This is a genomic window from Leptodesmis sp. (assembly GCF_052746595.1).
The window spans coordinates 1-42,711 of record NZ_JBRAGO010000030.1; the positions used below are offsets into that span (position 1 = coordinate 1).

At 50.4% G+C, this 42,711-nt stretch carries 42 protein-coding genes, 1 tRNA gene and 1 pseudogene; 18 read left to right on the forward strand and 26 right to left on the reverse strand.

From position 1 onward, the window contains the following. Nucleotides 1–137 precede the first annotated feature (137 nt). A complete protein-coding gene (locus ACUVQO_RS08690) occupies nt 138–479 on the reverse strand; it encodes an STAS domain-containing protein (RefSeq protein WP_445925495.1) in 342 nt (113 codons plus the stop codon). A 329-nt stretch (nt 480–808) separates the two neighbouring features. Between ACUVQO_RS08690 and mrdA the strand changes: the two genes are divergently transcribed. Further along, nucleotides 809–2,578 carry a penicillin-binding protein 2 gene (mrdA, locus tag ACUVQO_RS08695; protein ID WP_445925496.1) on the forward strand — a complete coding sequence of 590 codons (1,770 nt, stop codon included), beginning with the start codon at nt 809–811 and terminating at the stop codon, nt 2,576–2,578. A 97-nt stretch (nt 2,579–2,675) separates the two neighbouring features. Here the strand turns inward: mrdA and ACUVQO_RS08700 are convergent, their stop codons facing one another. The 3 genes from ACUVQO_RS08700 to ACUVQO_RS08710 all read right to left on the reverse strand — a co-directional run bounded on the left by ACUVQO_RS08700 (nt 2,676) and on the right by ACUVQO_RS08710 (nt 6,815). Beyond that, nucleotides 2,676–4,277: a rhomboid family intramembrane serine protease gene (locus ACUVQO_RS08700; RefSeq protein WP_445925497.1), complete on the reverse strand. Its 1,602-nt coding sequence runs from the start codon at nt 4,275–4,277 to the stop codon at nt 2,676–2,678. Between the two features lie 98 nt (nt 4,278–4,375). Further along, nucleotides 4,376–5,278 (reverse strand): S66 peptidase family protein, encoded by a 903-nt coding sequence (locus ACUVQO_RS08705; RefSeq protein ID WP_445925498.1) that lies wholly within the window; start codon nt 5,276–5,278, stop codon nt 4,376–4,378. Nucleotides 5,279–5,294: 16 nt separating this feature from the next. Further along, nucleotides 5,295–6,815: a GTP-binding protein gene (locus tag ACUVQO_RS08710; RefSeq protein ID WP_445925499.1), complete on the reverse strand. Its 1,521-nt coding sequence runs from the start codon at nt 6,813–6,815 to the stop codon at nt 5,295–5,297. Between the two features lie 110 nt (nt 6,816–6,925). On the opposite strand from ACUVQO_RS08710, the gene ACUVQO_RS08715 reads away from it, so the two are divergent. Continuing rightward, nucleotides 6,926–7,384 (forward strand): hypothetical protein, encoded by a 459-nt coding sequence (locus tag ACUVQO_RS08715; RefSeq protein ID WP_445925500.1) that lies wholly within the window; start codon nt 6,926–6,928, stop codon nt 7,382–7,384. On the opposite strand, the gene pyk is transcribed toward ACUVQO_RS08715, so the two are convergent. From pyk to ACUVQO_RS08750, 7 genes are all read right to left on the reverse strand, one after another. After that, the gene (pyk, locus tag ACUVQO_RS08720; RefSeq protein WP_445925501.1) at nt 7,354–9,138 is read right to left on the reverse strand and encodes a pyruvate kinase; all 1,785 of its coding nucleotides are present in this window, start codon (nt 9,136–9,138) and stop codon (nt 7,354–7,356) included. The two genes, ACUVQO_RS08715 and pyk, sit on opposite strands and share 31 nt — an antisense overlap. Nucleotides 9,139–9,293: 155 nt before the next feature. After that, complete coding sequence (locus ACUVQO_RS08725; RefSeq protein WP_445925502.1) at nt 9,294–9,674, reverse strand: HEAT repeat domain-containing protein; 381 nt, start codon at nt 9,672–9,674, stop codon at nt 9,294–9,296. 20 nt (nt 9,675–9,694) lie between these two features. Next, the gene (locus ACUVQO_RS08730) at nt 9,695–10,585 is read right to left on the reverse strand and encodes a HEAT repeat domain-containing protein (protein WP_445925503.1); all 891 of its coding nucleotides are present in this window, start codon (nt 10,583–10,585) and stop codon (nt 9,695–9,697) included. Between the two features lie 4 nt (nt 10,586–10,589). After that, nucleotides 10,590–10,943 carry an ArsR/SmtB family transcription factor gene (locus ACUVQO_RS08735; RefSeq protein WP_445925504.1) on the reverse strand — a complete coding sequence of 118 codons (354 nt, stop codon included), beginning with the start codon at nt 10,941–10,943 and terminating at the stop codon, nt 10,590–10,592. Nucleotides 10,944–11,080: 137 nt separating this feature from the next. Continuing rightward, a complete protein-coding gene (accB, locus tag ACUVQO_RS08740) occupies nt 11,081–11,614 on the reverse strand; it encodes an acetyl-CoA carboxylase biotin carboxyl carrier protein (protein ID WP_445925505.1) in 534 nt (177 codons plus the stop codon). Between the two features lie 61 nt (nt 11,615–11,675). Beyond that, on the reverse strand, nt 11,676–12,236 hold the full coding sequence (gene efp / locus ACUVQO_RS08745; RefSeq protein WP_445925506.1) for an elongation factor P: 561 nt from the start codon (nt 12,234–12,236) through the stop codon (nt 11,676–11,678). A gap of 75 nt (nt 12,237–12,311) precedes the next feature. Continuing rightward, nucleotides 12,312–13,043 (reverse strand): MORN repeat-containing protein, encoded by a 732-nt coding sequence (locus tag ACUVQO_RS08750; protein WP_445925507.1) that lies wholly within the window; start codon nt 13,041–13,043, stop codon nt 12,312–12,314. Nucleotides 13,044–13,575: 532 nt separating this feature from the next. On the opposite strand from ACUVQO_RS08750, the gene ACUVQO_RS08755 reads away from it, so the two are divergent. From ACUVQO_RS08755 to ACUVQO_RS08775, 5 genes and pseudogenes are all read left to right on the forward strand, one after another. Next, complete coding sequence (locus ACUVQO_RS08755; protein ID WP_445925508.1) at nt 13,576–15,030, forward strand: DUF3370 domain-containing protein; 1,455 nt, start codon at nt 13,576–13,578, stop codon at nt 15,028–15,030. A 21-nt stretch (nt 15,031–15,051) separates the two neighbouring features. Then, nucleotides 15,052–15,711, forward strand: a complete 660-nt coding sequence (locus ACUVQO_RS08760; protein ID WP_445925509.1) for a lysophospholipid acyltransferase family protein — start codon at nt 15,052–15,054, stop codon at nt 15,709–15,711. Between the two features lie 119 nt (nt 15,712–15,830). Continuing rightward, nucleotides 15,831–17,009, forward strand: coding sequence for a universal stress protein (locus ACUVQO_RS08765; protein ID WP_445925510.1), 1,179 nt, complete (start codon nt 15,831–15,833; stop codon nt 17,007–17,009). A gap of 244 nt (nt 17,010–17,253) precedes the next feature. Next, nucleotides 17,254–17,451, forward strand: a pseudogene (locus tag ACUVQO_RS08770) (Uma2 family endonuclease); the annotation flags it as partial. Between the two features lie 30 nt (nt 17,452–17,481). Next, on the forward strand, nt 17,482–17,646 hold the full coding sequence (locus ACUVQO_RS08775; RefSeq protein ID WP_445925511.1) for a hypothetical protein: 165 nt from the start codon (nt 17,482–17,484) through the stop codon (nt 17,644–17,646). Nucleotides 17,647–17,763: 117 nt separating this feature from the next. Here the strand turns inward: ACUVQO_RS08775 and ACUVQO_RS08780 are convergent, their stop codons facing one another. Further along, nucleotides 17,764–19,065: a hypothetical protein gene (locus tag ACUVQO_RS08780; RefSeq protein WP_445925512.1), complete on the reverse strand. Its 1,302-nt coding sequence runs from the start codon at nt 19,063–19,065 to the stop codon at nt 17,764–17,766. Nucleotides 19,066–19,239: 174 nt separating this feature from the next. Here ACUVQO_RS08780 and ACUVQO_RS08785 point away from each other — a divergent pair, with 174 nt between their 5' ends. From ACUVQO_RS08785 to ACUVQO_RS08795, 3 genes are all read left to right on the forward strand, one after another. After that, nucleotides 19,240–19,761: a photosystem I assembly protein Ycf3 gene (locus ACUVQO_RS08785; protein ID WP_233747105.1), complete on the forward strand. Its 522-nt coding sequence runs from the start codon at nt 19,240–19,242 to the stop codon at nt 19,759–19,761. 222 nt (nt 19,762–19,983) lie between these two features. Next, nucleotides 19,984–20,274, forward strand: a complete 291-nt coding sequence (gene gatC, locus ACUVQO_RS08790; RefSeq protein ID WP_445925513.1) for an Asp-tRNA(Asn)/Glu-tRNA(Gln) amidotransferase subunit GatC — start codon at nt 19,984–19,986, stop codon at nt 20,272–20,274. A 13-nt stretch (nt 20,275–20,287) separates the two neighbouring features. After that, nucleotides 20,288–22,870 (forward strand): M1 family aminopeptidase, encoded by a 2,583-nt coding sequence (locus ACUVQO_RS08795; RefSeq protein ID WP_445925514.1) that lies wholly within the window; start codon nt 20,288–20,290, stop codon nt 22,868–22,870. A 16-nt stretch (nt 22,871–22,886) separates the two neighbouring features. On the opposite strand, the gene ACUVQO_RS08800 is transcribed toward ACUVQO_RS08795, so the two are convergent. The 3 genes from ACUVQO_RS08800 to ACUVQO_RS08810 all read right to left on the reverse strand — a co-directional run bounded on the left by ACUVQO_RS08800 (nt 22,887) and on the right by ACUVQO_RS08810 (nt 24,379). Next, entirely contained in the window at nt 22,887–23,246 is a 360-nt protein-coding gene (locus tag ACUVQO_RS08800) for a hypothetical protein (RefSeq protein ID WP_445925515.1), read from the reverse strand. 90 nt (nt 23,247–23,336) lie between these two features. Beyond that, entirely contained in the window at nt 23,337–23,948 is a 612-nt protein-coding gene (locus tag ACUVQO_RS08805; RefSeq protein ID WP_445925516.1) for a (2Fe-2S) ferredoxin domain-containing protein, read from the reverse strand. A gap of 167 nt (nt 23,949–24,115) precedes the next feature. Then, nucleotides 24,116–24,379, reverse strand: a complete 264-nt coding sequence (locus ACUVQO_RS08810) for an Asr1405/Asl0597 family protein (RefSeq protein ID WP_445925517.1) — start codon at nt 24,377–24,379, stop codon at nt 24,116–24,118. A gap of 301 nt (nt 24,380–24,680) precedes the next feature. On the opposite strand from ACUVQO_RS08810, the gene ACUVQO_RS08815 reads away from it, so the two are divergent. Continuing rightward, nucleotides 24,681–25,103: a DUF1824 family protein gene (locus ACUVQO_RS08815; protein ID WP_445925518.1), complete on the forward strand. Its 423-nt coding sequence runs from the start codon at nt 24,681–24,683 to the stop codon at nt 25,101–25,103. On the opposite strand, the gene ACUVQO_RS08820 is transcribed toward ACUVQO_RS08815, so the two are convergent. Beyond that, the gene (locus tag ACUVQO_RS08820; RefSeq protein ID WP_445925519.1) at nt 25,098–26,015 is read right to left on the reverse strand and encodes an ADP-ribosylglycohydrolase family protein; all 918 of its coding nucleotides are present in this window, start codon (nt 26,013–26,015) and stop codon (nt 25,098–25,100) included. The two genes, ACUVQO_RS08815 and ACUVQO_RS08820, sit on opposite strands and share 6 nt — an antisense overlap. 100 nt (nt 26,016–26,115) lie before the next feature. Between ACUVQO_RS08820 and ACUVQO_RS08825 the strand changes: the two genes are divergently transcribed. Next, complete coding sequence (locus ACUVQO_RS08825) at nt 26,116–28,380, forward strand: ATP-dependent helicase (protein WP_445925520.1); 2,265 nt, start codon at nt 26,116–26,118, stop codon at nt 28,378–28,380. Between the two features lie 26 nt (nt 28,381–28,406). Here the strand turns inward: ACUVQO_RS08825 and ACUVQO_RS08830 are convergent, their stop codons facing one another. Next, nucleotides 28,407–28,556, reverse strand: coding sequence for a hypothetical protein (locus ACUVQO_RS08830; protein WP_445925521.1), 150 nt, complete (start codon nt 28,554–28,556; stop codon nt 28,407–28,409). Between the two features lie 302 nt (nt 28,557–28,858). On the opposite strand from ACUVQO_RS08830, the gene ACUVQO_RS08835 reads away from it, so the two are divergent. After that, nucleotides 28,859–29,347, forward strand: a complete 489-nt coding sequence (locus ACUVQO_RS08835; RefSeq protein ID WP_445925522.1) for a universal stress protein — start codon at nt 28,859–28,861, stop codon at nt 29,345–29,347. Between the two features lie 149 nt (nt 29,348–29,496). Here the strand turns inward: ACUVQO_RS08835 and ACUVQO_RS08840 are convergent, their stop codons facing one another. After that, the gene (locus tag ACUVQO_RS08840; protein WP_445925523.1) at nt 29,497–30,306 is read right to left on the reverse strand and encodes a DUF1350 family protein; all 810 of its coding nucleotides are present in this window, start codon (nt 30,304–30,306) and stop codon (nt 29,497–29,499) included. A gap of 199 nt (nt 30,307–30,505) precedes the next feature. Here ACUVQO_RS08840 and ACUVQO_RS08845 point away from each other — a divergent pair. Further along, nucleotides 30,506–30,578: transfer RNA gene (locus ACUVQO_RS08845), tRNA-Phe, on the forward strand. Nucleotides 30,579–30,780: 202 nt separating this feature from the next. On the opposite strand, the gene ACUVQO_RS08850 is transcribed toward ACUVQO_RS08845, so the two are convergent. From ACUVQO_RS08850 to ACUVQO_RS08860, 3 genes are all read right to left on the reverse strand, one after another. After that, the gene (locus tag ACUVQO_RS08850; RefSeq protein WP_445925524.1) at nt 30,781–31,575 is read right to left on the reverse strand and encodes a hypothetical protein; all 795 of its coding nucleotides are present in this window, start codon (nt 31,573–31,575) and stop codon (nt 30,781–30,783) included. A gap of 125 nt (nt 31,576–31,700) precedes the next feature. Continuing rightward, complete coding sequence (locus tag ACUVQO_RS08855; protein WP_445925525.1) at nt 31,701–32,015, reverse strand: YkvA family protein; 315 nt, start codon at nt 32,013–32,015, stop codon at nt 31,701–31,703. 146 nt (nt 32,016–32,161) lie between these two features. Then, nucleotides 32,162–32,860: a DevA family ABC transporter ATP-binding protein gene (locus ACUVQO_RS08860; RefSeq protein WP_445925526.1), complete on the reverse strand. Its 699-nt coding sequence runs from the start codon at nt 32,858–32,860 to the stop codon at nt 32,162–32,164. A 196-nt stretch (nt 32,861–33,056) separates the two neighbouring features. On the opposite strand from ACUVQO_RS08860, the gene cpdA reads away from it, so the two are divergent. Then, a complete protein-coding gene (gene cpdA, locus ACUVQO_RS08865) occupies nt 33,057–33,854 on the forward strand; it encodes a 3',5'-cyclic-AMP phosphodiesterase (RefSeq protein ID WP_445925527.1) in 798 nt (265 codons plus the stop codon). An 11-nt stretch (nt 33,855–33,865) separates the two neighbouring features. On the opposite strand, the gene ACUVQO_RS08870 is transcribed toward cpdA, so the two are convergent. From ACUVQO_RS08870 to ACUVQO_RS08880, 3 genes are all read right to left on the reverse strand, one after another. Further along, on the reverse strand, nt 33,866–35,926 hold the full coding sequence (locus ACUVQO_RS08870) for a DUF11 domain-containing protein (RefSeq protein ID WP_445925528.1): 2,061 nt from the start codon (nt 35,924–35,926) through the stop codon (nt 33,866–33,868). A 157-nt stretch (nt 35,927–36,083) separates the two neighbouring features. Continuing rightward, the gene (locus ACUVQO_RS08875; protein ID WP_445925529.1) at nt 36,084–36,611 is read right to left on the reverse strand and encodes a phycobiliprotein lyase; all 528 of its coding nucleotides are present in this window, start codon (nt 36,609–36,611) and stop codon (nt 36,084–36,086) included. 108 nt (nt 36,612–36,719) lie between these two features. After that, nucleotides 36,720–37,862 (reverse strand): hypothetical protein, encoded by a 1,143-nt coding sequence (locus tag ACUVQO_RS08880; RefSeq protein ID WP_445925530.1) that lies wholly within the window; start codon nt 37,860–37,862, stop codon nt 36,720–36,722. Nucleotides 37,863–38,175: 313 nt separating this feature from the next. Here ACUVQO_RS08880 and ACUVQO_RS08885 point away from each other — a divergent pair, with 313 nt between their 5' ends. Then, entirely contained in the window at nt 38,176–38,745 is a 570-nt protein-coding gene (locus ACUVQO_RS08885) for a 5-formyltetrahydrofolate cyclo-ligase (protein ID WP_445925531.1), read from the forward strand. A gap of 79 nt (nt 38,746–38,824) precedes the next feature. Here the strand turns inward: ACUVQO_RS08885 and ACUVQO_RS08890 are convergent, their stop codons facing one another. Then, nucleotides 38,825–39,256 (reverse strand): hypothetical protein, encoded by a 432-nt coding sequence (locus ACUVQO_RS08890; protein ID WP_445925532.1) that lies wholly within the window; start codon nt 39,254–39,256, stop codon nt 38,825–38,827. A 320-nt stretch (nt 39,257–39,576) separates the two neighbouring features. On the opposite strand from ACUVQO_RS08890, the gene ald reads away from it, so the two are divergent. Next, a complete protein-coding gene (ald, locus tag ACUVQO_RS08895; RefSeq protein ID WP_445925533.1) occupies nt 39,577–40,665 on the forward strand; it encodes an alanine dehydrogenase in 1,089 nt (362 codons plus the stop codon). A gap of 55 nt (nt 40,666–40,720) precedes the next feature. Here the strand turns inward: ald and yidD are convergent, their stop codons facing one another. Continuing rightward, nucleotides 40,721–40,960 (reverse strand): membrane protein insertion efficiency factor YidD, encoded by a 240-nt coding sequence (gene yidD, locus ACUVQO_RS08900; protein ID WP_445925534.1) that lies wholly within the window; start codon nt 40,958–40,960, stop codon nt 40,721–40,723. Nucleotides 40,961–41,056: 96 nt separating this feature from the next. On the opposite strand from yidD, the gene ACUVQO_RS08905 reads away from it, so the two are divergent. Then, entirely contained in the window at nt 41,057–42,466 is a 1,410-nt protein-coding gene (locus ACUVQO_RS08905; protein ID WP_445925535.1) for an aldehyde dehydrogenase, read from the forward strand. The last annotated feature ends 245 nt before the right edge of the window (nt 42,467–42,711 follow it).

Consider the following 42,711-nt stretch of genomic DNA (forward strand, 5'->3'; position numbering starts at 1 on the left):
GAGCTATAGCTCCCCGAACCCCTCAATAGTTAATTCAGGAAATTTAAACCTTGTCCAAGTCCAGAACCGGAGGTTCTCTGATCGGAAAATGACCGTTCTCTAGCTGGACTTGGTTTAACTTACTTGCCGAGCAAGTTTCACACCAGATTAGCGATCGCGAGGGCACGATCAAACTCACTACGACTAGGGAAGATTTCAAATATCTGATCCATGCCAGTGATTTCAAATAACATCCTGGCTTGATCGCAAACCGAACAAAGCACTAACCTGCTACCTGCTGCACGAGCCGACTTAAATGCATTAACCAGTCCACCCAATCCCGAACTATCGATAAAGGTTACAGCTTGCAAATCTACTAATACTAATCGAGTACCAGCCTGGATAACTTCATTCACCTCACGGCAGAGTTGACTCGCCACAGAATTATTTAAAATACCAGATGGTTCAACAACTTTAATTTCGGTGTCCATGAGCTTCATGGGGATCTCAAACCTTTCCTAATGTGAGTCCTGCACTGCAGGGATGGGCAATTGAACGAACGGTTATCTATTGCAAAGGATTCCCCTAACTTTGCTCAAATCAACAAACCAGGGGTCACCTGGAGGCACCCTCTGACTATCACATGACTATCACAACATATTTATCAAAGGCTTGACAACTGTAAGGAAAACAGCAATTCGGGAAACTCTTTTATCTGAATGCATTGGGGCAAATTAAAGAAATGGCTAAGAGTAAATAAACCGTATCCAGATCACCTCTGAATGCCTGAGACTTGCAGCATACTAGTGATGGGGTTAGTGAGGCAGTAATGGCTAGCGGACTTTCCTTTGGCTCAAAAAGTCGTTTGGTTAATCTTACGCTAACGCAGCGATCGCAGCGAGCCATTATTTTAATGCTTGTGAGTACGCTGCTGACAGGAGTCTGTGGCCTAAGATTGGCACAGCTACAGATTCTTCAAGGACAATATAATCGTCAACGGGCAGAACAAAACCGGATTGCGCTGATCCCAATTCCCTCAGATCGAGGCAATATTTTAGACCGCAATGGAAAATTGCTGGCTGCCAATCGATTATCGCGATCGGTCTATCTGCGTCCCAGAGAACAGTCCAAAGAAGAGTGGAAACAGACAGCAGAACGGCTTTCTCCCATCCTGAAGATTCCGGCGGGGGAAATTTTAGACAAGCTCCAGCAAGCTGGATACCGCTCTGCCATACCCGTACGAATCAGCCGAAATCTGGCCCTCAATGCCTTCATTACCCTTGCCGAAAACGCTAGTCATTTTCCGGGACTCGAAATTCGGGGAGAATCCAGCCGATATTATCCGAATGGCAAGACGGCGGCTCATGTGTTGGGCTATTTAAGCGAGGCAACGGAAGCTGATGTGAAGGCTCATCCCGACTACCCTCTGGGAATTTTGGTGGGACAGATGGGAATTGAGCGGTTGGCTGACCGGAAACTCCAAGGCACCTGGGGGGGGCAACTGGTAGAGGTGGATGCTACAGGTCGAGAGGTTAATGATCTTGGGTTAAAGCCTCCTATCTCTGGTGAATCAGTGGTTCTAACTTTAGATTTGGATTTGCAGAAAACGGCTGAACGGGCTTTGGGGAACCGTCGGGGAGCAGTAGTGGTGCTGGATGTGAAGACGGGTGCAGTATTAGCATTAGTCAGTTCCCCCACCTTCGATCCCAACTTGTTTACTCGGCGAATTTCTAAAGCAGACTGGGAACGGTTACAGACGCAGGAGAATCCCTTCCTGAATCGGGCACTTCAGGGTTATCCACCAGGTAGTACGTTTAAAGTTGTAACCGCTATAGCCGGAATGCAATCGGGCAAGTTCTCCCCCAATTCTGCCTTAATGACTTATGCGGCAATTAATTTAGGCGGACATTTATTTCATGAGCATGGCAACTCAGGTTACGGAGTTCTGGGGTTTCGGAATGCTTTGGCTTTCAGCAGTAACACTTTTTTCTATCAGGTCGGCTTAGCAACTGGGCCAGAAGCGATCGCCCAGTGGAGCCGTCAACTGGGCATTGGGACTACTGATCTGGGTCTAAGTGGTGGCAGTTATGGTGTCGTTCCCACCCCGGCAGACAAGGAAAAGCTATTCAAAGAACCCTGGTATGGCGGGGATACGGTTAGTATGTCGATTGGTCAGGGATTAGTGCAGGCAACGCCCCTGGAACTGGCCGTTACCTATGCGGCGATCGCCAATGGCGGATGGCGGGTGAAACCTCATCTGCTCTACAGCCAAACTAACGAAGCTGATACCCGCCCCAAAAAAATTGGCATCAATCCAGCCGCGCTGAGCGTTATCCGAGAGGGCTTAACAGCGGTTGTTCAGGAGGGGACAGCTCGTCGTTTGAATGATGGCTCCATTCCTCTAACTGCGGGCAAAACTGGCACTGCTGAAGTTTTAGGTCAGCGGGATAACTCTCTATTTGCAGGGTTTGGCCCTGTGGCCAAACCTCAAATTGCGCTAGCCGTTGTGGTTGAAAATGGAGGCTATGGAGCCGAGGCAGCCGTTCCCATTGCTCATGAAATTTACAAAACTTACTTTAAGAAGACGAGCAAACGTTGATCTTGATGGAGAAATCAGATCTGTTTACTGAATATCTGGGATTTCTGGAATGGTCTAACAGGGATGCCGTTGTCAATTCTTTCAAAACCCTGCTGCTTCAGGGAAGTGAGGAAAAAGGGCTTTCTTGCTTTCCTTTGCTGCGGCCTTCTCCAGGTTTGAAGAGTATCCAGCCAACTGCAAATCCCAATAATAGCCCAGAAGTATGACCAACCAGACTCACCTGGGGATTCAAGACATCTGAGATAAATTGCAGGACAGCGACCGTTAGAATTAAGCGAAACCGTTCTGCCGCCACTCTTGCTCTCTCTTGCCGCCAGCCTTTCAACAGGATGGCGGCTTCAATGCCAAGCAGTCCCATAATCGCTCCTGATGCACCGACTGTAGTCTGATCCAGCAAATTGGCGTGCAGGGCCAGAGCCGTTACCACCAGCATGGAGCCAATACCACTGAAGAAATATCCTAGTAAAAATTTGCGACTGCCTAAAGCGGACTCCACCAACATGCCGAAAAAGTAAAGCCCCACCATGTTCGCGATGAGATGCAGGATTCCGGCATGGAGAAACAGGGCATTGAGAATTCGCCACCACTCGCCAGCCAGCACGTTTCCAGGAACGAGTGCCCCCAGACGGTACAACACCACTAAGTCTTCGCTGCCTCCTGCGATCGTTTCCAGGGCAAACACCAGTAGATTGGCTGCAATCAGGGTATAAGTGGCGTAGGGTCTGGTCGTTGCTCTGAGGAAAGCTCTGCTGCCATAACGGGCTTCTTGCTGTATCGTAACTTCAATCTGGGCCAGGATTTGTCGAGAACTATCCGTCAAAGTTACCTCCGGGTGGGCGCAGGGATGGGAAAGCCGCCAATCGATCGCAGGTCTCTGCATAGCATCACACCGATTGCGGAGGGCCAGGAGATGTTGACGGGCGATCGCGGTGTGACCTGCTGCCATTTCTGCGGTTGCCATCCAGAACTGACGAGTGCGATCGGGATAGATGGATAAAGCTCGATCTAGAAGTACCTGCACTTGAGATGTCTGTCCGCAAAAGGCCAGCGCATACAGTCTCACCAGATTTAGAGAGGTATGGTTGCCCGTTCTGCCAAATCGTTGTTCAAATTGGTCTACGGCCTGCAGTAAGCCATTCAAATCTCCGGTTTCTCCCAGCGATCGGGCATACAACGCCGCCAAGCCTGCATCCTTCAATAACTGTCGGGGTGAGACATGGATAGTGAGCCAGCGTAAGAGGTCATCCCAATTAGCATCCAGACGATACAGGAGCGCCGTGGCCATGCGTCCCACGGGGGTGGTAACGGATTGATAACGCTTAAAGATTTGTCGGGCCATCTCCAGATCGCCTTTCTGCGCCAGTGCCTGGGCCTTCAGAATATCAGGGTACTCCAGCAACCCATCAGCCGGGTGCAGCCAGCGTAAGATCCAGGCCAGTCTATGGGCCAAACTGTAACGTTCCTGCGCCACCAGATGGTTAATTTGGGCATATCCCATTAAAGGCACCAGCACCAACAAGCCCCAGGTCACTGCACTGATCCAGCCTGCTTCAGAGGGAACCAGAACATAGCTGACCGACAGAATCCCCAACACCAACACCGTGACAAAGAGCCATCCCCTCGGCATGCGAGTGGCCTGAAACAGCATGAACATGCAGGCGAAGAAGACGAATTGAATCAGGAAAAGGTTGAAGCTCATGGAGGGAGTTGGGAATTGGGGATTAGGGTTTGGGATTGGGGATGGGGGATTAGGGGTGAGGGGGTGGAGCAAAAATCATTGGCCTGCCAACTGAGAACTTAAAACTCAAAACTCAAAACTCCATCCTCTCCATTTAAGCGAGCAGGGATGCCGACTGGCAAAATGGCATTGGGGCCATCGTGCCCAAAGGGTAGGTCGGAAACGATCGGGAGGCCCAGATCGTGCAGGCGATCGCGCAGGACTTCCTCCACTGTAAAGCTGGAAATATCGGGTGGGGGGGTACATTGACTGAAGCGACCGATCGCAATGCCCCGAATTTGCTGAAAAGCACCGGACAGTCGCCATTGGGTCAGCATTCGATCAATCCGATAGGGGGCTTCTCCCACATCTTCGATCGCCAGAATTACTCCGGTTAGCTCCGGCATTATTGGAGTTCCCAATAGGTTTGTGGCAACAGTGAGATTTACCGGTAGTAGCAAGCCCTCGGCCCAACCAGTGCCCCAGCCAGTTCCTTGTAAAGGGGCAAGGGGACGACCTTCTACCCAATCAAACAAACGCTGCCTTGACCAATCGGGTTCTGCGGCCAGGGTGGTGAGTAAGGGGCCATGTACACCGGAAATGCCCTCCTGACTGAGGCTGAACAGCAAGCTGGTAATGTCGGAAAAGCCAATGAACCAGGGTGGATGGGCAGGGTCACGGAAATACCAGACCCAATCTTCCAGCAGTCTGGCTCCTCCATAGCCGCCTCGCGCACAGAGAATACCCCGACAGGCTGGATCTTTGAGGGCGGTGAGTAGTTGCTGACGGCGGTTTTCATCGTTTCCAGCCAGGTAGCCCCAGCGATCGTCAAACCCAGGAGTGAGTTCGACCCGATAGCCCCGCGATCGCCAGACCTCTACTCCTGTTTGCAGGGCATTTAATTCTCGTAAAGTTCCACCGGGAGTAATCACCCGCAGTAAATCACCGGGCTGTAAGGGAGCAGGCAACTGGCATTGACGCATGGAAGATGGCTAAAGGCTACAGTTTTCGACGATTAAAGTCTAACTTGGCTCGTAGTTCTTCTTTAATCCGGCTGAGAATCGATCGTTCATCCAGAGAGGCCAGAATACGAGTAACGACCGCTTTTGGCCCATCGGCTCTCCAGGAGGCTCCATTCGCTAAATAAGCTTTGGCCACCTGCCCAATCCCGTAGGAGGAAACCCCTGCCACTCCAGCTTGAGTCAGGGCCACTGAAGCATAGGCTGCCAGGGAAACTCCTGCCGTCGCAGGGGCCGCGACTCCCAATAGTCCTTTCAGGGAACTGAGTCCCAGGTTGGCTAGAAGTTCACTGGCACTGATGCCACCCATCGTCAGGGCAATTTTCTTGAGCAAGGCTAGAGCGCCCTGTTGAGTCATGGGTAATCCATAAAGACGAGACAGAGAGACAATCATCGCCACATCAATCACAGCGCTAGTCACCAGATCCACTACGGCCAATGGGTTGAGGGCAACTGCCACAGCTTTGGTCATCACCCCATTCCAGATAATCTGGTTGGCGCTTTGTTCCCGGATCGCCATCTTCCGTTGCACTAGGCGTTCGCTGATATCATCGGCAAACAGCATGGAGTTAATGGCTACCAGGGACTTTCCTTCGCGATCGAGAATCTCCAGTATTTTCAGCTTCAGGTCTTCAATCTGAGGTTTGCCTGCACTCATTTGAGCTACCACCCGGCCATCGGGACGCTTGACGGCTCTAGCCACTAGGGGAGATGCGGCCGCCATGACAATTTCGTTCGGTGAGAGAAGTTCTTTCACACGCTCGTCCCGAATCTTGCGGTAGATCAACTGGCGATCGGCATCAGGATACTGGTCGATTTTGTTAAACACCAGAATGATTGGCTTGCTGACCTGCCTCAATTGCGATAGCGCCTGATATTCCACCTTGGTCATATCCCCAGCCACAATGAACAGGATCAGATCTGCTTGCTGGGCCACCTGCCATGCCAGGGCTTCCCGTGCTTCTCCCCCCACTTCATCAATGCCAGGAGTATCAATCAATTCAATGTGAGCGTCGCTAATGGTGGGTAAGGTGACTCGCGTTAAGGAGCGATCGCTGCCTGCCAGAGCCTCCCGTTTAATCACCCAATCGGCGGTCTGGCGATCGCGGGTAACTCCGTGGGTAGGGCCTGTTTCAAAGATGGGTTGTCCCAACAGGGCATTCAGTAAAGAGGACTTGCCCCGTCCCACCATGCCAAAGGCGGCAATATGAACGACCTGGCGATCAAGCTTATCCATCATCGATTCCAGGCCAGTAATCTCCGGCTCTAGCCCCTGGCGTTCTCTGGGGGTCAGGTCTAATCCAGCTACCAGGTTGTGTAAAACCGTTTGCGCCTGTCGGTAATTCAACTCTGCCTGAATATCGTCAAAGCTCAGAATCGCCTCATCCAGTTCATGAGTGACTTCAGGCGAAACAGACGATCGGTGCGAATTTGGCGTGCGTTCAGACATGGAACTCAAAGAAGGCGGAAGGGATAGGGCAGAGGGCAGAGGTTGAAACAAATCATTCCCTCCTGATCCTAGCCTGTCCTCATCTGTGCCTACCTCAAATCTTGAAAGCTGTAGGCCGGTGCTAAGGCAATCTAGAAAAAACGGAGGATGCTTAAGTCTAGTTGTTCATTAGACTAGACAGTGGCACAGGAGATGATTTCCCTCAGGGGAGCGATCAGGAGCAGGCCATGGAGTTTCAAGAAGCCGTCCAGCGACAACGAGTGAAGTACATCATCAGTAGTTATCGATTAAATCAAACCAATTCGCGAGGATTTGATGATTATCTGGAAATGCTGATGGCGTACTATCCCTTACCCCTGATTGAACTAGCGCTGGTAGAAACGCTGATCCAAAACTGGTTACAGGTGCCAATGAAACGAGGAGATGAGTTTCTCGCTCAGACCCATGCACGACTTCAAGTCTGGGAAGGATATGCCTTGATTCAAGCGGGAACGGCTCCCTGTGCGATCGTCAGCACCATTACTCCCAAACAGTTTCAGCAGATCACCAACCTGGATCCCAGTCCTATTTTTGGGGTCGCCAAGCCGCCTCAGGCCGAAGACAGAGCGGCATCGGTTTGATGGGGAGTGGTGGTTCCGGCGTAAATCAAGCCTCGTGGGATATCGAGGGTGACAATCTCTCCGTCCCGAATTGCAGAGGTCGCGTTTTTCACACCGACAATAACCGGAACACTGAGGCGTAGTCCAATCACAGCGGCATGGCTGGTCAAACTACCATCTTCGGTGACAATGCCAGAGGCTTTGCGAATCGCATCGACCATTTCTGCTGTGGTACTGGTTGCAATCAGAATTTCTCCAGCCGGAAAGTTGCTGGCATCAGAAGCGGTGTGAACAATTCGTGCTCTGCCGCTAACCAATCCCTGACCAATGCCGATCCCCCGACCTCGAATGGCGGTTACTACTTCCACTTTAATCAAATCCGTAGACCCGGAAACTCCCTGTAATGTGCCGGCGGTCATGACGACCAGATCGCCTTCCTTGAGCAGGTCTTTTTCCTGAGCCACATTGACAGCGGCCTGGAACGTTTGCCCCGTTGAGGGTAAATCCAGCACCAGCAGCGGCTTCACGCCCCAGACCAATTGCAGTTGACGAGCCACATCGACATGAGGAGTGACGGCCAGAATCGGTTTTTGAGGCCGAAACTTGGATACGTTGCGGGCCGTAGCTCCGGTCTTGGTCAAGGTCATGATTGCAGCGGCATCCAGTTGTTCGGCAATGCGTCCAACGGCTTGACTGATGGCGTTAGGGATCGATCGCCCACTGTCTTCGATCATCCGCTCATCCGGCTCCTGTTCGATCCGCAGAGCAATCTGAGCCATTGTTTTTACGGCTTCGATGGGAAACTTACCGACTGCCGTTTCATTGGACAGCATCACCGCATCCGTGCCATCCAGAATCGCGTTGGCGACATCTGATACCTCTGCACGGGTGGGGCGGGGACTATGCACCATGCTATCCAGCATCTGAGTGGCTGTGATCACGGGAATTCCGATCCGGTTCGCGGTGGTAATCAAGCGTTTTTGCAGGATCGGCACATCCTCAGCAGGCAGTTCCACCCCCAGATCTCCCCGGGCAATCATCACGCCATCGCTGATCGAGAGGATCGCTTCCATTTCCTGAATGGCTTCGTGCTTCTCAATCTTGACGATCACAGGAACCTGTTTGCCAGCGGCTGAGATCAGTTCTTTAATTTCCAACACATCTTGCGGATTTCGGACAAAGCTGAGGGCGACCCAATCTACCCCCTGATCCAGGCCAAAGGTCAGGTCTTTTTTATCCTTGTCGGTGAGTGCCTTAATGGAGAGGTAAACACCGGGGAAGTTCACTCCTTTGTTGTTAGAAAGTACACCACCAACCATCACCTGGCAGTGCAATTCTCCTGCTGATCGCTTAACTTCTTCCACCCGCATCTCCACGCGGCCATCATCCAGCAAAATTACTGCGCCTTCCGGAACTTCATCAGCCAGCGGTTCATAGGTCACGGAACTCATTGCTTGATTGCCGAGCATCTGATTGCTGGTCAGAATGAAGCGATCGCCCTTTTTCAGCACAATAGAGCCATCTGCAAACCGCCCCAGCCGAATTTTTGGACCCTGCAGGTCTTGCAGAATGCCAACGGGTTGGTTGAGTTCAAAGGAGGTTTGCCGAATCAGCCGGATATTGCGCTGATGATCGTCATGGGTGCCATGAGAAAAGTTCAACCGGAGAGTAGTAGCACCTGCTTCAATCAAATCCCGTAGTACTTCTGGGCTACTGGTAGCAGGGCCAATGGTCGCAACAATTTTCGTTCGACGCTGAGAAGCTGGCAATTGCATGGATGGCAGTATGGAGTCATGAAACTGGGAGGCTATTAAACCTTGTCCAAGTTCAGAACCGTACTTTTTCCAGCGGGAAAATGACCGTTCTCTAACTGGACTTGGTTTATCTCACCCAGCAAAGGGATAGTACCATGTTATTGGAGCAATTCAAGTTACCACTCTTGCAAGACGAGCGCAACTCCCCGACGTAATTCCTGAGAAAGACTTTGATTGGTTTGCAAGCCAGTTAAACGCTCATAAGCCGTGGGAGCATCCAGGATTTTTAGGGCAACAATAGCATGTAGTCGCACACGATCGTCCTGATCGGCTAACAATTGAATCAATGGCTCCAGTGCCTGGGGTTGCCTCAGATGACCCAGCATTAGGGCGATCGCCTGCCGCAGTTGGGGATGGTGTTGAATCAAGTTTAGGGAGGACAGGCTCTCTAGCAGTCCCTGAGTGGCGACTCCTTTTAAGCTAGGATCAGCCCAGTGGCCCAGGATTTCGACAATCTCTTGATAAATTTCGAATGGGTAAGCCAGAGAATGATCCAACAACAGGCTCTGTAAAGCTGTTAGCGCCGCTTGAGAGCCAATCCAGCCGAGCGCACGAAGCTATCTCGTTGTAAAGCAGGTGGTGTGTGAGGCGATCGCAACACTCGCACCAGAGGTGGAATTCCCGTATCCAGACCCAATCGACCCAGAGCCAGAGCGGCCTGTTGACAAACACCGAGATCAATATCCCACAAACTTTCAGTCAGCCAATTGACAAGAGGTAGTTCGTCAGCCAAGTCTGGATAAGAGCCTAAGCCGGAGATGGTGGCACAACGAACAGAAGCTACTGGATCTTTGAGGAATGGCACCAAAGCCTGGGCAACTTGCCGATCTCGGAAGGTACCGAGGGTTGAGATGGCCAGGGTACGAACGGTAACCTGAGAATCCTGCAGAACCGTCATCAAGGAAGGGATCACCGCCGGATGGTGAATTTGAGCGAGCGCCTGCACTGCCAGAAACCGTGTATCTTCTTGCCCCAGTAAAGCGGCTAACGCTGGAATGGTGGCAGTCCCTAAATTAGCTAGAGCATCGGCTGCGATCGTGCTCAATTCCTCATCTTCGCCGTGCAGTAAGGTAGCTAAAGCCTGGATTGCAGTGGGATTATTGCAAGTGCCCAGAATCCGAGCAGCAAACCAGCGGCTGTCGATCTCGGCTTGTTCATCCTGAATCAGAGTGGTTAAGGGGGCGATCGCAGCTTCTCCCAGAGCCGGAAACACTTTGGCGATTTCCCAGCGTTCCTGAAAGTCCCCTAACTCTAATACGTTCAACCCAAAGCCGATGAATGCAGCGATCTCGGCTTCGGTCATTTCAGCAACAGGCTGACACTGAAGCTGCTTCTGCAGACACTCTACTACCTGTGCCCAATTGTTATGAGCAACGGCCTCTCTGGCTTGATCCACCCAATTAGCCATGGATCTACTGTTTCCCAACAAAGCTAAAAGCACGAAAGTTCTCAGCCTGCTGCTCAATCCGACGGGCCAGACGATCGCAGACCAGATTGCAAAGTTCAAAAATCAGGTCATCTTCCACGCTGTAGTATGCCTGGGTGCCTTCACTGCGACGGCTAAGAATGCCCGCCTGCACCATGACTTTTAGATGCTTAGAAACATTGGCCTGACTGGTTCCCGTGGCCTCGACCAGATCTTGCACGCACTTTTCGCCATCGCGTAACAGATTCAGGATACGGAGCCGCATCGGTTCACCTAAAACACCGAAGTATTCAGCCAGTTGCTGAACCACCTCTTGCGGAACGGGCGGGGGAGAGGGCATGGGTTGTTGGTGTGAAAGGAACTGATCCCCAGATTGTAGCCAGTCACTTTCTCTACTGCAAGAGTGTGGAGACTAAATAGAGGATTTTTCACCAGCCTGTTGCAGGCTTTGATCTGGAAGATTGGGGAGAACCCACCTTAAGCAGGTGCAATTCGCATTAGAGGTTGATTATATTCCACAGGTTCGCCATTCTGCACGAGAATTTCAATCACTTCCCCAGCCACTTCTGATTCAATTTCATTCATTAGCTTCATGGCCTCAATAATGCAGACTGTTTGCCCCACACGAATGCGATCGCCTACATCTACAAAGGGCGGTTCATCAGGAGCGGGAGCACGGTAGAAGGTGCCCACCATGGGGGAGAGAATTTCAGTCCAGCGGCGATCGTTGCTGGGAGGAAAAGCGGCAGGAACAGATGGACTACCCCCCTCCGGAGATTTGGCTTCGACGGAAGTAGCAGGAGTAACCGGAGCTGCCGCTGGCAATATTCCAGGTAATCCCGCTTCAGCCCCTGCAATTCGATGTAATCCAGATGTTAAAAGCTGCTCGTCAGCCCGTAAGCCCCGTCGAACCGTTAGCTCAAAATCATCACTTTTTAGGGTCAACTCCGCAATATCCATCTGGTTGATGGCCGTCAATAATTCGCGGAGTTCATTTAAATTCAACGACACAACTATCGCAAACCTCTTACTCAGGAGTTAAGAATCAGGAGGAGCCAGGGATGTACGAAAATCAGGATTCCCGACCGAGATAAGCATCCGTTCGGGTATCAATTTTGATCTTTTCCCCGATCGAAATAAATAATGGCACCATCACCTGAGCGCCGGTTTCCACGATTGCTGGCTTCGTTCCCCCGGTGGCCGTATCTCCTTTCACGCCGGGATCCGTTTGGGTCACTTCCAGCACAACTGAGTTTGGCAACTCGACTTCCAGCACCTGATCATTCCATCGCACCACGTTCGCTTCCATACCTTCTTTCAGGTACTTAACGCGATCGCCAATCTGGCTGGCACTTAAGCGGGTTTCTTCATACGTCTCCATATCCATGAACACGAAGTCGTCCCCATCTTTATAGGTATGTTGCATCGTGATCTTTTCTAGATTGGCTTGAGGAACCGTTTCGCCAGCCCGAAACGTGCGCTCCACCACATTACCCGTTTGTACATTCTTCAACTTGGTGCGGACAAACGCGGCTCCTTTCCCAGGTTTAACGTGCAAAAATTCCACAACTCGCCAGACTCCCCCGTCTAGCTCAATACTTACGCCTGGTCGAAAATCGTTACTAGAAATCATTAGTGTTGAGTATTAGAGAAAATGATTGGCACCCCATTTTACCGCTCTGATGGACGCATCGGTCAGTTGAACTAGCTATTTACTTGGGGGTTGTTGAATTGAGGCCGGAGTTAGCAACTGCAAGTTTTGAATTGAATTCGGTTGCGGCTTTGCTTCTACAAATCGCCCGTTGTTCCAGTTGCCTATCATACGAGTACCATTGGTCAGGGTATACACTCCCCTACCGATCTGTCGGCCAGCTCGAAATTCTCCCTCATAGCGTACTCCAGAAGGAAATAAGCAAACGGCAGTTCCATTCAGCCAGTCATCCTGAAATGTGCCCTCGCAACGAATGCCATTCGCTAAAGTCAATACCCCTTTACCCTGCTTCTGGTTATTCTGAAACATCCCGTCATATCGATTTCCACTGGAATAGATACAGGTGCCAGGGCCATTTAATGCATCGTCCTGGAATGTTCCCTGACAACGGGTGCCATTTTTATAGATAAACACTCCCCGACCTGCTCGCTTGCCGTTGTGAAATTCTCCCTCGTAACGGTTGCCGCTGGGAAAGACACACGTTCCTTTGCCCTCCAAAAAATCATTTTTGAATTGCCCTTCACAGCGGGCACCATTGGCAAACGTAAATACTCCTTTTCCTTGCCGCCTACCGCCGTAAAGTTCACCTTCATAACGGTTGCCACTGGGAAATTCACATTTTGCTTTGCCATAAATTGCTCCATTCCGGTCTTTTCCCTCACAGTAATTACTGGCCAGCAGCAGGGGTGGCTTGGCCTGAACTGGAGATACTGTGTCAGTTCCAACCATGATGGAAATACTGATTGTAGACAGCAAAACTGTCGCCAATGTCCATTTACTGAAAGGGGTTCTCATTTGCTGACCCAGGTATTCAGGGACTTGATGTAACCGTTTACGCATAAATCCGTAGCCTTTCGGTGTCTTGTGAGATAGGATACGGAGTTGAGGAAACTTCTCCTCACCTTTTGGATAAAAAGAAATCAGGCAGGAGGACTCGAAAAATGACCGCTTCGATTTACAATTTGTTTCGGTTCTTAAAGGGTCAGTTTTCCTGACAAAATTTCCGTCAGGATTAGTCATTTGTCAAGTATTAGGGACACGTTCGAAAGAACGCAACCTTGTACTAAAGCGCTTTTAGAAAGTTTTCTAGCCGAAAGTGTTGATGGGTGCTTCGTCAACTCAACACCAGATCCAACCAGAAAATGAGGTTTTCCCTGCCAGGAAAGCTTAAGCTTCTGGGCTTACCTACGGTTTATCTAGCCAGAAAGGATTATTGAATCAGCCAGACAAACTTCTCTAGAGGATTCATTCAGGTTCGCTCATGTTGTCGATTCTTCCATTAATCACACTCGCACAAGCTGTTCCAACGCCTGCTTCATTACCTTATCAGACTCCTAGAATTGCCCCACAGTCGGTCACACTTCCTCGGGAGTCCTTACCGTCCCAAGAAATTCTGCAAACCCAGGAAGTGTTTCAACCCCAGGAGATTCGGCCTTTGCCTGGAAAACTGGATACAGTTCCAGTACTGAATAGCAACAGCCCGGAAGTGGTACAAACAGAAGGTATCTTGATATCCACCTTTCCCCCAACTGGAAAAGCCCTGCCATCAGCTCATTTGAACTTCCCGTTTCAAGGGCGATTTGATGTTTTCGCCCACCATATTGCGAGAGCCAGTACTGGCCCCCTGCGGACTCTATTTCACGGCATTCTTTTGAACAATCCCACCTCTCAACCCATCCGAGTGGAGGTGTTACAGGGGGCAACCTATTTAACCCGCCCCGATGCTTCCTTCGTTTCCTTACCTTCTTATGTAGATGATCCGCTGGGAACCGTTTATGCAGGGCCGGGAAGCCGCGTGATGAATGACCTATTACGAGGTCGTCGCCAGGGAGCCCTGCCTCGTGAAATTATTATTCAACCAGGTCAAAATGAAATGCTCCTGAATCTTCCCATTCCAGTGGGAGGAATTCCCGGTTCCAATGGTCGCACGACGCTGATTCGTTTACGCAGCAGTGGGCCAGTGTATGCAGCCAGTCTGGCAATGTATGCTCCAACTGGGCCAGGGGGACGAGAACGGGCACCCACCACTGAAGAGTGGCAAACACTTTTGGTGCGGGGAGGACTGGCTGGGCCGCGTGATATTCCACCTACCCCTCCCAACGCCAATGTAGAGAGGGTGTTTTACGGGCGTGTGGCTGGAGTTGCCGTTGGTTCGCAGTGGCAGGCGAAGTTAACTGATAACCCCAAGACTGACCAGTTGACCATTCCCCAAAAGGGACGGGCCTTTTCCTACGGGTTAAGTACGCTTTACCGGGGAACCCTGGGAACTGGCCAGATTCAGAGTGCTAAGTTGCTAACCCGGTATCCTGATACAGCCTATCAAGCTCATGGCAATTATGGCGTGGAGTATAACCTCACTTTGCCGCTTTACAATCCCACCAAACAGTTGCAGACGGTAGCCTTGACGATTCAAACCCCGCTCAAGGATGACAAGAGTAAAGGGGGATTATTATTTTTCAATCCACCAGAAAATCGGATATTTTTCCGAGGGCCAGTCCGAATTCGGTATACGGATGATCAGGGAAAAGTTCAAACCCGCTACGTGCATGTGACGCAGCAGCGGGGTCAGGAGGGGGATCCTTTGATTGTGCTGAATATGCGGGGGGGCGATCGCCGGACAGTACAAGTTGACTTCCTGTATCCACCCGATTCCACACCGCCGCAAGTACTCACGGTGAAGACAATGGAAGATATCAAGGATGCCAGTGCGAAGTAATCAATCATCGAGAGGCTCGTTATGGCTCAGGATTCCCTCAGTCAGGTGGCTTTTTCTCCCTGGCTCTATTGGTCATTGTTGCCAGTCCACCGCCTGTTCCTGAGCCTTTACTTCAGCCAGATTAGGATTCAGGGACTGGAGTATCTGCCAGTGAATGGACCAGTTGTCTTGGCCCCCAAACATTACAGCCGCTGGGATCCGCTGGTGCTGGCGCTCTTGAGTGTAGACCCTCTCTGGTTTATGACCAATGCGAACCAATTCTCTGGTATACAGGGATGGTTTATCCGGTGGTTAGGAGCCTTTCCAGTCGATTTAGCCCGTCCCCAAGTATCCAGTTTCAAATACGCGATCGGCTTGCTGAAAAATCAAAAAAAGCTGGTTTTATTTCCAGAGGGAGGCATTGTTCGCGATCGGCCCGTCCGTCCCTTGAAGCCCGGGTTCTCCCGGTTGGTGCTGCAGGCAGAAAGTGCTTTAGGGGAAGTAGGGATTCCCGTGGTACCGATCGCACTAAATTACCGTCCCGATCCGGTTTTCAGAGCCACGGTAACGATTCATATTGCCCCACCGCTGTATTCAGCCAACTACCGACAGAACAGCGAAAAGCAAACAGCCCAGGAATTTACCCAGGCTCTGCAGGCCGCTTTAGAGCGGGGAATGGAGGAGTTGAGAGTAAAAAGTTGAAAGTTAAGCGTGAAGCAGAAAGTGGAGAGTTGAGTAGGCTACGGAATGTTACGTCCGAGATAGAAACATTCGAGTCTATGAGGGTTGTTTGCTAGATTGGGTGCATATTCGCAAACATCATGCTTAACACTGATTCCCGCGTTTTATTTCCACCTTTGTTACTGGCGACGGATGGTTCTCCCAGCGCTCGTCTGGCGCAGAAAATGATTCGTCCTCTAGTTCACTTATTTCAGGCTGAGGAGGAAGGAAAGCTACTTAAACCTGAGATCAAACCTGAAGAGGACTCTGGAGGAGAAGCCTCGTCGCCAACATCGCGAGTTGTATCGATATTGCTGATGGTACTAACGGTACAACCGAAGGTTGCCAAACGGATGCAGCGATCGGTCAAGAAAGCAGCTTCTAACTCGACCCCGGTTAAGGACAAAACAGAAACAGTTCCTGCAACCGAGGTTTCTGAAGAATTCAGTCATTCAACTTCGGGCTTGCCACCCTCTTTAGAAGAATTGACAGCCTCTGTTCAAGAAGACTTTCCATCCCTATCCAGGATCTCTGTGGAAGTACGGCAGGGTCGCCCTACCACAGAAATCCTGAATTGTGCGCGATCAATTCAGGCGGGATTAATTGCCGTGGGCCATCGGGGTGGGGGAGTACGAGAGTTACTGCTGGGTAGTGTGTCTACTGCGATCGCCCGCTATGCTCCCTGTAGTGTGTTGATTACCCGAAGTTCTCGCCAGTCTACTCACAGTCCTGACTTGAATCATGTGTTGCTGGTGGTGGATGAGTCAGTTGGTACTCAAGCCGCGATCGTGGCAACTCGGCAACTGATTCCGGCAGGCATTCAAACGATTACCTTGCTACATATCCAATCCCCCTTAAATGCCAACTATCTGCTTGGCTCTTTTTTCTCGCCTACTCCCGGTTGGCAGTTGAGTCAATCGCTGCAGAATGTTCAAAAAGAGCAGGGAATGCAGGTGTTACAGCGAGCGATCGCGGCTCTTCACTGCGAGGATGGCCAAGTCACGATTACACCTCGATTTCAGACGGGGGATGCTGGCCCACTCATTTGCCAAATTGCCCAAGAACTGCAAGTGAATTTAATTATTTTGGGCAACGACTTCAGCAGGCGGACACTTCTCTCACCCTTGCAAGGCAGACGTTCCCATCCAACAACGCCTGATGCTGAATCAACCGCCCGTCCCATTCGTAACACTCGACTGAGCATCACGGATGACTATGTAATTCATTACGCTCCCTGTCCTGTTTTGCTGTGCCGCTCCACCCAGATCAATCCCGGATGAAGGGACGATCGCTGGTTTGGGATAAGGTCACGTTTATGTGTAGGATAAGGTCACGTTTATTCGGATAGAGGAACGTGAGTTGTGGTTTCAGCCCCCTTGCCTTCAGAAGACGTGCAACAGGTTGTTGATACTTTAATTGGTGTGATTTGTGAAGAAATGGGCCTGACCCTGCGGCGAACCCATCCTGAGATCGTGGCATCTTCCCCTGAGCCATCTGAGAGAGCGGGCGAATCGCTGGTACTACATTCACCCAGCAGCAGCGTCTCAAGCAGAAACATCCAGTTCAGCCCCTGATTCACCGCCTAATCTGGTTCTCGATCGCGTCAACTCCACGTCAGGCAAGGATAAGCTGCAGCAGTATTTAGCACTGGGAGTTCCAGAGATCTGGCGAATCGATGGGCAAACGCTGCACTTCTATCAGTTAGGGGCTGGAAATTATATTGAAAGCAATCGCAGTACGGCGTTTCCTTTTGTGCCGATCGCTGAAATTCCTCTATTTGTCGAAAAAGTTCAGAAAGTCGGGGAAACAACGGTTGCCAAGGCATTTCGGGCCTGGAGCCGAATGCGGATTCGGGAAAACCGGGGCCAAAGTGCACCTCCCCCGCCCCCTCTGCCACCCCTGAATCCTTTACTGTGACAACTTTTGCATCTCCTGATGGACAGTCATGCCAATTTCCAGAGCTTAATTCAGAATCTAAGCTATCTACCGTCCATTCGTGCCCAATCCAAAATCACAAATCCAAAATCCAAAATCTCAATTGCCTTCTTCCAAGCGGTGTTGCCACTCGGCATTAATTTTGTCAGCCTGCTCAACCTCCTGCTCTAACAGGTCTTTCTCGGTGGTGTAAACCAGATCTTTGTGATCAATAAAGGTTTCTGCGGCAAATTGCTTGACATAGGCCAGCTTTTCCCGAATTGCGGGAGAAGCTTCGTTCAAGGCGATCGCTCGTTCCTGGCGTTGTTCGTTGCGATTTGCAATGCAGCGGTTGCGGCTCTGAATCCAGAAGTAGCGCACTAGCGGAATGATCAGAAATCCCGCACCATAGGCTAGCAGGATCCAGTAAATCGACTGGACAAAAGCCACCAACCCTCCGATCGATGCCGCCGCACCATCAGCCAGCATCCGGCCCAATACCAGTGCTCCCACCAAATTCAGCCCACCTAATCCAATCGACAGCATCACCTGTCCAGAGGTGGCCCGACTGAATCGCCAGGGAAGCTCTTTCAAATAAGCGGCGATGGGCTGCAGTCGCTCTTGAACAGCCGTCGTTTGCAGATCAGGAAAGTGGTAGACCAATCCCCCTTCTGGACTGACTTCGGGTCGGCCATTAAAGCGGGCAAGTACAGGCAGCATATATTCTTCATACTCTCTGGCGTAGCCCTGGCCCAGATCATCTAAATAGGGTGCAATTTGTTCTGCAATCACAGCACCCCGATTATTACGAATCACGGTGCCGATCGTGCGCCAGCGTCGTTCCTCTAAATCGGCATTGGGATTTCCATCGCCAAACAGGAAGGAGAACACAGCTTCTAGAAAGTTTATGGAGGGTTTATCCGCAGACCGGGCGGAACGGGACTCGTAATGGCGATCGCTGTAGTCCGGATAAAAAATCCACCAGAAATCGGGAAAGTAGAAAAATCCACCTCCACTATCCGAGGATCCTCCCCCTAAATTGCCATCGTTATCTTGAGAGGAACTGGCCGCGATCATAACGATGAAAATCGTCACAAAGATCAGCACAATAGAGATCACCAGCACAATCCCGAAGGAAATTCGGATCAGGTAAAACAGGATGCGCCAGATCTTCTCCCACCATTCCTTCAGTTGCAGGCGGAAATATTTGTTTTGTAATATGGCTCGAAAGTTTTTGGGGAATTGATACGCAATCTCACCGGATTCTGCAACTTGCAGGTGTCCCCCCGCTTCCGACGCAAGCACCAGCAATCCCTGTTGGGCCAGATTGACATCTAAACCTGTCTGGGCTGCCACGTCACCTACCGTAACCCGGTAGTTCAGACGCTCAACCGCCTTCATAATTCGTGGATCTGGCGTCATCGGTTCCTCGCAGACATTCCGTTTGTTGACTATATCCAGTATAGGAAGGGAGATAGGGGAAATAGGAAAGCTTCTTCAGACTAAAACTATCTTGCTGACTCAGGAGGACGCTAAACTAGAAGACGTTTCGCGATCGCGCCCAGTCTGACGATCACCGTTACCCTACTACCGCTTATGCCTAGAACTCAACGCAACGATAACTTTATCGACAAGAGCTTTACGGTCATGGCCGATATCATCCTCAAGATATTGCCTGCCACCAAGAAAGAGAAGGAGGCATTTGCGTATTATCGAGATGGGATGGCGGCCCAGGCAGATGGAGAATACGCTGAAGCCCTGGAGAACTATTACGAAGCCCTCAAATTAGAGGAAGATCCCTACGATCGCAGCTATGTTCTCTACAACATTGGTCTGATTCATGCCAGCAACGGAGAACATGAAAAAGCATTGGATTACTACCATCAGGCGATCGACCTGAATCCCCGTCTCCCTCAAGCGCTGAATAATATTGCCGTCATCTGCCACTACAAGGGAGAGCGTGCCCAGGAAGCAGGTAATGATGAGGAAGCAGAAGAGCATTTCGATCGCGCCGCCGAATACTGGAGACAGGCAATCCGGTTAAATCCCAATGGCTACATCGAAGCTCAGAACTGGTTGAAGACGACCGGGCGATCTCAGATGGATGTTTATTTTTAAGAGTCATCAGTTCTTTGTCCTTTGTTATCTGTGATGTGAATGGTTGACCAATGCGATAACCTTGTACGGTCGCTTGCGGTGAAGCTGTAGGATATGTCAGACGATCGCTGTAACGCACAATGTCTGAAATTTCCGAAGATGATGCGTTATGCTGCACTAACCCATCCTACGCAGGCTAAAACCTTGGCTAAGAATATCCTGCTAATCTATCTCCTTGTCTGTATGATTGACCGTGAACAAGTTCGTAAAGTTGCTCTGCTAGCTCGTTTAGCGCTATCGGAAGCGGAAGAGGAACAATTTGCTACTCAATTGAGCAACATCCTGGACTATTTTGAACAACTGAATGAACTGGATGTCTCGAATGTGCCTCCGACCTTTCGCGCGATCGATGTCAGTAATGTTGTGCGCTCAGATACATTAGTTCCGGATCCGAATCGGGAAGCCATTTTGGACAATGCTCCCGATCGAGACGGCGAGTTCTTCAGAGTCCCTAAAATTATCAATGCGGATTAGGGAAATAAGTACGATGCCCCAGTACAACTACTTCCAGCCTGACAATAACGGTCACAAATCCTTTGAGCTACCTGGCGCGAAACCCCACTACAACCCCGATCGACCGGGTCAAGTGGAGCATATCTTTCTCAATCTGGTGCTGGATATTCCCCAGCAACGTTATCAGGGCACCTGTGCCATTCGGTTAAATCCCGTTCGCAGCGGTATTGATCGCCTGACCCTGGATGCGGTCAATCTGACGATTGATACAGTCACGGTGGATGAAGTCAGTCAAGCATTTGATTATGACGGGGAGCAACTGCACATTCAGTTACAGCAACCTACGGAAGCGGGGAAGGTGATCACGCTGGCGATCGCCTACCGCGTCGCTCATCCCCAACGAGGGCTGTATTTCATCGCCCCTACCAAGCACTACCCCAACAAACCTACTCAGGTCTGGACACAGGGCGAAGATGAGGATTCCCGTTTCTGGTTTCCCTGTTTTGACTATCCCGGTCAGTTAGCCACATCGGAAATTCGCGTCCAGGTGCCGAAAAACCTGATCGCCATCTCCAATGGAGAACTGGTGGGCACCGAAGAACTCAAGGACGCAAAGGTTTATCACTGGCGGCAGCAAGACGTACATCCCACCTACTTAATGACCCTGGCGGTTGGCGACTTTGCCGAATTGAGGGATGAGTGGCAGGGCAAACCTGTAACTTATTACGTGGAAAAGGGAAAAGAGGAAGAAGCACGGTTGAGCATGGGCAAAACACCTCGCATGATCGAGTTCTTCAGCCAGAAGTTTGGCTATCCCTATCCCTTTCCCAAATATGCTCAGGTGTGTGTGGATGATTTTATTTTCGGAGGAATGGAAAATACGTCCACTACGCTGCTCACCGATCGCTGCTTGATTGATGCCCGCGCCGCGATCGACAATCGCACGACAGAAGCTCTTGTCGCTCATGAACTGGCCCATCAATGGTTCGGCGATTTGGTGGTGATCAAACACTGGTCGCACGCCTGGATTAAGGAAGGCATGGCCTCCTACTCAGAAGTGATGTGGATCGAGCAAGAGTACGGTGCCGAGGAAGCCGCTTACTACCGTCTGGGGGAAGCGCGGAATTATTTGGATGAAGATACCTCCCGTTATCGTCGCCCGATCGTCACCCATGTCTATCGGGAAGCGATCGAACTCTACGATCGCCACCTGTACGAAAAGGGAGCCTGTGTCTATCACATGATCCGGGCCGAACTGGGCGAAGAACTGTTCTGGAAAGCGATCGCGACCTTTGTGAACGACAATGCCCACCGTACGGTTGAAACGGTTGACCTGTTGCGGGCGATCGAAAAAGCCACGGGACGCAATCTGCTTTTCCTGTTCGACCAGTACGTGTTTCGCGGCGGCCATCCCGACTACAAAGTTACCTACTCCTGGGACGGCGACAGCAACCTGGCTAAACTCACCGTCACCCAAACTCAAGCCAAGGATAAGGACAGTCGCAATGAGTTGTTTGATTTGAAAATTCCGATCGGCTTTGGGTATGTGGGGGGATCAGGAGGTGACAAAATTGTCTCTGTTCGAGTGTGCGATCGGGAACAGTCCTTCTATCTTCCGTTGGAACAAAAACCCGACTTCATCAGCTTCGATGTCGGCAACCATACTCTAAAGACCGTAGTGCTGGAGTATCCCATTCCCGAACTCAAAGCCCAGTTACGTCATGATCCGGATCCGCTGTCTCGCATTTGCGCTGCCGAAGCACTGGCGAAAAAAGGTGGATTGGAGGCGGTGAAAGCTTTGACTGAAGCGTTTCAGCAGGAAGCGTTTTGGGGAGTCCGGGTGGAAATCATCAAACAGTTAGCCAGCATCAAACTGGATCAAGCCTTCAAGGGAGTAGTGGCTGGTCTTCAGGATGAAGATGCTAGAGTCCGGCGGGCAGCGGTAGAAGCTCTGGCGGACATCAAAACGGTAGAGAGTTATAAAGCTGTGAAACCACTGGCGGAAAAAGGCGACCCCAGTTATTACACAGAAGCGGCGGCAATTCGGGCACTGGGCACACTGGCAGGTTCTAGTCTGGTCAGTGATAAAGAAGAAAAAACTCTCAAGCTACTGAAATCGGTGTTGAAGGAACGGCAGGGCTGGAATGAAGTGGTGCGGGCGGGTGCGATCGCGGCCCTCAGCCAGATGAAGACTTCCGAAGCCGCACTAGATTTAATTCTGGACTATACCGAACTGGGCGTTCCTCAATCTCTGCGTTTGAGTGCAATTCGGGCTTTGGGAGCGATTTCTACCGGACAAGCCAATCTCAACCTGGAGCGCATTCTTGACCGTTTGAAAGAACTCTCGCGGGAAAGCTTTTTTCTGACTCAGGTGGCGGTGGTTAATGCGCTGCGGCAGATGGAAACGCCCAAAGCGATCGCCATCTTGAACTCTCTCGCCGAGCAAACTCCGGATGGTCGAGTACGCCGGATTGCAGAGGAAGCGGTGCAGCAAGTGCAGAAAAATGTCGGTTCGGATAAAGCCGTCAAGCAATTGCGGGAAGAACTGGATCAACTGAAACAGGAAAATCAAGAGTTGAGGAGCCGACTGGAAGCCCTGGAAGCTAAAGCAACGTAATATCTCTGTCCAGGCATTACTCCTTAGACAGCAACTGATCTACGATTTTGACTAATCGAGCCGTCGTATCTGCCTGCTGCTGAGAAACTTCCCTGATTTGTTTCATTTCAGCCATAAATGCTTCATGATTCTGCCTCATCATTTCAGACTGTCGATCCATCTTTTCAGATTGGCGATCTAATGTTTCAGATTGGCGCTGCAGCACCTCACTCTGCTGGCGCATGACTTCTTTCATCTCTCTCAGATCAAGCCTGAATTCCACCAGACCTTCAGTGAGTCGGCCAACCTGATCAGTCAGAATTTCTAGTTTCTGGTCAAGTCTATCCAGTTTTTGGTCTGTGTCCATAAGCAGGCGATCGCAACCATAATCCGGCAAGTCGATAGACTGATTCTACTCCCACTTCTAGAGACTGAGAATCAGAGATCGATTACAACACCGATACCCCTACCCGATCGCGGAACTCTTTCAACCAATAGGCGTTAACTCAGGGGAAGGGGGTGAACTAGTTGGCTGAGGAAAATGTTGATCGAGGAGAGCCGAAACATCTGCGGCTTGAATTCGGCTGTAGCAAGTCTTTCCAGGCATGACCACTAAATTGGGGGCTTCCTTGCACTGCTTCATGCAACCCGTCATTTTGATTGACACCTGATCATGCAACCCGCGATCGTGTAACTCTGCCTGCAGTGCTTGACAAACCGCCTTGCCGCCCCGCTTCATACAATCTGACTTCTGGCAAACGAGAATGGTGGCTTGAGGTTTAGCTTTGGCCGGAGTCGCTGGAACTGACACAGAGGCAGCGACTCCCTGGGCTGGAGATGTTTGTTGAATCAGGTAAGCTTTGTATTTGACCTCATCTGTTTTCAGATTGATCCGCTTCTCGCCTGTAATGGTCAGCCAATCTTCCGGAGTCAATACTCCCCTGACCGAGGCCCTAGCTTCTTTAGCCAACTTAATGCAATATGCACCCTCTGCTGTGGCCAGGTTTAATCGCTTAATCTTAAACCCATCTTCAATCTCGAAGCCCAAGAAACGGCCTTCCAGGATAAACGGAGAAATCTGCTGATATTTTTTGCTCATAGTTCCAGGGCTTCAAATCAAAATTGGATTTTTTAGGCCATTTCCAGAAGGGTTTATCCCCGCACACCGTAAGGACTGAGCATTCGGGCAAAGATTTTCGCAATGGGTTTAGATCTGAGCTGCCGAATGCTACGCCCCTACAGAGGTAATCGCTTTCTCAGCTCTCTTTAGTGAAAATCAGAGGCTGCGGGTTGGTGCCAGCATTGCTCCAGCCAGTCTACCAGCACTGTTCGGGAAGCTGTGAGTTGCTGGATCACACTTCTAACCTGAGCGATCGCGGTGGGATGAGTCACTTCAACCTGTAGACAGCCATCTTCAGTACAGTGACAGGGAATAGAGAGATCCTGGAGCCGCTGGCAGGCTAACCAGCGATCGCAGCGAGCAATTGTCAATATAGGGACGGTTAAGGAAGGTGTACAGGAGGGTTGCATGGATAAATCAGATGAGAATGATTGCTATAGATAGGAGATACAGGGGGAGGAGTTGTTTTCAGGATGCCCCGAGCCAATTGATTCCCATAACTCAAAATTTCAAACTTTGATTTAGTCCATTCACCGTCCTGATCTCGAAACTGCTTGACACATACTTGGCACACTGTTGATATAAATCTGGCAGATAATTGAGAATAGGACTCAATAATCCTACTATCTAACATACACTAAAAAGGCTCACCTGCATATCTTTCTCAATAAACTCTTCCATTTGCAATCAACCCATCGTAGACTCTATGCCATGACCTCTAACTCCACTGCTCTCACCCTGGAAGCTGCGCAAAAACTCCTGCGGCAGTTCACCTGTCTTGATCTGTTGAGCCAGGAACCCCGGCCAGATCCTGTATCCGTGCGAGAGGCGTTGCTCCTGGTGCGTGAACATTCAGATTATCAAATCTTTGGTATCTGTGCCGAAACGGCAGCTCAGGCGATCGCGGCCCTGCATGCTTACTTACAAGCATTGGACTATCCAGAAAAGCCTGTACCAACCGTCTATGTAGATGGGCCAGTCTATCTCAAATTCAATCCCAAAAGCCAACTGTGCTATCTGGATAGCTATCTTGGGCACCATCGCGGCGTTCTAGTTTCCTGCCAGTCTGCCTACGAGGGCGACGTAAATGAGATGTTCGGCCACTTACCGTTAGATTTGTGGGAGGAGTTATAGAGGGGCAGCATTCGATAAAGCAACATGAAGCCGATCGGCCAGTTCCGTGATCTCCTGCCGCATGGTCAGTTTGCTCAACCAATGATCGGGTATCCCGGATTCACCGTAGTAGGCACCGGCCACCTGACCGCAGATAGCGGCGGTTGTGTCTGCATCATCTCCCAGGTTAGTAGCCGCAAGAATGGCTTCCTCATAGGTTTCTGTCGTCCAGAAACACCAGAGTGCTGCTTCCAGACTTTCTACCACATAGCCAGTTCCACGAATCTGATGAACGGGCTTCTGTTGATAGTTGCCCCTAGCGATCGCCCGAATAGAGGACGATTCAATAGCCCCCAAGTCACTGCCCACGAGAATCTCCGTTTTACTGGCTCCTGAGAGTGCTCGAAACAGAATATCTCCGAACAAACGACTGGCATCAATACATTCTGCAGCTCCATGTGTTGTCCGAGAACTTTCTCCAGAAAAATGTAAAATGCGCTCCCGGTCTGGAAAGTAAAACATGGGAATTGGTGCCAGTCTCATTAAGCAACCATTTCCAGCCGATCGGGGATTTGTAGAGCCGCTAAATGGATTGCCGGAAACTTTGTATTGATGGAGAGCCTGACTCACGGTATTGCCAATATCAAAACATTTGCCTGTACTGCTGAGATACCCAGACTCATACCAGGCGCAGTAGCGATTCATTTGATCAGCAGCATCAAACTCGCCCACCTCAACTAAACTAGTCGCCAGACACAACGCCATTGAGGTATCGTCTGTCCACTGACCGGGTTGAAGATTAAATGGCCCCCCACCTACCATGTCTGTTATAGGTAAAAATGTGCCACGAGGTTGAAACTCAACTGTTGTCCCGACTGCATCTCCTGTAGCCAGACCCAGCAGGCATCCTCGAAACCGCTCTAATGAATTCATGGCAATAACAACTCACGGCTAATGACAACTTCGTTTAGAACTGAGGCTAAAGAATAAGAATCTCAATATTCTTATTCCTTACTCTAACTCTTCACTCTCTATGCAAACTACCTCCCCTGCCCTCTCCATTGATGATCTCCGGGCTTCCCTGCGGCCTGGACAACGAGAACTCGCCGATTGGACAGGGGGGCCGCTAGCAGTGGCAGCGGTTCCAGGAGCGGGAAAGTCCACCGGGATGGCCGTAGCGGCGGCGATCGCGATCGCCCGTCAGCAACTGAATGCCCGTCGGCAGTTGATTGTTGTGACCTTTACGCGATCGGCAGCGGCCAATATTAAGGCGAAAATTCGCGGCTATTTGAAAGATTTGGGCTTACCGCAGCAGGGTTTTCAGGTATATACGTTGCATGGGCTGGCTTGGGCGATCGCTCGTACTCATCTGGAACTCACCGAACTGAATCCCGATAGCGTTCTGGTGACGGTCACACAAAATCATCGCCTGATCCGTACCTGTGTGGAGCAGTGGATTGCGGCAAATCCCCGACTGTATCAGCGATTGCTGGAAGGGCGGCAGTTTGATGGAGAAGAAACCGAACGCTTACGCCGACAATCCGTATTGCGAACGGAGGTACTGCCGGAACTGGCAACTACAGTAATTCGAGAGGCCAAAAGCTCCGGATTAATGCCAGACGATTTACAGCGCCTGGGGCAGGAAATGAGCGATGACTATCTGGTGCTGGCAGTCGCTGCTGGTTTGTATCAGATCTACCAGGAACAACTGCGGCGGCGTAATTGGATGGATTACGACGAAATGATTCTGGCGGCGCTACGGGTGTTGCAGGATCCGACGGTGAGGCAGTACTGGCAAACACAAATATTCGCTGTCTTTGAAGATGAAGCTCAGGATTCCAGTCCCTTACAAACCCGACTGTTGCAAATTCTGGCAGCGGATCCCACGGAGCCAGACAATCCAGCACTAGCCAATCTGGTGCGGGTGGGGGATTCTAATCAGGCGATTAACTCGACCTTTACTCCTGCCGATCCCATTTTCTTTCGGGAATTTTGCAGTCAGTGCGATCGCCAGCAGCGATTAGCCACCATGACCCAGGCAGGCCGCAGTGCCCCACCCATTATTCAAGCCGCGAACTTCTTGTTGCAGTGGGTGAATGAGTCCAGGCTGGCAAAGAGTGAAATCCCGTTTGAGGTGCAACAGATTCAACCCGTCAGTGCGAACGATCCACAACCGAATCCCGCTCCAGAGAGCCACGGCTTGGAATTGGTCACGCCGACGGATACCTATCAAACCGTTGAACTGATTGGACAGCGGGCAATTCAACTGTTCAAGAAAAACCCTCACCACTCTGGAGCAGTGCTGGTACGCACCAATGAACAGGGACGGTTTGTAGCCAGGGAATTGCGACGCTGGTACGGGGAAGCGCTCTCTATCTATGAAGTAGGGCAGCAGGAACGCCAATCTCATGTTCCAGCAGAAATGCTGACCCTGTTGCAGTTCTGCGATCGTCCCCACTCTCCCGATTACCTGAAAGCCGCTTTGACGACCTTAATGGAGCGTAAACTGATTCCGACTCAGGATCTGAATGCGTTAGTGTCTTTTCCCGAACAGTTCCTTTATCCTGGCCCCCTGGATCCGCCTCAAACAGAACTCGTTTTGCAGACCCGCTATTTTTGTACTAGTCTGTTACGTGCCCGGTTGGAACTGCCTGCCTATCAACTGATTTCCTTCTGTGCCTATGCCCTGGGCTATGACCAGAGTGAATTAGCCACGGCAGATAAACTGTGCGATCGCATAGCCCAACAAACCGGCCATGACGATACCCTGCCTGCGCTGCTGGGAGTGTTGCAGGAAATCGTCACTTCGGAGCGCTTTGAGGCGATCGACACGGAAAACAACGACGATCGCTACACCCAGCCCGGACGACTCACCATCATTACCATGCACAAAGCCAAAGGACTAGACTGGGATTACGTCTTCCTGCCCTTTCTGCACGAAAACGTGATTCCCGGTACTCAGCGCATTCCCCTCGCTGCTCAATTTTTGGGAGACTTTACCCTGGCAGAGGTGGCCCGTGCCCAGATTCGTGCCCATCTGCACCAGCAACCTACCTTTCCCGATGCCTTAACGGCCTGGGAGCGTGCCCAAAACTTGAAAACTGCCGAAGAATTTCGCCTACTCTATGTCGCCATGACCCGCGCTAAGCGTCTGTTGTGGATGTCCGCCGCCGCCAAAGCTCCCTTTACCTGGAACAAACCGGAGAACGTGGACGATCGCAAACCCTGCCCTGTCTTCCCCGCACTGCAGGAGCGTTTTCCAAACTCCATCCTGTCTTGCAGTGGAGGTTTCGCATGAAACTTCCCGTAGACCGCACGCTATACCTACTCAACAACCTTAATCAGCCCCATGTCCAGACGCTGCATAATTTGTCGCAAGGTTGTCAAATCTTCAGGAGTGAGAGGATCCTCCGCGACCATTGCCCGCAAGAAAACCAACTCATCAGCACGAGTGATTTTTCCAGAGACAATCACCTATCTCATAATCTGGCCAATATTGATGGCAGAACGGATATCTATAGCAGAAACATGAGCCATTTTTGAGTAACCTCCTAGCCCCATTAACTCTATACAGTTCAGTCTCTAAGATTCAGGACGGTTTCACATCCCTCAACCATCTCTTCATGGGTCATCTATTTGGATGATTCTTCAGTATGACCGGAGAACCGAACTATCTGTCCTCAGGTTTCCGGTGAGTCCTTCCTCAGTTTGAGAAATGATGGGGCGAGGTGCCGTAATACAGTAAACATAAAGACATGGTTGCAGAGAAGATCTTTATGTTTGAAAAAATTCTGGTAGCAGTGGATGAGTCGGAAGTCAGTCAGCAGGTTTTTGCGAAAGCTTTATCGCTGGCAAAGTTGGGTGGCAGCCGCCTATTACTGGTGCATGTGCAACATCCTTTTGAAGAACAGTTGCCAAATCCTGTCTTCCCCTATGAAAGTACCTATCCCGGAGCCAGTGCCGAAGCGTTCACCCTGCGTATGCAGGAATGGCAACAGGCGGGAGACCGAGGATTAGAGTTTTTGCAGGCGATGGCCGATCGCGCGATCGCGGCGGGGGTGGATGTCCAAATCAATCAAGCTCTGGGCAATCCTGGTCAGGCCATTTGTGAACTCGCAAAAACCTGGCAGGCTCATTTGATCGTCGTTGGACGACGGGGCCGCACTGGGATTCGTGAATGGATTGGTGGCAGTGTCAGCAATTATGTCCTGCATCACGCCCCCTGTTCTGTACTGACGATACAGGAACAAAAAAGTGTGACTTGAAATGATCAAGCTTGTGTTCACTCCAATAAATTGTCCATCCTTCACAGGCTTTGGGGGGGAAGATTCTCCCTCACACGGGTGTAAACCTAATCACCTTCGAGCGTCACTTTCGCCCAAATTCCCAATCTTTCAGGTTGAACAGCGTTGCTCTATCTAAGAGGTTCTAGGGGATTGAGCCACAACAGCATGATTCGTTCAAGTTGGTGCAGTTCACGGTACAGTTCCTGCCGCATCCACTGGGCGATCGCATCCCAGGGAGTAAACACACTACCAGCCTGCAATTTCACATCCGGGCCAAGCGGAGTCAGGTGAGTGCCGGCTAAGGTTTGCATGGTAATCATACCTGGAAAGCGGGTTTGTAGAACATCGGATAATCCTGCCGTCTGGTCGATCGTGTCGTTGGTGAACCGCACCAGGAGATTGCGTCGTACCTGATATTTTTTGGCAATCAGGCGCGTGGTCTCGCTAGGAGACGGAGTAAATTCCACTGAAAATGCTGGGGTAGATTCTGCAAACAGAGAAGAGAGTTGCGAAAACACGGAAGACACCTGCTCCACCAGAGGCACCGCGTCCCGTGCCGCATAGTTGTTGTAGGAAATCAGAATATTTCCTGCCCGCTCTACCTCAAATAGACTGCCAATCAGCAGATGCAGCTTACAGCCCATACTGTGCCCCACTCCATAAACGGGGAGGTAACGCCGCCGCAGTTTCGTTTCAAATAGGGTTTCCAGGGCGCGGTTGAAGTTGCGGTAAACGGTTTGCGCGATCGCTGTATGGTCAAAGGTATTGACAAAGGGCGTTGCAACTACCCCATACCCTTCTGTAGCTAACCGTTCCAGCAACCGTCGATAGGTCACTTGAGGAGCCGTAGCAACAAAAGCTCCCCCCAGAAAGTGAATGATCGCTTTGGGACGATCTGGAATTAACAACCAGTTACCGTATAACTCTTGCCAGTCCATGAATTAGCTGATCAGTGTGAGAGAATCGGAAATCAGCATCTACCTCCGATCCTTATTCTGCCGCACCGTTCCTATCCTGAGAAACCTCAGAATTCCATCTCACAGAAATAGGCGCCGGATTGCTGACAATCTCAAAAAATCACTTGCAAAGGGTTACAGTTGTTTGCTAAGTTGTTTAGGCGTTAAAAATTACGTCCCCGCCGGGATAGCTCAGTTGGTAGAGCAGAGGACTGAAAATCCTCGTGTCACCGGTTCAAGTCCGGTTCCTGGCATTTCAATCCTTCTTCTTAACTCAGGGTAGTGGTTCTCTAGTTAGTGAGATCTGAGAAGCTGCGTGTTATCAGGAAGTCCTCTGTCTTGATGGCACGATCGCAAAATCTCATTGCCAGTACGGGTGTGATATCGGAATCTAAGCCATGTAGGGGCGAATGGCCGTTCGTCCCCGCTTTCTCTATTTAGAAGACCAGTGCCAAATTAATGGGCATCGGAAATCTTGGTTTGAGTTTCCTTATGTAACAGGTCTTTCAGGCGCTCTTTCGCTGCTTGCTCTTTCCGGGCTGCTGCGGCTCCAGCTTCTGCCATTTTGACTCCGATTTCAACCTGCATCCGTTGTACGGGATCGGGCACTCCGGCTTTTACCTCTTCCTTCGTCTTTTCGTACCAGTCTTTGGCGTGTGCTAGATATTTCTCAAGTTGTTGCTTCACTTGCTCATAGCGATCGCCATAGCGTTCTGCTAACCGCTCATCCAGCAGCAGTAGTTGCGATTGCAGCTTCACGTACTGATCTTTGAGAATGGCAAATTGCTTGCTTTCCAGAATCGCTTCTACGGCAGAGGTAAACAGAGATTTGAGATCCGGAGAGGCTGAAGTAGATTCCTTGGCAGTGGTTTCAATTTCCACCAGGGCACTATTCACTTCTGCATCCAGCGCTTGGGTCTGAGTATCCAAATCCGCCTGCAGATGCTCGACCTGCGCCTGGGCCTGGGCGATCGTATCCTGTCGAGAAGCCTTAATGCCATCAATCACGCCTTCAATGGAGGCAAGGACTTCGGCTTTTGTTTCGTTGCCCTTATCTTTCAGCAGTTCCATCACCGCAGAAATTGCATCTCTTGCGATCGTGCGAACTTCACTCGATCCTTGCTTAATTTCGGATACGGCCTCAGCTACTGCTTCTTTAATGATTTCCCGAATTCTTTCTGAACGCAAACTACCTTCTTCTTTAGCTTTTTTCAGGTCAGCCGCAATTCTTTCTTTCACAACTTCAGACATGAGTGATTCTCCTTGTAAAATATCGAAACCTTCAACTATAAGGGGCTAATCGTAACGGCGAAGCGTGACGAGAAAGAATGGAAACTGGATAGACAGTCGCTGCACACCTTCACCGGGTGCTTGTACTAGCTCAAGGAAATAGAGTCCACATCAACAACTGTGGAATCAGATTTTGAAATTCCAGCAGAACGGTTACTTCTCTGATTCTTGAGGCGATCGCCCATCGCTTGAGCAACTTCCGCTACCAATACGGTTGTAATCAAACCATCATCAATCCAGCCTGCCAGGGGTAATGTATCAGGCAATAAATCAAAGGGGTTCAACAGATAAACCAGCGTACCAGTAATTAGCCACCAGCGATATTTAGGATGGCGAATTGAGTTGCGATACCAGTTAAGCATCCAGGGAGAAAATGTCTTTGCCAGAAAACTTTTTTTCATGGGGTTGCTCCTCCGCTTGCAAATTCATCATCACAAATTCCCCAGCGGAGATCGGGTGCAGAAAACCCGCCGTTTTGTTGTAACAACCCTACTTTTTGGCGGTACACCGATCCTGAAAGACGGTTAACCATGCCCAGATAAAACCCTCAAACTGGGGCTGTCTCCAGTGTGGATAAATGGCCGTCTTCCATATAGAGAATGCGATCGGCCACGTCCAAAATCCGATTGTCGTGAGTCACCAGCAAAATAGCGGATCCCTGTTGTTTCGCTAACCGTTGCATGATATCCACCACATCCCGTCCGGATTGTTTATCCAGGGCCGCGGTTGGTTCGTCAGCCAGCACTACTTTTGGGTAACTGACCAGGGCACGGGCGATCGCCACCCGTTGCTTCTGCCCACCCGATAATTCGTAGGGGTAATAATCGACAAATTCTCCCAGTCCTACGGCTGCCAGCATATCTTCTGCTCTGCGTCGGCGCTGCCTGGGCGATAAATGCTCGTGCAGTTCCACGGACATTTGCACATTCTGGCAAGCGGTTAAGGAATTCAGCAAATTATGGGCCTGAAAAATGTAACCAATGTTGCGTCGTAAATTCACGAGCCGAGACTGAGGCGCACCTCGCAGTTCCTGTCCGATGACTTTCATGCTGCCTTCCTGGGTCGATCGCAGGGCACCAATCAGAGTTAGGAGAGTGGTTTTACCTGAACCAGAAGGCCCCATCATAATCACAATTTCGCCCGGTTGAATTTCAGTAGTCACGTTAAATAGAATCTGTTTGCGCAAACGGCCATGCCCAAAGTAGTGGTTTACACCATGGACTGCAATAACGGGTTCCTGATACATAAGCGAGTTAGGGAGAAAATTCAGCAGCAAGAGGTTTTGATGTGATGAATATCACCTGTAAATTTGTAGTAAATCGCAGGTTCTTCGGGTCTCTAAATATTACTCTGGATAAGGGAGGCATGCCCAACTACTGCTCCTTTTAGCCTATTTTGTCTTGCTCACCAACCTTTTCAATTAAAACCTTTGTGCGATCGCTATGAGTTCAAATTCCTCTTTGCTTATTGCTCAAATCACAGATACTCACTTATTTGCAAGCGCTGAAACCAGTCTTTTGGGTTTGCAAACAAATGAAACGTTTCAGGCTGTTCTAGAGCAAGTGATGACTTTAGAACAACGGCCAGATTTGTTCATGCTTACAGGAGATTTGTCTCAGGATGGGACGGTCAAGTCTTACAAACGATTGGCGATGCTGCTTCAACCTTTGGGCATTCCAGTTTACTGCATACCGGGAAATCATGATTGTCCGACGACGATGCAAGCGATCCTAACAGGTGTGCCATTTGTGCCCGAAAAATCTTTGCGCCTCGGTGGTTGGCAACTGATTTTACTGGATTCCTCAGTGCCGGAATGTGTGCATGGCGCTGTTTCTCCTGAAAGCCTGGATTGGTTAGAGCAGGAGTTGAGTCATGCACCTGAAACACCTACCTTAATTGCTTTGCACCATCCCCCGCTCCAGATTGGTTCTCAGTGGATGGATGGAATTGGGTTGACCAATGCTCAGGAATTTTTAGAGGTATGCGATCGCCATTCACAGATCAGGCTTATCCTGTTTGGACATATCCATCAGGAGTTCAGCCATTACCGGAATGGAGTAACCTACCTGGGTACACCCTCAACCTGTGTTCAGTTCAAACCCAATACTGCTGATTTCACTCTAGATAAGCAGCCACCAGGATATAGGTTGGTAAACCTATATCCTGGTGGCAACTGGAAAACCCAGGTTCAGCGAATTTCCTATCGCTGCAATCTAGATCTGGCAGCAACTGGTTACTAGCCAGCAATGGTTTAATTTACTCGTACCCGGAAGCGAATAAACCCGAAGTTACTGCCTGCAGTATTAGAAACCGTGCCTAAGTTGACGATCGCGGCTCCATTGGGATTTGTCTGAATGAGGCAGGAGTTGTTATTCGGTAAGGGAGCCAGAGGGGTAAAGAAGGTGCCCACCGGAACTGGATCAGCATTGCCATTCTTCAACTGCAGGCTATCGGGAATAAACGTGGTACCACCAGGAATCAGGTCGCAAATACTGACATCCAAGGCTGGAGTCGTACCGTTAGACAGAAAATAGACTGTATAAGTAACCTCATCGCCACTCTGTACCGGATTTGTGATGGGCAGCGTAATAATTCCAGCCAGGGGAATTTGTGCCCAACCGGAATCATCATCATTAGCGGCTGCTGGATCGTTGATCACCTCTTCAAAGTTCACTCCTGGCAGCGTCGTACCACCACGAGTGATATTGGTAATCCGTTTGACCAGCAGCAGATTAGCCGCACCTGTACCACCCCCTTCCCCAATTCGCGTGATTTTCAGCACCGTTCGCGGCTGGGGAGTGGCGTCGGCTTCTGGAATTCCCTCGCTTACAGCCTGTTGGCGAATCCGCTGATCCATAAAGGAAATACCAACGATCGTGGTGTTATCTATGGGAGGGGCACCCGGTCTGGGCGTCACACACAGGTTCAGATTCCGGGTGCCTCCAAAAGCCGCGAGGATGCCCGTATCCACAGCCCCGTCTCCATCGGTATCGGTGAGGACAGTGGTTCCATCTGCATCGCGGAATTCGACCGTGTAATTGGGATCCGTGCCAGTGGTTGAGAGGTTAATAATATCAGTGGTGAAGAAAAGGTTGGTAACTGAGAATGGGTGACAAACGGTTTGTCCAATTTGGGTTGTCTGGTCTGAGGGTGGCGTAATGATAAAGTTCCCGGCGCGAGTAGGAGGGCTAACCAAAAGGGGTAACTGCTGCCCAGGATTGGGTTGAGTGCCACTATTCACCTCCAACAGGGACTGATTAGTGAAACTACTACCGTAGCCATTCAATCGAATGCCCCAACGTCCGGCATTGGCCAGACCAACCACTGGCTGCACGTCCCCACCTGTGTTTAGCGTACTACTGACGCCATTCCAGACGGCGTTACCAGAAACCGTACCAGGAATTCCAGTCACTGTGGGACTGCTGTAGGTAATGATGTTGTTTTCCCTACCAGGATTAACGGCAGCATTACTACTATCCATGTCGAAGTTACGGATGAGGAGATTGCTAGTTCCAGGACCAACCAGGAAGTAGAAGTTAAAGGTTTGAGCAGCAAGAGTCTGATTGTTTTGAAAGGTACCCTGAAATTGACCGAGCAAAAGGTTCTGGACTCCGCTCGCGACAATCCGAAAGCCATTGTCGTCGTTATTGAGGGTTAGGTTAAAAGGGCCAGTGTAGCCCGCGATCGCATATTCTCCTGTTTCACTGGTAATGATGTACGTCCCCGGTTGGGTAACGGGCGGAAATTGAATTGTGCGACCAATATCGGCAGGGTTTGTTTGCGGGGTCAGGGTCTGGGAGTCAATAACCGCACCATTTGGATCCAGCAACCGAAAGCGGGTTGGGTCATACACGGGGTCATCAGGCCCAGCACTAAAGGGGAAGACAATGCCATCAACCTCATCAAAAGAGCCGCCCGTTCCCGCATCTTGAACCGTGACGATGATAGATCCCCCCGCTGTCGCTAAATCTTCTTGAGTAACAACCATCACATAGCGGTGCAGGCGGTTGGGGGCCGGGTTTGTCGTCCGGTTTGCAAGAGGATCGGTCGGCAAGCATAAGTCCGTTGCCAGGTTCCTCTGAGATCCTCCTGGTGTGGCCCGAGCATTCCCGTTAGTGGTGTACCAGTCTCCCACATTGGCACAGCGTCCTGGAGCACTGGTTTGAAAAGTAATAGGAACACTAAGGGACGGTAAATATGTCTGAGCAAAAGCTGGCTTTAATCCTGCTCCCAATGCTGCCAGAGCCAGTCCACCAGTAGACACACCCAATCTGACCCACGCTGATGTAGCAACGGAGTTAAACCGTTTCACAACACGCCCTCCTCTTACACCAACAACTGCAGGGGCCATACCCAACAGTTATGTTTTACCGAATAAAACTTACCAGGAATTGGGGTGAAATTGTGTCAGGAAATTAAATTTTAGAGCGTAGTATAGCTAACTGATACTTATTTATTTTCTCTGCAACTTAATTTTCTGCTGGTTTCGTCACGCCCATGCGAATCTCGGAACAGAAGGAAGCAATATTTACACCATTAGGTTGCCGTAAGATGCGAGTTCGCAATCTTAAATTGGGACTGGCAAACCAGACTCGCTCCTCGGCATAGAGACTTTCTGACTTGGTGATCAGAGTCAAGGCATCATCGGTTCCCATAATGTAGCGGCTGGCGACGGCCACCTCAGTAGAGCCACTATCTCGTAGTAGGGTTCCCTCTTTTGCCTGGCTGGAACTGGAAACTGGAACCATGACAGTAGAGCCGGAATATTTTTTTTGTTCCAACTCCATTGAGCCATCCCAGCGAATCCGAACGCCACACAGTGCCTGGGAGGGATCAACGTTGCTTTGTTCACACAACCGGATAACGGCTGGGTCAGTGGCGCTCAAGGCTTCAATATATAAATCTGACCGACCTCCGGATGAAGCTTTGGCGGCTAGATTACTGCGTTGAGAAAACCACTTACCGTTACTCAGTTGAAAGAACTCTACGATGTCCATTGATTTTACTGTCTTAGATGGGTATGCAGCCTTCTATTATCGCAAGTTTCGATCGCTTCCCTGGTATGAGCCTGATTGGCAAGTTTTGAATTTTAAGTTTTGAGTATTCTAAGTTAGCAAAGCAGTGCCCAAATGGGCCGCGATCGCGCTTCCCACCAGTACAAACATCAGCATTTCTGCCGCCACCCAAAGTAGGGGACTGGAGCGCCAGGACTGAATTCGTAAGCGACCAGACGGCAGGAAATAAACCTCGAACCGGGCAACAGACGGTTGTTTTCCATGCATAGAATAAGCTTCGGGAACCGTCAGGCTGGGGAGAGGCGTTTGGTTAACCTGTTCTATGGCTGGAGGATTAATCGGGGTGTAACCGACGATCGCCCCACTCTCGGTTACGCCCACCCGGTACATCAGCACTTCTTCATTCAAATGCTCACTCGTCCATGCCCGATTTAACTGACGCTGGAGCTGCTTCTTCAGGCTTTTCACCTGGGCATAATCCAGCATTTCGGGCGCTTGAGCGACAGGGCACGCCGGAACTTTTAACCGTTCGGGTCGGGCTTGCTTATACAAGGCGCAGAAGCCAATGGCCTGAGTAATGCCTAAAATCCCTGCCCCCAAAACGTTAGTGTCCAGGGTCAGATGGAGGGGGGAAGTCGGTAGCCAGACATTCAAGGTTGTCAGAGCCGCAGACAGAAGAACCGCCAGCGGGGGAATGCCAATCCACCAGAGATTAGAGCGGGTGTAGTAGCGCAAGCATAACCATTGCGTTAGTCCCAACCAGAGGGCGCTCACCGCCGCTAATAGCGATCGCAGTAGCGCAGAGGCGATCGGCACGGTTGCGGCAGGCAGCTTATTGGCCCACTCCATCACTGTTGGTTGACTCAGTACCTGGGCGAACCGCCCCCACCAGGATTCCAGCGTCAGAGTGAGCAGAATATATCCCGTTGTAGAGGCGAGAATCCACAACCAATCGGGCAGATAACGCCGCAACACCAGCCACTGGCAGGCACTTACCATCAGTCCAGACACCAGACCCGTCACAAAAATTGCCAGTAAGCCCTGGTGCTGCAACCCTAGCAGATTGGGAACGGCATGCAACACCAGGCTGATCAGAAACCATCCCAAGCCGGTTGCCAGCACAAACAGCATCGTAAACCGGGAGCGCTCAAAGGGCGGGATCAGTAATTGTTGAGCAGGGGTATGAACAATAGTTGGCGGAGTTAGGAGGATGGGCGAGCGCATCATAGTCATAGACCAGCAATCAGAATAAACAGTTGGTCAAAAACTGTACACCATTTGTCAAGTTTGTAACAGCCTCTAAAACACTCTGTAAACTTAGAACTGTCTGAAGGTAGGATGGCTGGGTAAGATGAGAGTTTGTAAGATGGAATAGAGGGCTTATTGCGAAGCGAATAGCTAAAAAAGTTTGGAACGCGATCGCTACATGGATGTTGGACAAATTCGGGCCGCTGAATCATCGGCGCATTTGAGAACGAATTGGAGCAATTGAAGAAAACTATTGGATAGCTATTCAGAAGGCGTTGAATGTAGTGTTGGGCTTTCAATGAATAAAGCAGAACTGCGAAAAGCACTGTTGCAGAAACGACAAGCGATCGCCCCAGAAGAATGGCAGCAGAAGAGCTTGCAACTTTGTCACCACTTGCAAAATTCCTCTTGGTTCAGGTCAGCCCAAACGATTTTGGCCTACTTTAGTGTTCGCCAGGAGCCAGACTTGGGCTCCCTGTTTGCCCATCCTAAAACCTGGGGCATATCTCGCTGTGTAGGCAAAGAACTGTACTGGCATCACTGGTTGCCTGATGGTATCTTTCCCTTGCAAATAGGGCCTTATGGTATCCTGGAACCTGATCCAGAGGCTCCACAGATCGCACCGGAGGCGGTAGATCTCCTCTTGGTGCCCGCGATCGCCTGTGACCATCAGGGATATCGATTGGGCTACGGGGGTGGTTTTTTCGATCGCCTGCTCAGTACTCCTAGCTGGTCTACCAAGGTAGCGATCGGGATCGTATTTGAGTCTGCCCGGCTGCCTAAGCTTCCTCGCGATTCCTGGGATTGCCCCCTGACCGCTGTATGTACCGAAGCAGGACTATTTTTTGAAAATAAGCTTGTTTCTTAAAAAATGCCTGCTTGAATTGAGCATTTTTGCGTGGTCAACCAAAACAGGCAATTCGTAACTCATACTTCAAAGTGCTTAACTAGAAAAGGGAATCCAGATCCAGTGCTTTAGAGCCCCCCCGTTCTAATTCGACCAGAATCTTACCCAATTGCGACCAGACTAGCAGGCCAATGAAAGCGGTGAGTGGGATTGAGATGACATAGGCCAGTTGAGCAGGAAAGCCAAAAATAGCCATGCCAGAAGACAAAAATATACACATACCCCCTGCAATTCCTAGAAAGGGGAGTAGCAGTTGAATACCTTGTAAAGTTGCCAGACTACGGGTAGAACGGCTTTTAGCCCAATTCTGAACGGATTGTTTTAAGACAGCCTCAAAAGCGGCACCAGACGTAAGACTTGCCAGAAAGCCAGCAATGAATAAGAAGTAAGGAGGGTCAGAAATATTATACATAGCAAAGCGGTAGAAACCAATCAGGGTGGAAGAGTAGCTTTTGGGGAAGGGAGGAAACAACTTTTCCTCTGCTCTTCACACTTTGAAATTCATAACTCTTCACATTAAACCTTACACCCTTTTGAGAGATATAGACTTGAGCGTTATCAGTTTGGCTATTTGCTGTTCGGCAGGCTTTCCATCGGTGAGGCTTACAGTATTTTTGCTTTTCTGGCTAATCCCGTCACAACGGCTTTAAAGGAAGCAGCTTAAGCTAGAAGCATAGGGGGCGGGAACTTTAGTGATGCTACTGCAATCAGTTAGGGATCCATCCTGCCTCTCTAGGGTCGGTTTAGTAACCTCCCTGCTACTCTCCTCGGATTTATCATTGTGAGGTTCAGATGGAAATTGGTGTCCCCAAGGAAACAAAGGATCAGGAATTCCGAGTCGGCTTGAGTCCCAGTAGTGTTCGGGCATTGACTGACCATGGCCATGCAGTTTTTGTAGAAGCCCATGCTGGTTCAGGGGCAGGTTTCTCAGATGAAGACTATATTCAGGCTGGAGCAACGATCGTCACGGAAGCCAAAGCGGCCTGGAACCGGGATTTAGTCGTCAAGGTAAAAGAGCCACTGGAACCAGAGTATGAGTTTTTGCAGAAGGGACAGATGTTGTTTACCTATCTCCATCTGGCCGCCGATCGCCGCCTAACTGAACACCTGCTGAACTCTGGCGCGATCGCGATCGCCTATGAAACCGTGGAACTACCCGATAAGCGCCTGCCTTTGCTGGCTCCCATGAGCGTGATTGCCGGACGGCTTTCTGTGCAATTTGGTGCCCGTTACCTGGAGCGGCAGCAAGGTGGACGGGGAGTTTTGCTGGGCGGCATTCCTGGAGTCAAATCCGGAAAAGTAGTGATTTTGGGGGGAGGTGTGGTCGGCACCGAGGCTGCCCGGATCGCTGTGGGCATGGGTGCTCAGGTTACGATTCTGGACATCAGTGTCGATCGCCTATCCTATTTAGAATCCATTTTTGGTTCTCGTGTGGAATTGTTATATAGCAGCACAGCGCAAATAGAAGCCACTGTCCCAGAAGCTGATCTGCTGGTGGGAGCAGTGTTGGTGTTAGCCCAAAAAGCTCCTGTGTTAGTTTCTCGTGAGTTGGTGAAGCAGATGCGCACCGGATCGGTAATCGTTGATGTGGCTGTGGATCAGGGAGGATGCATTGAAACGGTACGGCCCACCTCTCACTCCCATCCCACCTATTTAGAGCAAGGTGTGGTTCACTATGGAGTGCCAAATATGCCGGGAGCCGTCCCCTGGACTGCCACTCAGGCACTTAATAATAGTACTTTGCCCTACGTTCTGAAACTGGCTAATTTTGGGCTAGCCGCACTGGACAAGGATCCAGTTTTGGCCAAAGGATTGAATGTCCAAAATAACCACCTGATTCACCCCGCCGTGCAACAGGTCTTTCCTGATTTAGTGGGCTAGGGGCGAAAGAATCGATCGGATTGACAGCAATATCTCTCTATTGATTGACCGGGTATCAGCCTTTCTCTTCTGGGGAATTACACACTGGAGGAACGGGATCGTAGCCACCGGGATGAAAGGGATGACAACGGCAAATTCGGCAGGCAGCTAACCAGCTTCCTTTTAATACGCCGTGCTGATCAATAGCTTCGATCGCATACTGCGAACAGGTCGGCTGAAACCGACAGGTCGGCAGATATAGGGGCGAAATAAACGTCCGATAGACTTTAACTAAACCAATTAATACATGCTTCATAACTCTATTCTAGGGCTAGAGCAGCTTTTGACAGCTATTCTGGTCGTCACAACGGTAGGAGCGCAGGTTTCCGGCAATGCGTTAGAGTGACTTCAATTGAGTTTCACAAAACCAACGATGATTGCTCAAGCGACAGAAACCCCAATTTCCACCCTGCTTCAACAGCAGCGATCGTTTTTCAGCACCGGACAAACGAAAGACTTGAACTTTCGGTTAGCACAACTGCAACGGTTAAAGCAGGCTATTATTGATCGCCAGGATGCCATTCTACAAGCCGTGAAGTCAGATCTGGGCCGTCCTGCCTTTGAAGGCTACTTTGAAATTGGCACTTTAGGGGAAATTAACCTGGCGCTGAAGCAACTGAAGTCCTGGGTTAAACCTCGCCGCGTTGCTACCTCGATCGAGCAGTTTCCGGCCTCCGCCTGGATTCAGCCTGAACCATTGGGAGTGGTGCTGATTATTGGCCCCTGGAACTACCCCTTTCAATTGATGATTTCTCCGTTGGTGGGTGCGATTGCTGCTGGCAACTGCGCCATTTTGAAACCCTCAGAACACGCTCCTCAAACATCCACCGTGATCGCGGAGTTAATTCGCTCCACTTTTGATCTCAGCTATGTGGCTGTTGTGGAAGGCGATGCGGCTGTCAGTCAGGCATTGCTGGCCGAAAAGTTTGATCACATCTTTTTCACTGGAGGAACGGCGATCGGCAAAGTGGTCATGGAAGCGGCTGCCAAACACCTAACTCCAGTAACGTTGGAACTAGGTGGAAAAAGCCCTTGCATTGTGGATGCCGATACCAACCTGGAACAGACCGCAAAACGGATCGCCTGGGGAAAATTTATCAACACTGGACAGACCTGCATCGCCCCGGACTACCTGCTGGTCGATCGCGAGATTAAATCCCCACTGCTGAATCACATTAAACAAGCAGTGCAAGAGTTTTATGGAGAAAACCCGGCCACCAGTCCAGATTATGGCCGGATTATTAACCAGCGCCATTTCTCCCGCCTCACAACTTTCTTGAACAATGGAACTTGTATTCTCGGTGGGCAAGTCGATGAAACCAGTCGGTATATTGCACCCACAATCCTGGATGACGTGAGCTGGCAAGACCCAATCATGCAGGAGGAAATTTTTGGCCCAATTCTGCCCGTCCTAACCTATGACAGCTTAGATGAGGCGATCGCCCGCATCAACGAACGTCCCAAACCGTTAGCCCTCTACTTCTTTAGCCGGGATTCCCAAAAACAGCAGCAGATTTTGCAGTCTACCTCTTCTGGAGGAGTGTGCCTGAACGACACCATTATGCAGGTTGGAGTCTGGGGATTGCCCTTTGGTGGAGTGGGGGATAGTGGCATGGGCAGCTATCACGGTAAGGCGAGTTTTGATACCTTTTCTCACCAAAAGAGCATTCTGAAGCGATCGGCCTGGTTCGATCTGGGTTGGCGCTATGCTCCCTACAAACCAGAACGACTAAACCAAATTAAACGAATTGTGACGGGATAGATGAGCCACTCGTCTTAGGTCATTCGTCCTTCATTTGCTGATAAATGACCAGGGACAAATGACAGAGGGCAATCTTGTCTAAGAACCTGTTTGTAAATGAATATTAAGATGCAGGAAATATGCTCTGGGATTGGATCCTCCCTAACCCTCCTTAAAAAGGAGGGAAGCGAACCAGAATACCTGAAGTCCCCCTTTTTAAGGGGGATTCAGGAAGATCGAAACATTGGTTTAACTATTGAGGGGTT

Coding starts and splice junctions, on each gene's coding strand:
- ACUVQO_RS08690 (WP_445925495.1), bottom strand. CDS start 479: ATGAAGCTCATGGACACCGAAATTAAAGTTGTTGAACCATCTGGTATT.
- mrdA (WP_445925496.1), top strand. CDS start 809: ATGGCTAGCGGACTTTCCTTTGGCTCAAAAAGTCGTTTGGTTAATCTT.
- ACUVQO_RS08700 (WP_445925497.1), bottom strand. CDS start 4,277: ATGAGCTTCAACCTTTTCCTGATTCAATTCGTCTTCTTCGCCTGCATG.
- ACUVQO_RS08705 (WP_445925498.1), bottom strand. CDS start 5,278: ATGCGTCAATGCCAGTTGCCTGCTCCCTTACAGCCCGGTGATTTACTG.
- pyk (WP_445925501.1), bottom strand. CDS start 9,138: ATGCAATTGCCAGCTTCTCAGCGTCGAACGAAAATTGTTGCGACCATT.
- ACUVQO_RS08730 (WP_445925503.1), bottom strand. CDS start 10,585: ATGGCTAATTGGGTGGATCAAGCCAGAGAGGCCGTTGCTCATAACAAT.
- ACUVQO_RS08735 (WP_445925504.1), bottom strand. CDS start 10,943: ATGCCCTCTCCCCCGCCCGTTCCGCAAGAGGTGGTTCAGCAACTGGCT.
- efp (WP_445925506.1), bottom strand. CDS start 12,236: ATGATTTCTAGTAACGATTTTCGACCAGGCGTAAGTATTGAGCTAGAC.
- ACUVQO_RS08750 (WP_445925507.1), bottom strand. CDS start 13,043: ATGGTTGGAACTGACACAGTATCTCCAGTTCAGGCCAAGCCACCCCTG.
- ACUVQO_RS08755 (WP_445925508.1), top strand. CDS start 13,576: ATGTTGTCGATTCTTCCATTAATCACACTCGCACAAGCTGTTCCAACG.
- ACUVQO_RS08760 (WP_445925509.1), top strand. CDS start 15,052: ATGGCTCAGGATTCCCTCAGTCAGGTGGCTTTTTCTCCCTGGCTCTAT.
- ACUVQO_RS08765 (WP_445925510.1), top strand. CDS start 15,831: ATGCTTAACACTGATTCCCGCGTTTTATTTCCACCTTTGTTACTGGCG.
- ACUVQO_RS08780 (WP_445925512.1), bottom strand. CDS start 19,065: ATGACGCCAGATCCACGAATTATGAAGGCGGTTGAGCGTCTGAACTAC.
- ACUVQO_RS08785 (WP_233747105.1), top strand. CDS start 19,240: ATGCCTAGAACTCAACGCAACGATAACTTTATCGACAAGAGCTTTACG.
- gatC (WP_445925513.1), top strand. CDS start 19,984: ATGATTGACCGTGAACAAGTTCGTAAAGTTGCTCTGCTAGCTCGTTTA.
- ACUVQO_RS08795 (WP_445925514.1), top strand. CDS start 20,288: ATGCCCCAGTACAACTACTTCCAGCCTGACAATAACGGTCACAAATCC.
- ACUVQO_RS08805 (WP_445925516.1), bottom strand. CDS start 23,948: ATGAGCAAAAAATATCAGCAGATTTCTCCGTTTATCCTGGAAGGCCGT.
- ACUVQO_RS08810 (WP_445925517.1), bottom strand. CDS start 24,379: ATGCAACCCTCCTGTACACCTTCCTTAACCGTCCCTATATTGACAATT.
- ACUVQO_RS08815 (WP_445925518.1), top strand. CDS start 24,681: ATGACCTCTAACTCCACTGCTCTCACCCTGGAAGCTGCGCAAAAACTC.
- ACUVQO_RS08820 (WP_445925519.1), bottom strand. CDS start 26,015: ATGAATTCATTAGAGCGGTTTCGAGGATGCCTGCTGGGTCTGGCTACA.
- ACUVQO_RS08825 (WP_445925520.1), top strand. CDS start 26,116: ATGCAAACTACCTCCCCTGCCCTCTCCATTGATGATCTCCGGGCTTCC.
- ACUVQO_RS08835 (WP_445925522.1), top strand. CDS start 28,859: ATGTTTGAAAAAATTCTGGTAGCAGTGGATGAGTCGGAAGTCAGTCAG.
- ACUVQO_RS08840 (WP_445925523.1), bottom strand. CDS start 30,306: ATGGACTGGCAAGAGTTATACGGTAACTGGTTGTTAATTCCAGATCGT.
- ACUVQO_RS08850 (WP_445925524.1), bottom strand. CDS start 31,575: ATGTCTGAAGTTGTGAAAGAAAGAATTGCGGCTGACCTGAAAAAAGCT.
- ACUVQO_RS08855 (WP_445925525.1), bottom strand. CDS start 32,015: ATGAAAAAAAGTTTTCTGGCAAAGACATTTTCTCCCTGGATGCTTAAC.
- ACUVQO_RS08860 (WP_445925526.1), bottom strand. CDS start 32,860: ATGTATCAGGAACCCGTTATTGCAGTCCATGGTGTAAACCACTACTTT.
- cpdA (WP_445925527.1), top strand. CDS start 33,057: ATGAGTTCAAATTCCTCTTTGCTTATTGCTCAAATCACAGATACTCAC.
- ACUVQO_RS08875 (WP_445925529.1), bottom strand. CDS start 36,611: ATGGACATCGTAGAGTTCTTTCAACTGAGTAACGGTAAGTGGTTTTCT.
- ACUVQO_RS08880 (WP_445925530.1), bottom strand. CDS start 37,862: ATGACTATGATGCGCTCGCCCATCCTCCTAACTCCGCCAACTATTGTT.
- ACUVQO_RS08885 (WP_445925531.1), top strand. CDS start 38,176: ATGAATAAAGCAGAACTGCGAAAAGCACTGTTGCAGAAACGACAAGCG.
- ald (WP_445925533.1), top strand. CDS start 39,577: ATGGAAATTGGTGTCCCCAAGGAAACAAAGGATCAGGAATTCCGAGTC.
- yidD (WP_445925534.1), bottom strand. CDS start 40,960: ATGAAGCATGTATTAATTGGTTTAGTTAAAGTCTATCGGACGTTTATT.